Raw genomic sequence first — 40973 nt, 5'->3', positions numbered from 1 at the left:
CCTGCCGCCCCTGCCGCGACACCGGCTCCGCCGGTGCCCGCCGCGCCGGGCGCGACCGCCACCGCGGCGGCCGAGCCGCCTGCCTTCACACCGGTTCCGACCAACGACCCCCAGATTCCGGCGCCTATCGCCGCCCGTGCCGTTGCGCCGGACTACACGCCTCCGCCCGCGCCCGAGGCTGCCCAGGCGCAGGCCGCCAACACGGCCACGGCCTCGCCCCAGCCCGCCCCCATCGTGAACGGGGTGCCGGTCGAGCCCGCCCAGGCCGCGATGCCGCAGACCACCGCGCAGGCGCTGGCAACCCCGGCGCCGGTCAACACCACGCCGGCGCAGGCGCTGGCGCACAGCGATACCCCGCCGATCCAAACGGCGCAGGGTGCGGTTCCGGCCGGCTCGCAGGCGGCCGCCAACATCCAGCCGCCCTCGGACCAGTCCACGGCAGGGTCCGAGCAGGCCGAGGACGGCGTGGCGACTCCTGCCACGGCACCTGACCGCGCAACGGCGGACGGCACGGCGCCAGGCAACTCGGGTTCGACTGGCTGGACAGGGGGCACGGGCGGGTCGCAGATCGGCACTAACACGGCCGGCGCAGTTCCCGAATCCAAGACCTGGCAGCCGCCAACCGCCCGCGGCCTGGACCTGAGGGGCTGAGCCACCTGCTATTCGGCGCGAAAGGCTCTGCCGGAGGTTTGACGCGTTCTGTGCAGGGCGGAGCAAATGGTCGGTCGGGCGGCAAAGGCGTGATGGGTTTCGGCCGGTTCCGGACGGATCCAACCTTTGATGAATTCGTCTGGCTTGCGCCGATGCACAGCGTCGGCGCAGTCGTCGTGCTGGTGGCGCTTGTTTCCGGAAGCTACGCCCTGGCCACCGGGGAGTCAGCGACTACGGCCCTCAGCGGCGCCGGGGCCGGCATCATCCTTGTGCCGATGCTGGGGGTGGCCATTGTTACAATGAACATGGTTCTCGCCTGTCTTCCGTCCGCTGTGGCATGGCACCTGACGCTGCGGTTGACCCTTGCCCGCCTTGGACGTCGAGAAGCCATCAGGGCGGCCGCCGCCGCGGCGGCCGTAAAAGCCAACCTAATCCTTGCCCTGTAGGGATCGATCTTTCTTCTGCCGCAGGACCGATCAACCGCCCTGGGCATGCCCGTTCATCTGCGAAGCGTTGCCATCCTCATGGCTGTGTCCGTTGTCGTCTCAATCTGGACCGCCGACAGGATCGAGAAACAAAAGCATGCTTGACGACGCGGCCCATGACCCGGCCCGCGCCCCTGTCCACCGCGTCGCAGGGATGCCTTGGGACAAGGAACGTATCAGCTAGTCCGGCGGGGCCTTTCGCATTGGCGGAGGAGAATGGGAGTCGAACCCACCCGGGACAGGCGCGCTGCCCCAACCGGATTTGAAGTCCGGCCGCCCCACCGGGGACGATTCTCCTCCTCAGCCGAAAAGATCGGCGCGATGGGAATTGATGCGCCGCAGATCGCCCCGGCGCAAGGTGACTCCCTGCCGATCATAGAAGTCGAGGATCTCGATGGCCACCTTGCGGCCGTTCTGGACCCGGTCACGAAAGGCGGGGGCGGTGACCCAGCCGTCGGGTGCACCGGACTGCACCTCGGCGATGATGCGGACCATCTCGGCCGTGGTCGCGCGCAGGAAGAAATGGTCGTGGCGGATCTGGTCCACGCGTCCCTGCCGGGCGGCCATCCGCAGAACGCGGCGCACGTCGGCCTCGGGGATGTCCCAGGAGGTCGCCATGTCGCGCACGCGCGGCGGACGGAACCGCGCCTCGCCCGACAGTTCGGGGACGATGCGGGCGTAAAGCGCCTCGTCCTCCTCGGACAAACGCACGGCATGGCCCGGAAGGCGCAGGAAGGCGCCTTCGGCCACGATGTCGCCCGCCGCGATCCGTTCGGACAGGAAGGCGGCAAAGGCATCCTTGGGCAGGCGCGGGGTCAGGGCAAGCCGCAGCCTTTCGCGGCCCAGCCCCTGCATCTCGGGGGATTCCTCGTGAAAGCGGGCGAGCCTGTCCAGCATCCCCGCCACCAGCCCGCGATGGGTCAGGGGCGAGATCGCCACGCGGGATGCGCCCGCTTCCAGCACCGTGACGCCATCGGTCACGCGCCGCGCCTCGTTCTCGCCGAGCGCCCGGTCGCGCAGGAAGGCGGTCAGATCGACGACATGGGGCGGGGCGGCAAGCATCGCCTGCAGGGCCTCGGCCGGGTCGGGCCTAGCCGCCGCCTGAAGCTGGGCCAGCCGCTCGGGCGTGCGGCGGCGGCGGGTTGGGGCGCGCAGGTCCAGGAAGGCGCCCCCGCCGACCGTGCGCCGGGCCGAAACATCGCGCAGGATATAGCGGTCGCCCACCGCCGCCGCGATGGGCTGGTCCAGAACAAGCTGCGCCAGTCCCTCGGATCCCGGCGCCAGCGGACCTTCCAGCGGCACGATCCGCGCGCCGACCTCGGCCGCACCGCTGTGCAGGCGGGCGGGGAACCAGGTGCCGACCGGGCGCGGCTCGGAGCCCAGCACCCGCAGGCTGACGTCGATGCGGTCGGTGGGGGCGTGCAACGCCGGGTCAAGCACCACGTCGCCGCGCCGGACCGCCTCGCGCCCGATCCCCTCGCCCGCAAGGTTCAGCGCGCAGCGCTGGCCTGCGACGCCCATCTGCACCGGCTGGTTCTGCGCATGGATCGCCCTGACCCGCGCCGTCAGGCCCCGGGGCGAGACGCTGACCGTGTCGCCCACCGCCACCCGACCCGACAGCACCGTGCCGGTGATGACCGTGCCCGCGCCCCTGAGCGTGAAGCTGCGGTCCACGCCAAGGCGGAAGCGCGCGTCCTCGGCCCGTGCCGTGGTCTGGGCCTCGGCTTCGGCCAGCGCGGCGCGCAGGGCGTCGATGCCCTCGCCGGTGACGGTCGAGACGGGGATCACCGGCGCGCCTTCCAGCCCGGTCCCGTCCAGCAGCGCCGCGATCTCGGCGGCGACCTCCGCGCGGCGTGCCGGGTCGGCCAGATCCGCCTTGCTCAGTGCGACGATGCCGCGGTGGACGCCCAGAAGGTCGAGGATCGCCAGATGCTCGCGCGTTTGCGGCATTACCCCGTCGTCGGTGGCAACCACCAGCAGCGCAAGGTCGATGCCCCCCGCGCCCGCAAGCATCGTGTGAACGAAGCGCTCGTGCCCCGGCACGTCCACGAAGCCGGTGATGGCGCCGGTGCCCAGGTCGGCATAGGCGAAGCCCAGCTCGATGGTGATGCCGCGCACCTTTTCCTCGGCCAGCCGGTCGGCATCCACGCCGGTCAGCGCGCGGACCAGCGCGGTCTTGCCGTGATCGATATGCCCCGCCGTCCCGACGATCATCGCGCCGCCAGCGCCCCCAGCAGCGTGCCGTCATCCGGCAGGCAGCGCAGGTCCAGCAGCAGCGCGCCGTCGCGGATGCGGCCGATCACCGGCAGCGGCAGGGCGCGCAGCCGGGCCGCCAGCTTCTCGGGCGCCTCGCCGCCTTGGCCTGTGAAGGCCAGCGCCGCCGAGGGCAGGGTTTCCACCGGCAGCGCGCCCGAGCCGATCTGGCTGGAACAGTCCACCACCTTTACCCGGTAGTCCGGCAGCATCGCCGCCACCGGGGCGAGCAGCCGAAGGGCCTGCGCGGCGATCTCCTCGCGCCGGCGGGTCAGCATCCGCAGCGTGGGCAGCCGCTCTGCCAGACGGTCGGGGTCGCGGTAAAGGCGCAGGGTCGCCTCGATGGCGGCAAGGCGGATCTTGTCCAGCCGCAGCGCGCGCTTGAGCGGGTTGCGGTTGATCCGGGCGATCAGGTCAGGCCGTCCCACGATGAAGCCCGCCTGCGGCCCCCCCAGCAGCTTGTCGCCGGAAAAGGTCACGATGTCCGCGCCCTCGGCCACGGCCTGCCGCACCGTGGGCTCGGCCGGAAGGCCCCAGCGCGTCATGTCTACCAGCGTGCCCGAGCCGAGGTCGTTCAGCATCGGTACGCCCGCCTCGCGCGCCATGGCCGCGACCTCGGCGGCGGGCACCGCCGCCGTGAAGCCCTCGATGCGGTAGTTCGAGGGATGGACCTTCATCATCAGCGCCGTCTGCGGCGTGACCGCGTTCCCGTAGTCGCGGGGATGGGTGCGGTTGGTGGTGCCGACCTCGACCAGCCGGACGCCCGCGCGGGCCATGATGTCGGGAATGCGGAAGGCGCCGCCGATTTCCACAAGCTCGCCGCGCGAAACGATGGCCTCGCGCCCCTCGGCCAGCGCGTTCAGCACCAGCAGGACGGCGGCGGCGTTGTTGTTGACGACGGTGGCTGCCTCGGCCCCGGTCAGTTCGCAGATCAGCGGAGCGACCAGCGCGTCCCGCTCGCCCCGCCGCCCCGTGGAAAGGTCGAATTCCAGCGCCGCGGGGTGGCGCATGGCCGCGCTTGCGGCCTCGACGGCCACCTCGGCCAGGACCGCGCGGCCCAGGTTCGTGTGCAGCACCGTGCCGGTCAGGTTCAGCACCGGGGGCAGGGCGCTTTGCGCGCCCGCTTCCAGCGCCTCGGCCGCGCGGGACGCAATCGCGGCGCCGTCAGGTGCCGCGCCGCCCCTGCGGACGGCCTCGCGCGCGTTCTCCAGCGCTGCGCGCAGGGCGTCGGTGACAGCCGCGCGGCCATGGCGCGCGACCAGCGCCTGGCCTTCGACGCCGGACAGCAGGCGATCGACCGAGGGCAGGGCCCGCAGCCCCTGCATCAGTAGCCGATCAGGAAGGGGTTGAACCCGGCCCGGCGCCACTTGCCGCCCTGCATCAGCGCATCGAGCCCCAGGCTCGCGACGTCATCGGCGACAGCTTCAAGCGCGGGGTTCCTGTTCTGGGCCATCTGCTTGACCCAGGACTCGCATTCATCGCAGGTCTCGGCCTTGACCTGTGCATCGCCCGAGCCGTCGTTCACGGCCTGGAAGGCGATACCCTTGGTCGAGCCGCAGGACAGGCATTTCACCCGCACCTCGTTCCACAGGGTCTGGCAGCAGGCGCAGGCGGCATAGCGGGCGCCCTCGGCCCCCATGACGCCGGTGACGACCGACGCGGCGGGCTTGCCGCCGCAGACGGGACAGACGCCCGTGCGGATCGGGACCAACTGGTCCGCATCCAAGGTCGCGGCCAGCCCCGCCATATGGGCCTGGACGGCGGCGGCCACGAACAGGTGCGGCGCGGCGCTGTCGGCGGGGATGAGGTCATCCATGACGTTGGACAGAAGCCAGCGCCGGTCCTCGGGCGTGGCGGCCCGCAGCGCGTCCAGCGCCAGCCGTGCCTCGGCGGGCATCCCGATCTCGCGCGCGCGTTCCAGCAGGGCGTCCAGCGTGGCGGCAAGCCCCGCGTCATCCACCAGCGCGCGCCGGTCCAGCGGCGGCATCCGCGAGGCCCGCGCCAGCGCGAGGCGGTCCCCGGCCGGTGCCTCGGGCGCGGGCAGATCGGCGCACAGCCGCGCCTGCACCCGGCACAGCGCCGCGAGGAAAAGAAGATAAGGGGAAAGGTTGGATCCCTCGGCCAGGCGCTCGAAGCGGTCGGCGCGCTGGGCGAACAGCCGTTCGGGCTTGGGCAGAACGGCAAGCGGCGGCGTCGGAACGCCGCCGATCATGTCGGGCCGGGCCTCGATGGTGTCGGACATGGTGCCTCCTCGGGCCGGACCGGCCACTGCGAAGGCTTACTCTGCCGGTTTGGTGCGCTGGCGTCTAGCCAGTTCCCGCAGCCATTTCCGGTGGTGCCGCCACGACCAGCCGCCCGTTACCGTGCCCCGCGTCATCGCCCGCAGCGTGCCGCGGGTCCAGAGGGCCGCGAAGATGTGCAGGATGAAGACCAGCACGATCAGCACCGCCGAGACGGAATGCACGAAGATCGCGATCCGCCGCGTCTCGATGGACACCAGATGCGGGAAATACTGGTACCACATCATGATGCCGGTGATCAGCAGGGCGAGGATCAGCCAGAACATCCCCCAGAAGACGGTCTTCTGGCCGAAGTTGTACTTGCCGAGTTCCGGCAGGCGCTCCTCGTGGCCGGTGATCACGTCCTTGATGTTGGCGGTCCAGACCAGGTCCTCGCGCCGGATGATGTTCAGGTGCACGAGCTGGAAGAACATCCCCAGGAAGCTGACCGTCAGCGCGATGCCCACGAAGGGATGCAGCCAGCGCGTCGTCTGCCCGCCGCCGAACAGGGCGGTCAGCCCGTAAAGCGACGGGTGGAAGAAGGCGAAGCCCGACAGCATCAGGACGATGAAGCAGATCGCGGTGAACCAGTGGTTCCAGCGGGTGAAGGCGATGTACCGCCTCACCTCGACCGGCTCCAGCTGGACGATCTCGTCCGTGGGTTCAGAGAACTTGCGTTCGACCATCAGGCACTCCCCTTGTCATGGGGCCGCTCGACGGGGGCGCCACGCAGTTCTTCCTGGACCAGTTCGCGGGCCTCGGCCTCGTCCTCCTGGCTGACGCTGTTGCCGCGGTGGAACAGCGCCATGGCAGCCGCGCCGATGGCCGCAAGGCCGACGGCGGCGATGCCCACGGGCTTGGCCGGACCCTTCCAGTTCCGCACCACGTCCGAGATCTTGGGATCCTCGGGCAGCCCGTCGTAGATCTGCGGCTTGTCGTTGTGATGCAGCACATACATCACATGCGTGCCGCCCACGCCCGCCGGGTCGTAAAGCCCCGCGTTGTCGTAGCCGCGCGACTTCAGGTCCTCGACCCGCTCGGCGGCCAGGGCGGTCATGTCCTCCTTGGTGCCGAAGGTGATCGCGTGCGTCGGGCAGGCCTTGGCGCAGGCCGGACCCTGTCCCACCGCCACCCGGTCCGAGCAGAGGGTGCATTTCTGGGCCACATGCGTCTTCTGGCTGATGCGCGGGATGTTGAAGGGGCATCCCGAAACGCAGTAGCCGCAGCCGATGCAGTTCTCGTGGATGAAATCCACGATGCCGTTGGAATACTGCACGATGGCGCCGGGGGCCGGGCAGGCCTTGAGGCAGCCCGGTTCCGCGCAATGCATGCAGCCGTCCTTGCGGATCAGCCACTCGAAGTCGCCCGTGTCCGGGTTGTCGTATTCGGTGAACCGCATCAGCGTGAACATCTCGGGCGTCAGGTCGTGGGGGTTTTCGTAAACCCCCACGTTGACCCCGACTTCCGGCTGGGTGTCGTTCCACTCGATGCAGGCCGACTGGCAGGCCTTGCAGCCGATGCACTTGCTGACGTCGATCAGCTTGGCGACCTCGGTCAGCGGCTGCGGGTTTTCCGCGACCGGCCCCCCGGCCGAGGACCGGACGACATGCGCCTGGCCCAGGTTCGGGGGCACCGGATGCGTCGGCGGGTTCGCCGTCGCCGTGCGGGGGCTGTCCATGTTGGGTGCGATTGTCACGACACGGCCTCCCCGACGGCAGGTTCGATGTTGACAAGGAACGCCTTGAACTCCGGCGTCTCGATGTTGGCGTCACCGACGAAGGGCGTCAGGCTGTTCGGCCCCCAGCCCTTCTTCGCCGCGCCCACAAAGCCCCAGTGCAGCGGGATGCCGACCACATGAACGGTCTTGCCGTCGCAGATCATCGGCTTGATCCGCTTGGTGACCAGCGCCTTGGCCCAGACCTCGCCCCGCTTGGACCAGACACGGACGCGGCCGCCGCGCTCGATGCCCTTCTCGGCGGCCAGCTGCTCGCTGATCTCGACGAAGAACTCGGGCTGCAGCGTGGCATTCACCTTGTTGTGCTTGGTCCAGTAATGGAAGTGCTCGGTCAGGCGGTAGCTGGTCGCCACGAACGGGAACTCGTCCGAGGTGCCCATCTTCTCGACGTCGGAGGCGAAGACGCGCGCCACCGGGTTGCCGCGCATCCGGTCGTTGAAGACGTTCTGCACGGGGCTCTCGAAGGGCTCCATATGCGTCGGGAAGGGCCCGTCGCGCATCATGCCCCGCGAGAACAGGCGCGAGACGCCTTCCTGGTTCATGATGAACGGCATGACCTCGCCGGGCTTGGCGGTCGGCGAGATGTCGGGAATGTCGTTCCCTTCCCACCGCTCGCCGTTCCAGGCGATGATCGGACGCGACGGATCCCACGGCTGGCCCTGAAGGTCTGCCGAGGCCCGGTTGTAGAGCGTGCGGCGGTTCAGCGGCCAGCTCCAGGTCCAGTTGGAATAGACGCCCATGCCGCTGGGGTCGGAATTGTCCCGCCGCGCCATGTTGTTGCCGTCCTCGTTGTAGCTGCCGGAATAGATCCAGCAGCCCGAGGCCGTGGTGCCGTCGTCGCGCAGTTCCGCGAAGGACTTCACCTGCCTGCCGGCCGCGGTCAGCAGCTTGGTCTTGTCGGCAAGGTCGTAGACGTCCGCCAGCGCGCGCCCGTTCATTTCCCGCGCCAGTTCGTCCGGCGAGGGCTCGTGCTCGTCGGCATAGTCCCAGGTCAGGTTCAGGATCGGGTCCGGGAAGGCCCCGCCTTCCTTGCGGTAAAGCTCGCGCACCCGCAGGAAGATCTGCGCCATGATCCAGGTGTCGTACTTCGCCTGGCCGGGCATGTCCGACGCCTTCCAGTGCCACTGCAGCCAGCGGCCCGAGTTCACCAGCGCCCCTTCGTCCTCGGCGAAGCACGAGGTCGGAAGCTGGATCACCTCGGTCTGGATCGAGGCCGTGTCCACGTCGTTGTAGGCGCCGTGGTTTTCCCAGAAGCGGGCGGTCTCGGTTTCCAGCGGGTCCATGACGACCAGCATCTTCAGCTTGGACAGCGCCGAGGTGTTCTTGTTGCGGTTGGCCAGCGCCAGCAGCGGGTTGAACCCCTGGCAGAAGTAGAGGTTGACCCTCCCCTGGTCCATCAGCTCGAACATGCGCAGCATGTCATAGGCCGGCACGTCCAGCTTGGGCAGGTAGTGATAGGCCCAGTCGTTGTCCTTCTGGGCGGCCTCACCCCACATGGATTTCATAAATGAAACCATGAACTTGGGATAGTTCTGCCAGTAGCTGGTCTGACCCGGAAGCAGCGGCTTGAAGGCGCGCGACTTCATGTAGGTGGCCCAGTCGGGTTCCTTTTCCGTCGGGATGTTCAGGTATCCCGGGATCAGGTTCGACATCAGCCCCAGGTCGGTCAGGCCCTGGATGTTGGAATGGCCGCGCAGCGCGTTCATCCCGCCCCCGGGCACGCCGATGTTGCCCAGGATCAGCTGCAGCATGGCCATGCCGCGGATGTTCTGGGCGCCCTTGGAATGCTGCGTCCAGCCGAGCGCATACATCGAGGTCATGGTCTTCGTGGGCGAAGAGCATTCCCCGATCATCTCGGCGATCTTCAGGAAGCGGTCCTGCGGCGTGCCGGTGATCCGCTCGACCATCTCGGGGGTATAGACGTCCACATGCGCCTTGAGCAGGTTCCAGACGCAGCGCGGGTGCTGCAGCGTCGGGTCCGTCAGCATATAGCCGTCGGGGCCGATCTGATAGTCCCAGCTCGACTTGTCGTAGTCGCGCTTTTCCTCGTCATAGCCGGTGAACAGCCCGTCGGACCAGCCGAACTCCTCCTTCACGAGGAACGAGGCGTTGGTGAAGGCCTTCACGTATTCCCACTGCACCCTGTCGTTCTCGATCATGTAGCGGATGAGGCCCATGAGGAACGCGATGTCGGTGCCGGGACGGATCGGCGCATAGTAATCGGACACGGAGGCCGTGCGCGTGAACCGGGGGTCCACGACGATCAGCTTGGCGCCGCGATGGTGCTTGGCCTCGGTCACCCACTTGAAGCCGCACGGGTGCGCTTCGGCGGCGTTGCCGCCCATGACGATCACGAGGTCGGTATTCTTGATGTCGGTCCAGGAGTTCGTCATCGCTCCACGGCCAAAGGTCGGGCCCAAACTGGACACCGTGGGGCCGTGTCAGACGCGCGCCTGGTTGTCGAAACCTACAATACCCATCGACCGGACGACCTTGTAGGTCAGCCAGGCCGTTTCGTTGGTGGTTGCCGACGCCGCCAGGAAGCCCGTGGTCGTCCAGCGGTTCACCGGCACGCCAAGCTCGTTGGTGGCCAGGAAGTTCGCGTCGCGGTCGTCCTTGATCGCGCGGGCGATCCTGTCCAGCGCCTCGTCCCACGAGATCGGCTCGAACCGGTCGGACCCGGGACGGCGGACCATGGGCTCGGTCAGGCGCGTTTCGGCGTTGACGAAGTCCTTCAGCGCCGCGCCCTTGGGGCAGAGCGTGCCGCGGTTGGTCGGATGGTCGGCGTCGCCCTCGATATGGACGACCCGGCGCGCGCCGGTGTCATCGGGGCGTGCATAGATGATGATGCCGCAGGCGACCGAGCAATAGGGGCAGGTGTTGCGGGTCTCGGTGGTCTGGGCCAGCTTGAAGTCGCGCACATGCGCGAGTTCCGCTGCCTCAGCCTTGCCGAAGCCCATGGCCCCCAGCGACGTCGCCGCGACTCCCGCACCCGCAAGCTTCAGGAAGCCGCGACGTGAGAGGTCGATGTTCATTCGATCCTCCTGTTGCCTGTCGATCAGATAGGTCCGCCGAGTTTGGGATATCTTGCCGTCCGGAGTCAATCGGAATAGGGGTTTTCACCCTTGTGATCACAAGGCTGTTGCCCGGATGGTTCCTGCCTTGTTCCCTGCGGCCCGGGGACGTGAACTCGGCCGCCGGGCGTGCTAGGGCAGGGTCATCCCGTCCCAGGAGCCTGGCCCATGACCGATGTTCCCCTTCGCCTGTCCCAACTGTCCCATGGCGGCGGCTGCGGCTGCAAGCTGGCCCCCGCCGTGCTGCGCGACCTTCTGGCCGGCCAGCCGGTGGCTCAGGTGTTCCCGCAGCTTCTGGTGGGCACCGAGACGGCCGACGATGCCGCCGTCTGGCAGATCGACGAGAAGACGGCCGTGATCGCGACCACGGACTTCTTCATGCCCATGGTGGACGACCCCCGCGCCTTTGGCCGCATCGCCGCGACCAACGCCATTTCCGACATCTATGCCATGGGCGGGCGGCCGATCATGGCGCTGGCGATCCTGGGGATGCCCATCGACAAGCTGCCGGTGGAAACCATCCGCGAGATCCTCGAAGGCGGCCGCTCCATCTGCGCCGAGGCGGGCATCCCGGTCGCGGGCGGCCATTCCATCGACTCGCCCGAGCCGATCTACGGTCTTGCAGTCATCGGGCTGGTGGATCCTTCGAAGCTGCGCCGGAACGCCGATGCGCGGGTGGGCGACGCTCTGATCCTGACAAAGGGCCTGGGCGTCGGCATCTATTCCGCCGCGATCAAGAAGGGCGCGCTGGACCAGGCGGGCATCGACGAGATGGTCACCTCGACCACCCTGCTGAACCGTGCGGGGGCGGACCTGGCCGAGGACGGGGCGGTCCATGCCCTCACCGACGTGACCGGCTTCGGCATCCTGGGCCACGGGCTCGAGGTCGCGCGCGGCTCGGGCGCAAGGGTGGTCATCGACCGCGCCGCGCTGCCGCTGCTGACCCGCGCCGCCGAACTGGCGCAGGCCGGGTTCGTCACCGGCGCCTCGACCCGCAACTGGGCCGCCTATGGCGCCGAGGTCACGCTGCCGGAAAACTGCCCCGACTGGCAGCGCGCCCTGCTGACGGACCCGCAGACCTCGGGCGGGCTGCTGGTCGCGGTCGCGCCCGAGGCGGCCGAGGGCTGGGTGCGGCGGCTGCGCGAGGCGGGCTATCCCTTGGCCTCGGTCGTGGGCCGGGTCGAGGAAGGCGAGGGCGTCGCCGTCACCTGAGAAGGCCCGCCCGCGTCACGGCCGCGATGCGGGTATTTGGGTCAGGAAGAAGCCCCGGCGTGCGGGTTGCACGATCCGGGGCTGCTTGGCCGGGTATCTTCTTCCTGATGGAAATACCCCTGCGGCGGCGCCACCCGGAACGGCGGCGCCGGTCCGGGCGCGTCAGTCCTTGGCGCGTTCCACGTAGGAATTGTCCTCGGTGTTGATCACGATGCGCGTGCCGACGCCGATATGCGGGGGCACCATGACGCGCAGGCCGTTGTCCACCGTGGCGGGCTTGTAGGAGGACGAGGCCGTCTGGCCCTTCACCACCGGCTCGGTTTCGGTGATCTCGACGGTGATCCGCTGGGGCAGCGTCATGGCGATCGGCACGCCGTTGTAGACCTGCAGGAACAGCCGCATGCCTTCCTGCAGATAGGCCTTCTGGTCGCCGACCATGTCCGCGGGGGCCACGACCTGCTCGTAGCTTTCCGGCTCCATGAAGTGGAAGCCTTCGCCGTCTTCATACAGGAAGTCGTAGGCGCGCTCGTCCACATGGGCGCGCTCGACCTGCTCGGTCGTGCGCCAGCGTTCGGAAACCTTCACGCCGTCGGCGATGCGGCGCATGTCCACCTGGGTCACGGGCGTGCCCTTGCCGGGATGGAAGTTCTGGGCGGTCAGGACGACATAGAGCTTGCCGTCCAGTTCGACCACGTTGCCTTTGCGCAGGCTGGATGCGATGACTTTCACGGGCGTCTTTCTTGCGATCTTGGGATGCGTGGATTATCGGCGCGCTCCTTAGCGCAAGCCTGTGGAATTCGCCAGCCATGACTGAAACGCCCTGGTGGGACGCCCATCGTCACGCCGACCGCCGCCCCTTGCTGCTGGCCCGCAACCGCATCCAGCGCGCCATCCGCCGCTGGCTGGACGCCGAGGGATTCACCGAGGCGGACCCGGCGGCGCTGGCGATCAGCCCCGGCAACGAGGCGCATCTGCACGGCTTCGCCACCGACGCCATCGGCAATGAAGGCGTGGCGCGGCGGATGTATCTGCACACCTCGCCCGAATTCGCCATGAAGAAGCTGCTGGCGGCAGGCGAGACCCGCATCGCCGCCTTTGCCCATGTCTGGCGCAACCGCGAGCGCGGACCCCTGCACAGCCCCGAGTTCACCATGCTGGAATGGTACCGGGTCGGCGAGGGCTACGAGGTGCTGATGGAGGACTGCGCCGCCCTTCTGCGGCTGGCGGCCGTTGGCGCGGGGGCGACGGAACTGCGCTTCCGCGGCCATCGCTGCGATCCCTTCGCCGCGCCCGAGCGGCTGTCGGTGGCCGAGGCCTTCCGGCGCCACGCCGACATCGACCTGCTGGCGACGGTCGGCGCGGATGGCGCGACCGACCGTGACGGGCTGGCGCGCCAGGCGCAGGCGGCCGGGCTGCGGGTGGCGCAGGACGACGGCTGGTCCGACATCCTCAGCCGCGTGCTCGTGACCCTGGTCGAGCCGCATCTGGGCCACGGCCGCGCCACGATCCTCGACCGCTATCCGGCGCCCGAGGCCGCGCTGGCCCGGCGCGCCCCGGATGACCCCCGCGTGGCCGAGCGCTTCGAGCTTTATGCCTGCGGGGTGGAGCTGGCGAACGGCTTCGGGGAACTGACCGACCCCGCCGAGCAGCGCCGCCGCTTTGCCGCCGAGATGGCCGAAAAGGCCCGCGTCTATGGCGAGGCCTATCCGCTGGACGAGGATTTCCTGGCCGCGCTGGCCCATATGCCGCCCGCGTCGGGGATCGCGCTGGGCTTCGACCGGCTGGTGATGCTGGCGACCGGGGCGCCCCGTATCGATGACGTGATGTGGACGCCCGTGCCCTGAGGGAGCCGTTCCCTTGCAACTTGCCGGGATTTCAGCAAGATGGGTCCAGACGATCCGATGCGCCGTGCGCGCTGCGACGTGCCGCGATCCGCGGCCGGGCCGGGGACCCGAGGGTTCCGGACCATATCGTCCCCGGAAGGCCCCACGTTCCTGATCTAGGTGATCCATGCGCCTGCCTGCCCGGCTTCTCGCCGCCGCCTGCCTGTTCCTTGCCTCGGCCGCCCAGGCCGAGACGCTGTATTTCTCGGCCATCCCCGACGAGGACGCGACCGCGCTGAGCGCGCGCTTTTCCAAGGTCGCGGACTACCTGTCCGACCGGCTGGGCGTCGAGGTCGAGTTCGTCCCGGTGAAGTCCTACCCCGCCGCCGTCACCGCCTTCACCAACGACCAGGTGCAGCTGGCCTGGTTCGGGGGCCTGACCTCGGTGCAGGCGAGGCTGGCCAACCCCGGCGCGCAGTCGATCGCGCAGGGGACCGAGGACCCGACCTTCATCAGCTACCTGATCGCCAACACGGCGACCGGCCTTGAGCCCTCGGACGCCTTCCCGCAGGGGGCCAGGGGAAAAAGCTTCACCTTCGGCGCCAAGACCTCGACCTCGGGGCGGCTGATGCCGGACTACTACATCCGGAAGGAAACGGGCGGCGCGCCCGAGGAGTTCTTCTCGACCGTGGGCTTTTCGGGCGATCACAGCCAGACGCTGCGGCTGGTCGCCTCGGGCGCCTATGACCTGGGCGTGCTGAACTATGCCGTTTATGACAAGGCCGTCGCCGATGGCGCGCCCGAGGTCGAGACGGCCAGGGTCATCTGGAAGACCCCGCCCTATCCCGACTACAACTGGGTGATCCGGGGCGACGTGGACGCGCGCTTCGGCGAGGGCTTCACGAAGAAGGTGCAGAACGCGCTGGTCGGCATGGGCGACCCCGAACTGCTGGCCTCCTTCCCGCGCGAGGGCTTCATCCCCGCTGAGAATGCCCAGTTCGACCCGATCGAGACCGTCGCGCGGGATCTCGGCCTGCTGGAATGACACGCGCATGACTCTGGCCGCCTTTCAGGGCGAGACGCTCGGCTATGGCGGCGCGGCCGTCCTGCGGGGCGTCACCCTGACGCTGGACCGGGGCGAGCGGCTGGTGCTGCTGGGCCGGTCGGGCGCGGGCAAGACAACCCTGCTGAACGCCCTTTACGACCGGCTGACCGGGGCGGGGCTGCGGGTGGCGCTGGCCCCCCAGGACCACGCGCTGGTCCCGCAACTGTCGGTGACGAAGAACGCGCTGATGGGCCGGCTGGACGACCACGGCGCGCTGCGGAACCTGTGGACGCTGTTGCACCCCCCCGCCCGTGACCGGGCCGAGGTTCGGGCGCTGCTGGACCCCTTGGGCCTTTCCGCGCAGGCCGACCGGCCGGTCGAGGCGCTGTCGGGCGGCCAGCGCCAGCGCACGGCGCTGGCCCGCGCGCTTTACCGCGGCGGCGAGGTGCTGATCGCGGACGAGCCCGTTTCGGCCGTGGACGAGACGCAGGCGGTCGCGCTGCTGGAGATGATGCGCGCGCATTTCCCCGCAAGCGTGCTGGCGCTGCATGACGTGGAACTGGCCCGCAGCTTCGCCACGCGCCTTGTGGGCATCCGCGCAGGCCGGATCGTCCTGGACGCGCCGCCCGGGGCCGTCAGCCCCGCCGCCATCGAGGCGCTTTATGCCTGAGCGCCTGTCCCGCCCCGCCGTCGCCCTGATCTTCGCGGCGCTCGGGCTGGCGCTGGTCCCCTTTGCCGACCTCGGCTGGGCCGGGCACGACCCCTGGGCGGCGCTGATGCGGATGGCGCGGGGCTTTCTTGCCCCCGACTTCGGTGCCATCGAGGAGATCGGCACGGCGCTGGTCTCGACCGTGGCCTTCGCGCTCTGCGGCGTGGCGGTCGGCGCGCTTGCCGGGCTGGCGCTGGCGCCCTTCTGGGCATCGGCCCTTGTCCGGGGGCTGTCGGTCGCGCTGCGCTCGGTGCACGAGCTGTTCTGGGCACTGTTGCTGATGCAGGTGCTCGGCATCAGCCCGGCTGCGGGGGTGCTGGCCATCGCGCTGCCCTATGCGGGCATCTTCGCCAAGGTCTTCGCCGAGCAGATCGAGGAGGCCGACCCCCGGCCCGCGCAGGTGCTGCCGCCCGGCACCGACCTCCTGTCCCGTTTTCTCTGGGCGCGGCTGCCGCTGATCTGGCCGGCGATGCGGTCCTATGTGCTGTATCGCGTGGAATGCGGACTTCGGTCCTCGGCGGTGCTGGGCTTCATCGGGCTGCCGACGCTGGGCTTCCAGCTGGATACCTTCTTCCGGCAGGGGGATTATGGCGCGGCCAGCGCCATCATGATCCTGTATGTGCTGCTGATCGCCACGATCCCGCTGTGGCTGCGGCTGCGGGCGGCCGTCCTGTGGCTGGCCGGTGCGGCGGCCTGGCTGGCGATGCTGGACCACCCGCCGATGGGCTCGGGCGCGCTGTGGCGGTTTCTCACCGTGGACATCGTCCCCGCCCCCCTGCGCCGGGGCGAGGGGCCGGACGGCCTGCTGCCCTGGCTGGGCGACATCCTCTGGACCCAGGGACTGCCCGGAGCCTGGGCGACAATCGTCGTGGGGCAGATCGCGCTGGTGCTGACGGGGGCCATCGCCTTCGCAGGCTTCGGGCTGGTCGTCGGCCGCGTCGCGGGCCGGGCGCGTCTGCTCGGCCACCTGGGGCTGGTCGTGCTGCGGTCCTTCCCCGAATACATGCTGGCCTACCTGTTCCTGCAGGTCTTCGGCCCCTCGATGCTGCCCGCGATCCTGGCGCTGGCGCTGCACAACGGCGCCATCATCGGCCATCTGCTGGGCCGCGAGGCCGAGGCCATTCCCCTGCGCCGGGATGCCCCGCAAGGCGTCACCCTCTGGGCCTGGGAACTCGCGCCGCGCCTGTTCGGCCGCTTTGTCGCCCTTTGCCTTTACCGGTGGGAGATCATCCTGCGCGAAACCGCCGTCATGGGCCTTCTGGGCATCGCCACGCTGGGCTTCTTCATCGACAGCGCCGTGGCCGAGCTGCGGCTGGACCGCGCGCTTGTCCTGCTGGTGGTCACGGGGGCGATCACGGCGGGGGCGGACGCGGCCTCGCGCGCCGTCCGCAGCCGCATGGGTGCGGTGCGCGAGGTCAGCACCCTGGACCGGGCGCTGAAGCCGCTGGAAACCGGCTGAACCGGACCGGCAGGGGCGTCAGCCCGCCGTTTCCAGGGCTTCCGCCTGCGCGGCGACGATCCCCGGCAGCGCGGCGAAGTCGCTGAAGGCCGCGACATGGGGGAAATCCTCGGCCGGCGTCTTGCGATAGCCCTCGGTGTGGACGATCAGCGGCACGCCCGCGGCGGTCGCCGTGGCCGCGTCCACCTCGCTGTCGCCCACGAACAGCGCGGGTCCGCCCCCGCAATCCGCGATGGCCATCCACAGCGGCTCGGGGTCCGGCTTGCGGCGGGGGCCGCTGTCGCCGCCGATGACGGCGGTGAAGCAATCGAGGATGCCCATGTGCCGCATCACCGCCCGCGCGGGCGCCACCGGCTTGTTCGTGCACAGCCCGAGCACATGGCCCTGCGCCTTCAGCGCCGCCAGCGCCTCGGCCGCGCCCGCGTAGAACCGGGTCAGCCCCACCGCGCCGTCGTAGCGGGCGCCGAAGGACGAGATCATGCGCGCGGCCCGCGCCTCATCCTCGATCCCGTGCGCCCCCAGCAGCTGCCGCACCAGATGCGGCATGCCATGCCCGACGAAGCCGCGGACCGTGTCCATGTCCAGCAGGCCCAGGCCTTCCTCGGCCAGCACCTCGTTCGCGGTCTTGTGGATGTCGGGGGCGCTGTCGATCAACGTGCCGTCCAGGTCGAAGATCACGATCATGCCTTGGCCTCCAGCAGCCGTTCCAGCGCCTCGACCGAGGCGATATGGGTGAAGTCCCCGACAAGCGCGCAGTCGCCGGGGAACGGGTCGCCCGCCGTATAGGTCGCAGGGCTGACCACGCAGCGCAAGCCCGCCGCCCGCGCGGACATCAGGCCGTTGACCGAATCCTCCAGCGCCACGGCCTTCTCGGGGGGGATGCCCAGCCGGTCCAGCGCCAGCAGGTAGACATCGGGCGCGGGCTTCTTCGCCTGCACCTCGTCGCCCGCCGCGATGGCAGCGAACAGATCGCCCGCCTCGCGGCCCAGCGTGGCGCGGACCAGCGCGTCGATATTGGGCCGGCTGGTCGTCGTGGCGATCGCCAGCCGCACCCCCGCCTCGCGGCCCGAGCGGATCAGGTCGGCGATGCCCGGGCGCAGCGCGATCTCTCCGCGCGCCATCAGGTCGGTGTAGCGGTCGGTCTTGGCGCGGTGAAGGGCGGGGATGTCGTGGTCCCCGGCCGCAAGCCCGCGCTGGGCCAGATCATGGGCCATGCGCTCCTTGCCGCCCGTCACCTGCAGCAACTCGCGGTAACGGTCCCGGTCCCAGTGCCAGTCGAGCCCCCGGGCGGCGAAGGTCTCGTTGAAGGCGCGGCGATGCAGTTCCTCGGTTTCGGCCAGCGTGCCGTCCACGTCGAAGATGATCGCCCGCAGCGTCACGCCAGCGCCGCCTCGGCCGCCGCCCGGATGGCGCGGATGTTCTCGCCGTAAGGGGCGGAGTTCGACACCGAGCCGCCCCGGAACACGGCCGAGCCCGCGACCAGCACGTCTGCCCCTGCCTCGGCCAGCCGCGGGGCGGTCGTGGGATCGACGCCGCCGTCGATCTCGATATGCACGGGGCGGTCGCCGATCATCGCGCGCAGGCGGCGGACCTTGTCGGTCATGTCGATGAACTTCTGTCCGCCGAAGCCGGGGTTGACCGTCATCACGCAGACGAGGTCGGCCAGGTCCAGCAGGTGCTCGACCGCTTCCGCCGGGGTGCCGGGGTTGAGCGCGACCCCCGCGCGGGCACCCGCGCCGCGGATCGCCTGCAGGGTGCGGTGGATATGGGGCCCCGCCTCGACATGGGCGGTGATGATGTCGGCGCCCGCCTTGGCGAAGGCGTCGATGTAGGGGTCCACGGGGGCGATCATCAGATGCACGTCCATGACGGTGCTGACGTGCTTGCGGAACGCCGCGACGGCGGGGGGGCCGAAGGTGATGTTCGGGACGAAATGCCCGTCCATCACGTCCACGTGGACCCAGTCGGCGCCCTGGTCCTCGACCGCGCGGATCTCGCGGCCGAAATCGGCGAAGTCGGCCGACAGGATCGAGGGGGCGATCTTGATCTTGCGGTCAAAGCTCATGCGGGTCGTCCTTCCTGCGGCTGCCGTCGGGGTCGAGCCCGCCGGAAAAGACGCGGCTCGCGCGGATGTCGGCCTGCGTCATAGTGCAGAGTTCCGCCGCCGTCACGGGCCGATCCCGGGAAAACAGCCGGTTCGCCTGCCGCAGCCGCGCGCGGTCCAGCGCGTTGCGGATGGACCGCGCATTGGCGAAATGCGGCTGTTCGCGGCGCAGGGCGATGTATTCGGCCATCGCGGCGCCCGCCTCGTCGTCCAGCCGGTAGCCCTGCGCGTCCAGCATCGACCCGGCGATGCGTCCCAGTTCCCCGTCGGTATAGTCGGGAAAGTCGATGTGATGGGCGATGCGCGACCGGAAGCCGGGGTTGGCCGAGAAGAAGCGGTCCATCCGGTCGGCGTAGCCCGCCATGATGACCACCAGGTCGTCGCGGTTGTTCTCCATCACCTGCAGCAGGATCTCGATGGCCTCCTGCCCGTAGTCGCGCTCGTTGTCGGGCTTGTAGAGGTAATAGGCCTCGTCGATGAACAGGACGCCCCCCATGGCCTTCTTCAGCACCTCCTTGGTCTTGGGGGCGGTGTGGCCGATGTACTGCCCCACAAGGTCGTCGCGGGTGACGCTGACCAGGTGGCCCTTGCGGACATAGCCCAGGCGATGCAGCAGCCCGGCCATCTTCTGCGCCACCGTGGTCTTGCCGGTGCCGGGATTGCCGGTGAAGCTCATGTGCAGGGTCGGGGTCTCGCGGCTCAGCCCCAGCCGCGCCCGCGCCCGGTCCACCAGCAGCAGCGCCGCCGTCTCGCGGATGCGTTGCTTGACGGGGGCAAGCCCGATCAGTTCGCGGTCCAACTCGTCCAGCACCTCGCGGACGCCGGACTCTGCATACTCCGCTCGCAGGTCGATCGAAGTCGGTGTCGCGTCGTCCATCCTTCAGCCCTTCTTCTTCGTGGAAATATCCTCGGGGGGTCCGGGGGGCAGAAAGCCCCCCGGTCCGAGCGTGGCGATCAGCGCGCGACCTCGTGGGTGTAGCGGATGGAGCGCCCGTTCACCTCGGTCCGCCGCATGATGATCTCGGGCTCGACGGCCGGGCGGTTGACGATGAAGCTCATGGTCACCGTCTCGAATCCGCGGGTGCTGTCGAAGGCGTTGATGCGGATGTACTTGTCGCCATGCGCCTTGCGGCAGTCGTCCAGTTCCATCATCACGCCCTTGGCGTCCCTCAGGTCGAACATGGGATTGCCCCACATCTCCCAATAGGTGTTCCGGGGGTGCGGCTCGTCGGTGTATTCGAGCCCGATGGCCCAGCCACGGCCGAGGCAGTATTCGACCTGGGCGCCGATCTCGTCGTCGGTCAGGTCGGGCAGGAAGCTGAAGCAGCCCTGGGTGATGCGCATCTGATCCTCCTCACGAAACGCTGGCGGTCGGCACGAAGTCCGAGGTGTCGGTCGAGGTGTAGTTGAAGGAAATGTTGCCCCAGGTATCCAAGGCAGCCTCCAGCGGCTTGCACCACCTGGCGGCGCGGCGCAGGACCTCGGGGCCCTCGGTGCGGATGTCCACGCCCTCGTTGCGGGCCTTGACCATCGCTTCCAGCGCGACGCGGTTGGCAGTGGCGCCCGCCTGGATGCCCATCGGATGCCCGATGGTGCCGCCGCCGAACTGCAGCACCACATCGTCGCCGAAGAGGTCGATCAGCTGGTGCATCTGGCCCGCGTGGATGCCGCCCGAGGCGACCGGCATGACCTTCCTGATGTCGGCCCAGTCCTGCTCGAAGAACAGCCCGCGCGGCAGGTCGACCGCGTTATGCGTCTCGCGGCAGACGTTGTAGAAGCCCTGCACGGTCATCGGGTCGCCTTCCAGCTTGCCGACGGCGGTGCCCGCGTGGATGTGGTCCACCCCCGCCAGCCGCATCCACTTGGCGATCACGCGGAAGCTGATGCCGTGGTTCTTCTGGCGCGTGTAGGTGCCGTGGCCCGCGCGGTGCAGGTGCAGGATCATGTCGTTCTGCCGGCACCATTCGCTGATCGACTGGATGGCCGTGTAGCCGATGATGAGGTCGATCATCACGATCACCGAGCCAAGCTCCTTGGCGAACTCGGCGCGGCGGTACATCTCCTCCATCGTGCCGGCGGTGATGTTGAGGTAATGGCCCTTGACCTCGCCGGTCCTGGCCGAGGCCAGGTTCACCGCCTCCATCACGTAGAGATAGCGGTCGCGCCAGTGCATGAAGGGCTGCGAGTTGATGTTCTCGTCATCCTTCATGAAGTCGAGCCCGCCCTTGAGCCCCTCGTAGACGACGCGGCCGTAGTTCTTGCCCGAAAGCCCCAGCTTGGGCTTGGTCGTGGCGCCCAGCAGGGGGCGGCCGAACTTGTCCAGGCGTTCCCGCTCGCCGACGATGCCGGTCGGCGGGCCCTTGAAGGTCTTGCAGTAGGCCACGGGCAGGCGCATGTCTTCCAACCGCGCGGCCTTCAGCGGCTTGAAGGAAAAGACGTTGCCGATGATCGAGGCCGTCAGGTTGGCGATGGACCCTTCCTCGAACAGGATCAGGTCATAGGCGACATAGCAGAAATACTGCCCTTCCTGCCCCGGCACGGGTTCGACCCTGTAGGCCTTGGCGCGGTACTGGTCGCAGGCGGTCAGCCGGTCGGTCCAGACCACCGTCCAGGTCGCGGTCGAGCTTTCGCCCGCCACCGCCGCCGCCGCCTCGATCGGGTCCACGCCCTCCTGCGGGGTGATGCGGAACAGCGCCAGCAGGTCGGTGTCCTTGGGGGTGTAATCCCCGTCCCAGTAGCCCATCTGGGCGTATTTCAGCACGCCCGCGGCATAGCGCTTCTTCTTGTCGGTGATCTCGGTCTTGCTCATCTCGTTCATCGTCAGTCCTCCCTTCAGGCGGCGGCCCGGGCCGCGGTGAGTGCGGGGTCCAGCGCCCCCGAGGCGTAGCGTTTCGCCATGTCATCCATCGGGATGACCCTGATCCGGCTGGCGTGACCGGCCGTGCCGAAGCGTTCGAAGCGGTCGCGGCAGAGCGCCGTCAGTTCCTCCATCGCCGGGATCATGAACCTGCGGGGGTCGAACTCGGCAGGCTTCAGCCGCGCGATGCGGCGGAACTGGCCGGTCATCGCCATGCGGCAGTCGGTGTCGATGTTGACCTTGCGGACTCCGTGGCGGATGCCGCGCTCGATCTCCTCGACCGGAACCCCCCAGGTCTGGGGCATCTCGCCGCCGTTTTCGTTGATCAGGTCCTGCAGGTGTTGCGGGACCGAGGACGAGCCGTGCATCACCAGATGCGTGCCGGGCAGGCGGGCGTGGATCTCCTCGATCACGTGCATCGCCAGGATCTCGCCGTCCGGCTGGCGGGTGAACTTGTGGGCGCCGTGGCTGGTCCCGCAGGCGATGGCCAGCGCGTCGCAGCGGGTCCGCAGGACGAAATCCACCGCCTGGTCGGGGTCGGTCAGAAGCTGGCTGTGGTCGAGCCTGCCCTCCGCGCCGGACCCGTCCTCGGCCGCGGCCTCGCCCGTTTCCAGCGAGCCCAGAACCCCCAACTCGCCCTCGACCGAGGCCCCGACGGCGTGCGCTGCTTCCGCCACCCGCGCCGTCACCGCGACGTTGTAGTCGTAGTCGGCGGGGGTCTTCATGTCCTCCTTCAGCGAGCCGTCCATCATCACGCTGGTGAACCCGTGGCGGATGGCGCTCATGCAGGTGGCAAGGTTGTTGCCGTGATCCTGGTGCAGGCAGATCGGGACCGTGGGGTTCATCTCGGCCAGCGCCTGCACCATGTGGCGGAGCATGATGTCGCCCGCGTAAGCGCGCGCGCCCCGGCTTGCCTGAAGGATCACCGGCGCGTCCGTTTCCGCCGCCGCCTTCAGGATGGCGAGGCCCTGTTCCATGTTGTTGATGTTGAAGGCCGGGACGCCGTAGCCATGCTCGGCGGCGTGGTCCAGAAGCTGTCTCAGCGTGATCAGGGCCATCGGCTCACTCCTCGATCAGGGTGCGGGCGGTTGCGGCGACGGCCTTGGCCGTGACGCCGAAATGCCGGTAAAGCTCGGGCGCGGGGGCCGAGGCGCCGAAGCCCGTCATGCCGACAAAGGCGTCGGTGGTCCGCAGGACCGGGCCGTCCCAGCCCTGCCGGATGGCGGCCTCGATGCCGACGCGGGGGGCGGTGCCGAGGGTTGCGGCGCGGTAGTCCCCCGACTGGCTTGCGAACAGTTCGAAGCTGGGGGCGCTGACCACGGCGGCGCGGATGCCCTGTGTTTCCAGCAGTTCGGCGGCGGCAAGCGCGATCTCGACCTCCGATCCGGTCGCGATCAGGGTGACCTGGCGGTCGCCGGGGTCAATGAGGGGGTATGCCCCGCGCGCCGTCAGGTTTTCGGTAGCGTCCTTGCGGACGGTGGGCAGGTTCTGCCGAGACAGCGCCAGCAGCACGGGCCGGTCGGCCGAGGCCATGGCGATCTCCCAGGCCTCGGCCGTTTCCACCGCATCGGCGGGGCGGATCACGAGGAGGTTTGGGATGGCCCGCAGCGAGGCCAGATGCTCGACCGGCTGGTGCGTCGGGCCGTCCTCGCCCAGGCCGATGGAATCGTGCGTCATCACATAGGTGACCGGCACCCCCATCAGCGCCGACAGCCGGATCGAGGGACGGCAGTAGTCGGCAAAGGCGAGGAACGTGCCCCCGTAGGGCCGGAAGCCCCCGTGCAGCGCGAGGCCGTTCATCGCGGCCGCCATGCCATGCTCGCGGATGCCGTAATTGAGGTAGCGTCCGCCGTAATCGCCGCGCTGGACCGGGCGCATGTCCTTCGTGCGGGTCAGGTTCGACCCGGTCAGGTCGGCCGAGCCGCCGACCGTATCGGACAGCGCGGCATTCACCACCGCCAGCGCCATCTCGGACGCCTTGCGGGTGGCAACCCGGGGCCGGTTCAGCAGCAACTGCGCCTTGTGACCGGCCATCATGGCGGTCAGTTCATCCAGCCCGCCACGGGCCTGTGCCGCCTTGAAGGCGTCCCGCCGGGGGTGCGCCTCAAGGCGCTTTTCCCATTCCCTCCGCGCCTTGGCCCCGCGGCGGGCGATGCCGCGCCACTTCCCGTAAACGGCGGGCGCGATGACGAAGGGCTCGTGCGCCCATTCAAGATAGCCGCGCGCCGCCGCGATCTCCTCGGCGCCCAGCGGCGCACCGTGGACATCGTGGCCGCCCTGCTTGTTCGGCGCGCCGAAGCCGATCACCGAGCGGCAGGCCACCAGCGAGGGCCGGGGGTCGCGGCGCGCGGCGTCAATTGCGGCGGCGATCTCGGCCGGATCATGGGCGTCGCAGGCGATGGTGTGCCAGCCGGACGCGGCGAAGCGCGCCATCTGGTCGGTCGAGGTGGAAAGCCCGGTCCCCCCGTCGATGGTGATGCGGTTGTCGTCCCACAGCACGACCAGCCGGCCGAGGCCGAGGTGCCCGGCCATGTCGATCGCCTCGTGGCTGATGCCTTCCATCAGGCAGCCGTCGCCCGCGATGACCCAGGTCCAGTGGTCCACCAGGTCGTCGCCGAAGCGGGCGTTGGCCATCCTCTCGGCCAGCGCCATGCCGACGGCGGTGGCGATGCCCTGTCCCAGGGGGCCGGTCGTGACCTCGACCCCCGCCGCATGGCCGTATTCCGGGTGCCCCGCCGTCCGCGCGCCAAGCTGGCGAAAGCGGCGAAGCTCCTCGACCGGCATGTCGGCGTAACCGAGCAGGTGGTTGATCGCGTAAAGCAGCATGGACCCATGCCCCGCCGACAGCACGAAGCGGTCGCGGTCGGGCCATTTCGGGTCGCCCGGGTCCAGCGTGATGAAGCGGTCGAACAGCACCGCCGCCACATCCGCCATCCCCATCGGCATCCCCGGATGGCCCGAGTTCGCCGCCTGCACCGCGTCCATCGTCAGCGCCCGGATGGCATTGGCCATCGCGCGCTCGGCCATGTCATAGGTCTTCGTCATGGGTGCGTTCATCGGATCAGGCCCTTTTCGAGGTTTCGACCAGCCGCTGGACCATCGGCGTCAGGATCAGCTGCATCGCCAGGTCCATCTTGGGGCCCGGAATGACGATCGAGTTTGCCCGGCTCATCCACGAGCCCTGGATCATCTGGGTGAGATAGGCGAAGTCGATGCCGCGCGGGTTGCGGAAGCGGATCACGACCAGGCTCTCGTCGGCCGTGGGGATCCAGCGGGCGATGAAGGGGTTCGAGGTATCAACCACCGGCACCCGCTGGAAGTTGATGTCGGTCTGGGTGAACTGGGGCGTGATCACATGCACGTAGTCGTGCATCCGCCGCAGGATCACGTCCGTCACCGCCTCGGTCGAATAGCCGCGCGAGGCCTTGTCGCGGTGGATCTTCTGGATCCATTCGAGGTTGATGACCGGCACCACCCCAATCTTGAGGTCGGCGTGCCGGGCGATGTCGAGCCCGTCCGTCTTCACCGCGCCGTGCAGCCCTTCGTAGAACAGAAGGTCGCTGCCGTCCTCGAAGGGGGCCCATCCGGTGAAGGTGCCGGGGGCCGCGCCCCAGCGCTCGGCCTCGCGGTCGTCATGGACATAATGACGGGTCTCGCCGCGTCCGGTCTCGCCATAGATGCGGAAGATGTCCTCCAGCTTCCCAAGCTCGTTGGCGTCCAGCGAGAAATGGCTGAAGGTGTTGTCCCCCGAGGCGGTGCGCCGGGACAGTTCCGCCTTCATCGCGGCGCGGTCGTAGCGGTGGAAGGCGTCGCCCTCGATCGAGACGGCGCTGATGCCTTCGCGGCGGAAGATCTGGTCGAAGGTCGTCTTGACCGTGGTGGTGCCCGCGCCCGAACTGCCGGTGACCGAGATGATGGGATGTTTCCTGCTCATGGAACCTCACTGCCGGAAGAGGCCGCGCTGGCCGAAAAGGGCGGCGACTTCCTCGTGCGGGAGGTCGTGATAGGCGGCGACGCGATGCACCTTGTCGGCGGTGCCGAAGACAAAGGGCGTGCGTTCGTGCAATGACTGCGGCACCCGGTCGAGGATGCGGTCGCAGCCGTCGGTGGCGGCGCCCCCCGCCTGCTCGACCAGAAGGGCGATGGGCGCGCATTCATAAACATGGCGCAGCCGCCCGCGCTCGTATCCGCGCCGGGCATCCGAGGGATACAGGAAGATGCCGCCCCGGCTGACGATGCGGTGGGTTTCGGCCACAAGCGAGGCGATCCAGCGCATGTTGAAGTTCTTGGCGCGCGGCCCCGTCTCGCCCGCCAGGCAGTCGTCGATATAGGCCCGCACGGCTGCGCCCCAGTGGCGGTAGTTCGAGACATTGATCGCGAACTCGCTGGAGGCGGCGGGGATTTCCAGCCGCGCCGTGGCAAGCTCGAACCGGCCCGTGCGGGGGTCGAGGACATGCAGGCTGGTGCCCTGGCCGGCGGTCAGCACCAGCGCCGTCTGGGGGCCGTAGATCACGTAGCCCGCCGCAAGCTGGTCGGTGCCGGGCCGCAGGACCGAGGCCAGCGGGTCGGGCCCGGCCGGCAGGATCGAGAAGATCGTGCCGATCGAGACGTTCACGTCGATGTTCGACGATCCGTCCAGGGGGTCGATCGCCAGGGCCAGGCCCGCGCCGGGGTTCAGCTCGGCCACGTTCTCGCGTTCTTCGGACGCATACCAGCGCACCGGACTGCCCTTCAGCGCGGCGGCGAATGCATCGTCGGCGATCAGGTCCAGCGCCTTCTGCGCATCGCCGCCGCTGTTTTCCCCGACCGTGTCCGCGTGGCCTTCCAGCGGGCCGCGCGCGATGCGCCGGGACAGGTCGCGTGCGACCCGGGCGATGCGGCGGATGACCTGCGCGATCTCGGTCGCGGTGGCGAGATCCTCGAGCCCGATGTCCTCGCCCCCTGCCATCGGTTGCCCTCCCCTGCGCCGACTGCCTTCGGGTTGATCATGCGCATGAGGATCGATTAGAAAATTTAATAAGTTGGAAGCATCGTTTCAGGAATCTGAATGAGCGCCCTGAGTGCCTTGACCCTGCGCCAGCTGCGCGCGCTTTGCGCCGTGGCCGAGGCGCGTTCCATCAGCGGGGCGGCGCAGGCGCTGGGCCTGACCGCCCCCGCGGTCCACAGCCAGTTGCGGGTGCTCGAGGACGTGGTCGGCGCGCCGCTGATCTTCCGCGACGGGGCCCATGCCTTTGCAGCGACGCCCGCGGGCGAGGCGCTGCTGGCGGCGGCGCGCCGGGCCGATGCAGCGCTGCAGGGCGCGCTGGACCAGATCGGGGCGCTGCGGCAGGGCCGTGCGGGGCGCGTCGTCCTGGCGGTGGTCTCGACCGGCAAGTATTTCGCCCCGGGCCTTGTCGCGGGCCTGCGGCGCAGCCATCCGGGGATCGAGGTCGCGCTGCGGGTCGGGAACCGCGGCTGGGTGCTGTCCGCGCTGCGAGACGGCACCGTGGACCTGGCGGTGATGGGCCGGCCCCCGCGCGACCCGGTGGTGACGGCGGCCGATCTCGGGCCCCACCCCCATGTGATGATCGCGCCGCCCGGCCACCCGCTTGCGGACGATCCCGAGGTTTCGGCGCAGGCGATCCTGTCCCAGCCGATCATCCTGCGCGAGCCGGGTTCGGGCACCCGTGTGCTGGCGCAGCGCTTCCTGGACCGGCTGGGCGAAGGCGCGCCTTATGCCGAGATCGAGATGGATTCGAACGAGACGATCAAGCAGGCGGTCATGGCGGGCCTGGGGATCGCGCTGATTTCCGGCCACACGGTCGCGGACGAACTGAAGGCGGGACGGCTGGTCGCGCTGCGCCGCCACGACCTGCCGATCCTCCGGCGCTGGTTCGTCCTGCACCGCGCCGACAGCCCGCCCGAAGGCGCGGCACTGACGGTCTGGCGGGACATCCTGGATCGCCAGGGGGCTTTCCTGCCCGCGGCCTGAGCCTCACTTCAGCGGCTGCCCGGGGCCTTCGGTGCCGGGCGGGGGATGGCCCTCGGCGCGGTCGCGGTGCAGGGCCGCGCGGCCCAGCACCATCATCGTCACGGGCGTCGTCAGCATGATGAGCAGGCCCAGGAAAACCTCGTGGATCACCAGCCGCGAGCCCAGGGTCGAGAACATCAGCATCGAGCCGATCAGGATCCCTGCCGCCCCCCAGCTCGTTCCCAGCGTGGGCGCGTGCAGCCGTTCGTAGAAGCTGGGCAGGCGCACCAGGCCGATCGCGCCCAGCAGCGTCAGGATCGTCCCCAGCGCGACGAAGCCCGCGATCAGCAGGGCGATGACGGGGGGGATCTGGGCCAGGTGGCTCATTCGATCACCTCGCCGCGCATCAGGAACTTGGCCATGGCGGTGGTGGCGACGAAGCCCAGCACGCCCATGACCAGGGCCGCCTCGAACTGGTAGACGGTGCCATGCTGCATCCCCGTGACGATCAGCAGCAGCATGGCGCAGACATACATCGTGTCGAGCCCCAGCACCCGGTCCTGGGCGCGGGGCCCGCGCAGGGCGCGCATCACGGCCAGCACCAGCGCGGCCACAAGGCAGATCTGCGAAACGGTCAGGACGGCAGACAGGATCGTTGCGCTCATTCGAAGATCTCCATCAGCAGGGATTCGTAGCGGGACTTGATCGTGCGGACCCAGTCGTCGCCCTCGATCAGGTCGAAGACATGCAGCAGAAGCTGGCCGTTGCGGGGCTCGTATTCGATCCAGGCGGTGCCGGGGGTGGCGGTGATGATGACGGCCAGCACCGCAAGGCCGTTGGGGCTGGTCATGTCCAGCGGGATGCGGACGAAACCCGCGCGGCGCCGGCGGTGCCGTCCTCCGGCCAGGATCAGCCGCGCCACGTCGTAGTTCGAGCGCACGATGTCGCCCGCCACGCGCCCGAACAGCCGCGCGATTGCGCCCGGGCGCCTGACGATGATCCGCTGGGGCGTGATGCGGCGATAGGCCAGCCCGCCGAGGATGCCCGCCAGCACCCCCAGCACCAGCTGGCCCAGGGTGAAGCCCGTCAGCACCATCCACAGGAGGGTCAGGATGACGGTGACGAGGGGATGGGGCAGCAGCATCATGACGGGTCGGGCCCCACGGGGGGCGCCGTCATCACGCCGCCGATATAGACTTGGTTGCGGGTCAGGGCGTCGGCCGTCCGGTCGAGATAGCGCAGCGCGGGCTCGGCCTCGATCGTCAGCAGGGCGACCGTGCCGATCAGCATCAGGATCGGCAGGATTTCCAGAACGGGCAGCGGCGGCTCGTCGGTGTTGGCCCAAAGGCTCTGGATGCCCCAGCGCGACAGCGCCACCAGGGCGCAGAAGCCGGTGACGATCAGCAGCACCACAAAGGCCCAGTGCCCCCAGAGGCCCGGCAGCACCGTCACCCGCTCGATCGCGCCCGACAGCATCCCGAACTTGCCCAGGAAGCCCGCCAGCGGCGGAAGGCCGGCCACGACCAGCACGCAGGACAGGAAGGCCAGCCCCAGCAGCGCGGTGGCGCCGGGGATGGGGCGGTTCTGCTCGGCCCGTTCCTCGTCCAGGTCATCCTCGGCGTCCAGGCCGAAGGCTTCGGCGGTGATGGCCAGCAGGCCCGCGATGCCCCCTTCCTTCCGACCGATGGGTTCGGCCAGCAGGAACAGCGCCGCCAGCGCCAGCGTCGAGGCGATCATGTAGTAAAGCGCCGCCGTCAGCATGGGCGCGTCGTCATAGATCAGCGCCAGCCCCACCACCGTCAGCAGCGTCCCCGAGGACACCAGCACCAGGTTGCCGGTCATCCGGCCGAGGTCCTGCGCCTGCAGCACGCCGATCGCGCCGAAGACCATGGTGGCCATGCCGCCCGCCGCCAGCACGTTCGACCCGAAGCCCGCCGAAAGGCCCGCCTGCGCGCCGAACAGCAGCAGCCCCAGCCGGATCACCACGTAAACGCCTACCTTGGTCAGCAGCGAGAAGACCGCCGCGACGGGCGGGCTTGCCGCGCCATAGGCGTTGGGCAGCCAGAAGCACAGCGGCCACATGGCGGCCTTGATCAGGAAGGCCCCCGCCAGCAGCGCCGCGGCCGCGTGGACCATGGGCCGCTCGGCGTCCGTCAGGCGCGGGATGCGCGTTGCCAGGTCCGCCATGTTCAGCGTGCCCGTGGTGCCGTAGATCAGCGACACGCCCAGCAGGAACAGCATCGCCGCCAGCAGGTTCACGGCGATGTAGTGCAGCCCGGCGCCCACCCGGACGCGGCCCGTGCCGTGCAGCAGCAGCCCGTAGGAGGCCGCCAGCATCACCTCGAAGAAGACGAACAGGTTGAACAGGTCGCCCGTCAGGAAGGCCCCGTTCACCCCCATCAGCAGGAACTGGAACAAGGGCGAGAAATGCTGCCCGTTCCGGTGCCAGCCCGCCCCCGCGTAAAGCAGCGCGGGCAGCGCCACCAGCGCCGTCAGCAGCAGCATCACCGCCGACAGCCGGTCCAGCACCAGCACGATCCCGTAGGGCGAGGGCCAGTCGCCCAGCAGATACAGGGTGACGATGTTGCGCCCCTCGACCGCCGATCCGCCCGCGCGGTCGATCAGCGCCATGGCCACGCCCAGTTGCAGCAGGCAGGACACAAGGCCGATGGACAGCTTCAGCTGCCGCCGGCGTTCGTCGTACATCAGCATGATCGCCCCGGCGAGCAGCGGCACCAGGATCGGCATGACAAGCATGTGGACCGGCAGCGTCACGGGCTGCGCTCCTTCCCGTCCACATGGTCGGTGCCGGTCAGCCCGCGCGAGGCCATGATGACGACCAGGAACAGCGCCGTGGTGGCGAAGCTGATGACGATGGCGGTCAGCACAAGCGCCTGGGGAACGGGATCGGCATAGGCCTCGGGGTTGACGAAGCCGCCCTTGGGCATGATGGGCGCAGCCCCCGTGACCAGGCGGCCCATGGCGAAGATGAACAGGTTGACGCCATAGGACAGCAGCGCCAGCCCCACGATGACCTGAAAGGTGCGGGGGCGCAGCGTCAGCCAGACGCCCGAGGCGACCAGCACGCCGATCCCCAGCGACAGGATCAGTTCCATCAGACGCCCTCCTGCTGCTGCTGCTGTTCTTCCAGCCGGTGCTCGCGTTCCTCGCGCGGGTTGGCGTCCTCGGCGCTTTCGCGCGCCCTCAGGCGGGCCGAGCGCAGCGACTGGTGCGCGATGGCGATCTGGATCAGCACCGTGGCGCCCACGACCGTGGCGAAGACGCCCAGGTCGAAGATCAGCGCGGTCGCGGCCGGAACCTGCCCGATCACCGGCAGGGTGACGTACTGGGCATGGGCCGTCATGAAGGGATAGCCGAACAGGAAGGACCCCATGCCGGTCCCCACCGCGATCACCAGCCCCAGCCCGATCCAGCGCACGGGCAGGATGGTGATGCGGCTTTCGACAAAGCGCACGTCGGTGGCCAGGTATTGCAGCAGCAGCCCGATGGCAAAGCCCACGCCGCCCGCGAAGCCCCCGCCCGGCAGGTCGTGTCCGCGCAGGAACAGGTACATCGCCAGCGCCACCGTCAGCGGGAACATCCACTGCATGATGACCGAGGGGATCAGCATCATGAGGTCGTGGCGGGTGGGCTCGCGCTCGGCCTCGCGCTCACGCGGGCAGTTGAGGGGGGGCAGCTCGTTGAAGGTCTGCTGCGAGGGCAGCGCCACGCTTTCGGGGGCGGGGCGGAAGCGGCGCAGCAGCGCATAGCAGGTCAGCGCCACGATCCCCAGCACCGTGATCTCGCCCAGCGTGTCGAAGGCGCGGAAGTCCACAAGGATCACGTTGACGGCGTTCGTCCCTCCGCCCTCGGCATAGGCGTTGCGGCGGAACCAGTCGCCGATGGTGGCGCCGGGGGGCGTGGTCATCACCGCGAATGCGATGGCGGCGACGCCGGCCCCGCAGGCGCCCGCGACCACAAGGTCGATCGCGCGGCGGCGCCGGGCGGCCAGGCGGTTGTCGCCCTCGATCTCGCGCAGGCGCTTGGGCAGCCAGCGCAGGCCCAGCAGCAGAAGGACGGTTGTCATGATCTCGACCAGGATCTGGGTCACGGCCAGGTCGGGGGCCGACAGCCAGGCGAAGGTCACGGCCGTGACCAGCCCCGCGCCGCCCAGCAGCGCCAGCGCGGCGAAGCGGTGATACTTGGCCTGGACCGCCGCCCCGATGGCGCAGGCGATCCCCGCCATCCAGAGCAGCGCAAAGGTCGCGTCGAAGCTTTGCAGCAGCTCGCGCGGGACAAGCCCGGCGAAGCCCCACAGCGTCGCCGCCGTCGCCCCAAGGCTCAGCAGCACGATCAGGCGCAGCTGCACCTGCAGCCGGGCGCTGCCCAGGATGCGGTAAAGCCGGGCCGGCCACCTGCGGGTGAGCGTCAGCATCAGCCGGTCGAAGATCTGCTGGCCGCGGATGCGCGACAGGATGCCCGGCGCCTCGTTGGCGCGCGACAGCCGCGGCGCCATGACGAAGTAAAGGACCGTGCCCAGCACCAGGGCCGTCAGGCTCATCATCAGGGCGACGTTGAAGCCGTGCCACAATGCGAGGCTGTAGTAGGGGGCGTTCCCGCCAAGGACCGCCAGCACGCCGGAATGCAGGACCGAGCCGATCATGGCCGCGGGCCACAGCCCGACCAGCAGGACGATGGCGACCAGCAGCTCGACCGGGCGGCGCATCCAGACGGGGGGCTCGTGGGGTTCCTTCGGCAGGTCCGTCGCGGGCGGCCCGAAGAAGACCGTCACGATGAAGCGCAGCGAATAGGCCACGCTGAAGATGCTGGCGAGGGTGGCGATATAGGGCAGCGCGTTGTCCAGCCAGGTGCCGTTGTGCCAGTCGGCGGCCTCGGCGAAGAACATCTCCTTGGACAGGAAGCCGTTCAGAAGCGGCACGCCCCCCATGGCGGCGGCGGCGACGATGGCCAGCGCCGCCGTGCGCGGCATGGAATGGCGCAGGCCGCTGAGCCGGCGCATGTCGCGGGTGCCGGTCTCGTGGTCGATGATGCCCGCGGCCATGAACAGCGAGGCCTTGAAGACCGCGTGGTTCATGATGTGGAAGATCGCGGCCACGATCGCCCCGCCGCTGCCGATGCCCGCCAGGGCCGTGATCAGGCCGAGGTGGCTGATCGTCGAATAGGCCAGCAGCCCCTTGAGGTCGTTGCGCCAGGTGGCGATCACCGCGCCCAGCAGAAGCGTCGCCATGCCCGTGCCCGCGACCACCCAGAACCAGGCGGCGGTGCCGCCGAGGACCGGCGAGAAGCGGACAAGAAGAAAGACCCCCGCCTTCACCATCGTGGCCGAATGCAGGTAGGCGCTGACCGGCGTGGGCGCGGCCATCGCGTTCGGCAGCCAGAAATGGAACGGGAACTGCGCCGACTTGGTGAAGGCCCCAAGCAGGAACAGCCCCAGGATCCAGCCATACCAGGGATGCGCCCGCACGCGGTCGCCCGCCCCCAGCACGTCGTCCAGGTGATAGCTGCCGGCGGCGTGCCCCAGCAGGATCATCGCCATCAGCAGGCAGAGGCCCCCGGCCCCGGTCACGATCAGCGCCGTGCGCGCGCCCTCGCGGGCGGCGCCGTTCTGGTGCCAGTAGCCGATCAGCAGGAAGGAAAAGAGGCTCGTCAGTTCCCAGAACACCACCATCAGGATGATGTTGCCCGCCATCAGCATCCCCGCCATCGCCCCCGCGAAGGCCAGCAGGAAGCCGTAGAAGCGCGGCACGGGATCGTCGTGGGACAGGTAGTAGCGGGCGTAGATGACGACCAGCAGCCCGATCCCGTAGACCAGCAGAAGCATCAGCCAGGAAAAGCCGTCCACCCGCAGCGTCACGTCCAGCCCCAGCGAGGGCGCCCATTCGATGCTGCGGGCGACCACTCCCCCGTCCGCGACCTCCCCCGCCAGGGGCGCCAGCCCCAGAAGGCCCGCCACCATCACGGCCCCCGCCAGCAGCACCTCGGCGTTGCGGGCGCCCACCGGCATGGTGACGGCCAGGATCGCGCCCAGGAAAGGCAGCACTGCAAGCAAAAGGAGAAGGTTCTGGCCGAGCATGCGTCCGGTGTGTCGCCTTTCTTCGTCATGGCGGCGCGACGGGCGCGCGGTTCGTTCGACCCCATGGGCCGGGCGGGGAACCGGCGCATCCGCGCCGGAAAGCGCCTGCCTCGGCGGGCCGCATGGCCGCAGCGTAATCCGGGCCCCGCGCGCCCCTCAAGGGCGCACGCCCGAATTGTCGCAGAACACGCATTTCCCGCTCAGGATGAGGGGACGGGTCTGCCTGCCGAAGGTCGCTTTGAAGCCGAGCTATAAGTCCCCCGCGGCAGCGTCAATCGCGCAACGGAATCAACCGCTTCACAAAGCCGCAAGCGCCTCTGCCGGAGGCGGGCGCAAGGCTTCATCCTTGATGAAAGGGGAAACAGTGGTGAGCCCAACAGGACGTGAACAGTCCTGTTATATCAAACCGCTAGAATGTCCACCCGCCCGAATGGGGGATATTGAAAACATTGCGGAACATTCCGCTTTGTCCAACAGCAAAAACGAAAACCCCGGCGCGCTGGCGGGCGCAACCGGGGCTGATCTGCATAGCAGTGCTTTCACCCACGATCATACTCTGAACCGCCTGCGGACTGCAAGCGCCCTGGCCTGTGCAGTCGCAGCCTGTGATTCGGACGACCGCGTTCCCTTCCTGGAGCGTCTGCTGGAGGAACTGCGCCCCGGCTGGCCGCAGGTGCCGTTCCTCTGCGGCGTGATGGAGGAGGCCGGGTTCTGGGCCGACATGGCGTCTCGCGTGGAGCTGAAAGCCTACTGCCTCGCCAGCTATCAGCGGATGACCCCGGCCGATCAGGCCGCGTTCCTCGGTTATGTGCAGGGGAGGGCTGCGGCATGAACGCGCTTTATGGGATTTCGCCCGATGCCCGGCCCGCCCCCTGCGCCGAACCTTTCCCGCCGCCCTGCCGCCTCGACTCCGTGGGACTTTGCCGGTGATGCGTCCCGCGACCGGGTCTCGGCAATACGTTTGACGGCATCAGATCGTCCGGGACGAAAGCTCCGTCATCGCCGATCCGGTCCTCCTGCCCCGATTTGCGTCAGGTTGCGGCCCTTCGATGTCCGACAAGTCCGCAATCATGCGGACAGGCGAAGCCGCCCCGCAAGGCAGCTTCGAAGCGGTCATGTCGTGGCACCGGAGGGGATTTCCCGTGCCGAAGCGGCGTTGGGTCGCCGGATGCGGAACAAGATCGCATAGAGCACTGGAACTGCCAGCAGCGTAAGAACCGATGCGAAGGCAAGGCCCCCCATGATCGTGACCGCCATCGAGGCGAAGAAGGCGTCCGGCAGCAGCGGCAGCATGCCGAAGATCGACGTCCCCGCCGCCAGCACCACCGGGCGCAGACGGCTGACCGAGCCATCCACCACGGCGTCGTAATCCGCCGCCCCGGACGCGCGCCTGAGGTCGATCTCCTCGACCAGAACGATGGCGTTCTTCATCAGCATCCCCGACAGCGACAGGAAGCCCAGCAGAGCCGTGAAGGTGAACGGCATCCCACTGGCAAGCAGTCCCAGCACCATCCCTGTGACCGACATCGGCACTACAAGCCACAGGATCAGCGGCTGGCGCACCTTGTTGAACATCAGGATCGAGATCGTCAGCATCACGAGGAAGCCCAGCGGCAACTGCTTGCCTAGCGATTCTTGAGCCTGCTGCGAGCTTTCGAACTCGCCGCCCCATTCCATCCGGTAGCCGGGGGGCAGTTCCATCGCCTCGATCTGCGCCCGCACGCTGCGGAAGGCCTGGTCGGCCGTCAGATCGGGCCGCTTGCCGCCCTGGGCGGTGATCGTGCGCTCGCGGTCGCGCCGGTGGATCAGCGCCTCGGCAAGCTCGACCTCCATCCGGGTCACCATGTTGGACATCGGCACATAGGCACCGGCCCCCGGCGACCACACCGGCAGGTCCTGCACGCGGTCGATGCCGTCGCGCTGGGGTTCGGGCAGGCGCAGGTAGATCGGCACCTCGGCGTCGCCTTCGCGCAGGGCGGCCACGCGCAGGCCCGAGGTGCCGAACTGCACCGTGTCGGCGATCGCCTGGCGGGTGGCGCCGGTCAGGCGCATGCGCGATTCATCGACGATCGGCACGACGCGCAATTCGCGCTGGCGCCAGTCGGTGCGCGGCTCGATAATCGTGCCGGCCGCCTCGTAGATCTTCAGCGCCTCGTCGGCCAGCTGGCGCAGGATCAGCGGATCGGGCCCCGAGAAGCGCACCGCCACCGCAGCCCCCGCCGGCGGGCCGAAGACCAGTTCCTCGGTGCGCACCAGCGCGTGGGGGAACTCCATCGCCAGCTCGCGGTTCAGCCGGGCCGCCAGTTCCGGGATCACCAGGGCGTCACGCGTTCGCACGATCAGCTGGCCATAGCTGGGGTCGGCCTGTTCGGGGTTGTAGGTCAGCATGAAGCGGCTGGCCCCGCGCCCGACCAGCGTCGTCACGGCCACCACATCGGGCTCGGCCATAACAATCTGCTCCAGCCGCTGCATGGCGCGGTCGGTGGTGTGGATGTCAGTGCCCTGCGGCATCTGGAACTGGACGTAGAACAGCGGCGTGTTCGAGGCAGGGAAGAAGGCCTGCTTGACCTGACCGAAGGCCATGATTGAGGCGACTGTGATCCCCACGATCACCAGCATCACCAGCCAGCGGGCGCGCAGCGAGCCGTGCAGGATCCCGCGGTAGGCCCGATACATGAGCCCCCGATAGGGATCGGCCGACATGTCTCGCGGGGCCTTCAGCAGAAGCTTGCCCAGGTAGGGCGTGACCGTGACTGCCAGAACCCAGCTGAGCAACAGCGAGATCCCGATGACGGCAAAGAGCGAGAAAAGGAACTCGCCCGTCGCATCCGGCGACAGGCCGATACCCGAAAAGGCCATGATGCCGATGACCGTGGCGCCAAGCAGCGGAATGCTCGTCGCGCTCTCGGTCTCGGCGGCAGCGTCCTCGGGCGTCTGGCCGCGCGCCATGCCGATCACCATGCCCTCGGCGATGACGATGGCGTTGTCCACCAGCATCCCCATGGCGATGATCAGCGCTCCCAGGCTGATACGCTCCATCTCGATCCCGAGGACCGCCATGAAGAAGACGGTGGCCAGCACCGTCAGGCCCAGAGTGGCGCCCACCACAAGGCCCGCGCGCCAGCCCATCGTAAGCATCAGCGCGCCGACCACGATAACCACCGACTGCAAGAGACCAACAAGGAAACTCGACACCGCTTCATCGACGACCTTGGTCTGTTCGTAGATCGGAACCAGTTCTGTTCCTTCGGGAAGCTGCTCGCCGAGTTCGGCGAGGCGCGCCTCGACCGCCTGGCCGACAGCCACGACGTTGCGGTCGGTCAGTGCGGAAATGCCGATGGTGAAGGCCCGGACACCATTCTGGCGAATGATCTGGGAGGGTTGCTCCACCTCGTGGCGGCTGACCGCGGCAATATCGAAAACCGTGGCCTGCCCGACCTCGCCAGCTGCGCCGAGGCGCAGCGTCTCGATCCCTTCAACCGTGGCATAGCCTTGCGGCACGGATAGCGCGATGCGCGCGGTGTCGGCGGTGACCTCGCCATTGGCGAAAACCTGGTTCTCGCTGGCGATCACGCCGATCAACTGGTCGGGCGGCAGGCCCAGACCGGCCAAGCGGGCCGGGTCGATCGCGATGGTGATCTCTTCCTCGATCAGGCCCTGGACCTCGACCTTGGCCACCCCGTCCACCGTCACCAGCCCGCGCCGCAAAAGCGTGGCAAGATCGCGTTGTTCGGTCGGCGTCAGGCCCTGGGTGGTCACGGCATAGAACAGCCCGTAAACATCGCCGAAATCATCGTTGACGATCGGAGCGCGGGCGCCGGCGGGCAGTTCGCCGCGCACGTCACCGATGCGCCGGCGCATCTCGTCCCAGATCTGCGGGATCTCGTCGGGCCCGTAGCGCATGTCGATCTCGACCGTGATCTGCGCCATACCGGGCATGGATTTCGACTGCACGCGATCAAGCTGCCGCATCTGCTGAAGTGCGGTTTCGATGACATCGGCGACTTCTTCCTCTACCTCCTCGGCGGTCGCGCCGGGATAGGGCACGAAGACAAGCGCGGTCTTGAGCGTGAAGCTCGGGTCCTCGAGACGGCCGACATTGGCAAGCCCCCAGAGCCCGCCAAGCAGGCAGAACAGGATCGCAAGCCAGACGGCGACGGGGCGGCGAATGGCGCCGCGCGCGATGCTCATGCGTGCTGCATCAACCGTCTCAGATGCCATGGCGGTCATTCTCCCGTTCCGCAGTGTGTTGGACGGCGGTCAAAGCGCCTGCCGTCAAAGGCCGACGACCGCAACTCGTGCCCCGTCGCGCAGGCGCCACCAGCCGGTTGCGACCACCGTTTCGCCGGGCTCCAGCCCCTCCAGCACGACGATCCAGTTGTCGCGCGGCAGGCCCAGCCGGACATCGCGGCGCGAGACCGTGCTGTCCTCGGCAGTGTAGATCCAGACCGTCGGATTGGCCCGGCTGGTCGTGTCCACTGCCGAGACGGGAAGCGTCACCGCCTGCGAAGGACGGCTGCTTTCGATTTCGCCCACCGCAACGTTCGCCGTCATGCCCGGCAGGATGCGCGGGTCGATATCGCCTGCGATCCTGAACTCGACATCGAAGGTCCGGGTCGAGGAATTGGCCTCGGCCGCGAAACTGCGCGGCTCCAGCGTCGGACGATAGCCCGGCGCGGCCGGAAAGGTGGCCGTCACCGAAAACAGATCGGGCTGGACGCGGGCCACGGCGGCCAGATCCTCGGGCAGCGAAATGCGGATCAAGAGTTCGGAGACGTCCTGAAGGCGCACCACCGGCTGGGCGGGCGTCACGTTGGCATAGGCTTCAACATAGGTGCGGGCAACGATGGCATCGAAGGGGGCGCGCACCTCGGTCTGGGTCAGACGCCGTTCCGCCTCGCGCAGCGCCGTCTCGGCCTGGGCAAGCTGCGCGCGCACCGCGTCGAGCTGCGCGTCGGTGGCGACCCCGCGATCCGACAGGGCGGAGGCGCGGGTAAACTCGCTGCGCGCCAGATCGTACGAGGCACGCGCGCGGTCCAGCGCAAGCTGGAAATCGGCCTTATCGAGCTGTCCTATCAAGTCGCCGGTCGTCACCCGATCACCGGCAATGACTGGAAACTCGACAAGCTGCCCGGAAACCTGGAAGGCGAGATCCACCGTTTTCAGCGCCTCTACTGTCCCGGCAAAGGATCGGGTTCTGGCCTCGGAATACGCGACAGCCTGAGTGATCTCGACGGGCATGGGCAACGCAGACGCTTCAGCACCTGACGGAGGGCCGGCAACGTCACTGCTGCTCGCCGCTTCCCGATCCTGCGCATGGATCTGCCAACTCGGCACGGCAAACAGGAGCGCACAGACGCAGCCTGCGACACCAAGTCCAAGCAGCGCTCTCGCTTTGCCTTCAATGGGCATTGTCGATCATCTCCTCAATTTTCTGTGCAAGCTCGTTGCGAACCGATGGCCCACCATCTGGAAGTGCCAAGAGCGAATGGAAACGTAGTCCTTGCAGCGCGAAGAAGATCAGACGCCCTAGGCTTGTGTCCTTCATTTCCGCCTCGATGCAGGAAAGATCGACCTCAAGCGCGTCACGCAGCGGGTCAAGAAGGTCCGGTTCGGCCGCCGCGACGGCTAGGATCGCCATGGAAACGTCGGAAGCCGCTGCGTCGAGGGTGCGGAGCGAGCAAAGGTGGCGACGAAGGGTGCGTTGTCGCGAGTCCTGCGGCAGGCGCGCTTCTAGGGACTCATGCTCGGAGAGCATGTCCCTCAGCAGCGCCGCCATGAGGTCGCGCTTGGTCGGAAAGTTGTAAAGAACACCGCCTTTGCTCAGTCCTGCTTCCCGCGCAATCGCATCGAAGGAGATATGTGAACCGACATTCCCCAAGTGGCCTGCCGCTTGACTTCAAGATCGCCTGATTTTGCTCGCTGGGCAAGCGTTTTTCGCCCCGAGCGGTGTCTGTCGTCGCGCAAACGGCCGAAGTCGGGTGGATCAAGCCTCGAACCCGCAGCATTCTGGCCCGGCAGAGCCGCTTTTCCGCGCGGCAGACGGACCTGTCCTGCCTCTTTCGTTCAGCTTGGGCATGGATCGTGGTCATGCGCATGACGGAGGCGTTCGAAGACGGCGGATGGCGGCAAGGACGGCCCGCACCATCGGGCCGGTGACGGCGACCTCGGCCAACTGGAAGGTAATGGCGCGGGCGTGGCGGACGACGCGGGCGCCGATCTTGATCAGCTTGAGTTGCAGGCTGGTCAACGACCAGTCCGCCATGGCCTCGGGCAGTTCGATGCAGCGCAGGAAGGTTGCCAGGTTGTAGGCCAGCGCGTGCAGTTGCAGCCGCACCTCGTTGTGCCGGAACTTCCGGCATGACAGCCGCGTCCAGCGAAAGGCATATTTGCCTTCCTTGATGTGCTGCTCTGCGGTGCCGCGCTGGTTGTAGAACCTCACCACCCAGTCTGGCTCCATCGGCAGGTTGGTGACGATGAAGCCGACTTTGGGGAACAGCTCGCCCGGATGCCATTCGATCTTGGCGATGACGCGGCGCGGCTTGTCCCAGGACGCCGCCTGATACTCGAAGTCCTCGAAGAACCGTTTGACCTTGGTCAGCGAAGGCCGTCCCACGGGCCGTGTCAGCCGATGCGCGATCTTCTCGCGCAAGACGGCGTTGGCGGGCAGACGGATGGCGTAGAAGAACCTGGCTTCTTCCAGCCGCATATAGATCGCGGGGATCGCGTAGGCAGCGTCGGCCCGGAAGAAGCGTCCACCAAGGTCGCGGCCAGCATATCGGGCAATGACGGGATCAAGGACATCCCGCCAGCCATCGGCGCTGTGGACATTGCCGTTACGCAGGGCGCAGCGCTCCAGCATGCCAAACTGGTTGAACAAGAAGATGGGGTGATAGCAGGTGCAGTCGAAATGCCCGTTCCAGGCAGCACCTTCCTGATCGCCGTGGGTGGGGCTGACCGAGCTGTCCATGTCCAGCACGATGTATTTCAACCCGTTGCGGTCATGAAACCGGTCGATCCATTGGCCGTTCAGATCGGCCAGCGCCGCCCGGTTCGCGGCCAGAGCCAGCGTCTCGGTCTCGAACCGTCCCATCTGCGATGCCGAAGCAGCTTGCGCCTCGACGGCCCTGCCGCCAACGACCTGACGCATCACGGGATCGAGGGCCAAGCGGTCGGCATCGTTCACATCCTCGTATCCGGCCAGTCGTCCGAACACCGATTGCCGGAACAATCCGTCAAGCCG

37 protein-coding genes and 1 tRNA gene (1 of these 38 running past the window's edge) are annotated in these 40973 nt (G+C 68.6%); 9 read left to right on the top strand and 29 right to left on the bottom strand.

Going from position 1 to position 40973, the window contains the following annotated elements:
• Together CK240_RS19235 and CK240_RS12600 are read left to right on the top strand one after the other, a co-directional pair.
• On the top strand, window positions 1–651 hold a 651-nt coding region (locus CK240_RS19235; protein WP_240517406.1), incomplete at its 5' end, for a hypothetical protein.
• A gap of 38 nt (window positions 652–689) precedes the next feature.
• Window positions 690–1097 carry a hypothetical protein gene (locus CK240_RS12600; protein ID WP_135058840.1) on the top strand — a complete coding sequence of 136 codons (408 nt, stop codon included), beginning with the start codon at window positions 690–692 and terminating at the stop codon, window positions 1095–1097.
• Window positions 1098–1340: 243 nt separating this feature from the next.
• On the opposite strand, the gene CK240_RS12595 is transcribed toward CK240_RS12600, so the two are convergent.
• From CK240_RS12595 to CK240_RS19685, 8 genes are all read right to left on the bottom strand, one after another.
• Window positions 1341–1436, bottom strand: a tRNA-Sec gene (locus tag CK240_RS12595).
• Window positions 1437–3350, bottom strand: coding sequence for a selenocysteine-specific translation elongation factor (gene selB, locus CK240_RS12590; protein ID WP_095640690.1), 1914 nt, complete (start codon window positions 3348–3350; stop codon window positions 1437–1439).
• A complete protein-coding gene (selA, locus tag CK240_RS12585) occupies window positions 3347–4714 on the bottom strand; it encodes an L-seryl-tRNA(Sec) selenium transferase (RefSeq protein ID WP_095640689.1) in 1368 nt (455 codons plus the stop codon). The genes selB and selA overlap by 4 nt, the downstream gene beginning before the upstream one ends.
• Entirely contained in the window at window positions 4714–5631 is a 918-nt protein-coding gene (gene fdhE, locus CK240_RS12580; RefSeq protein WP_095640688.1) for a formate dehydrogenase accessory protein FdhE, read from the bottom strand. The genes selA and fdhE overlap by 1 nt, the downstream gene beginning before the upstream one ends.
• Window positions 5632–5667: 36 nt before the next feature.
• A complete protein-coding gene (locus CK240_RS12575; protein ID WP_095640687.1) occupies window positions 5668–6354 on the bottom strand; it encodes a formate dehydrogenase subunit gamma in 687 nt (228 codons plus the stop codon).
• On the bottom strand, window positions 6354–7364 hold the full coding sequence (gene fdxH, locus CK240_RS12570; protein WP_240517405.1) for a formate dehydrogenase subunit beta: 1011 nt from the start codon (window positions 7362–7364) through the stop codon (window positions 6354–6356). The genes CK240_RS12575 and fdxH overlap by 1 nt, the downstream gene beginning before the upstream one ends.
• Window positions 7361–9832, bottom strand: a complete 2472-nt coding sequence (fdnG, locus tag CK240_RS12565) for a formate dehydrogenase-N subunit alpha (RefSeq protein ID WP_205957829.1) — start codon at window positions 9830–9832, stop codon at window positions 7361–7363. Before fdnG ends, fdxH begins: the two co-directional genes overlap by 4 nt.
• A 12-nt stretch (window positions 9833–9844) precedes the next feature.
• On the bottom strand, window positions 9845–10438 hold the full coding sequence (locus tag CK240_RS19685; protein WP_095640684.1) for a molybdopterin-dependent oxidoreductase: 594 nt from the start codon (window positions 10436–10438) through the stop codon (window positions 9845–9847).
• A 207-nt stretch (window positions 10439–10645) separates the two neighbouring features.
• Here CK240_RS19685 and selD point away from each other — a divergent pair, with 207 nt between their 5' ends.
• Window positions 10646–11689: a selenide, water dikinase SelD gene (gene selD / locus CK240_RS12555; RefSeq protein ID WP_095640683.1), complete on the top strand. Its 1044-nt coding sequence runs from the start codon at window positions 10646–10648 to the stop codon at window positions 11687–11689.
• Window positions 11690–11851: 162 nt separating this feature from the next.
• On the opposite strand, the gene efp is transcribed toward selD, so the two are convergent.
• Window positions 11852–12418: an elongation factor P gene (efp, locus tag CK240_RS12550; RefSeq protein WP_090757324.1), complete on the bottom strand. Its 567-nt coding sequence runs from the start codon at window positions 12416–12418 to the stop codon at window positions 11852–11854.
• 77 nt (window positions 12419–12495) lie between these two features.
• On the opposite strand from efp, the gene epmA reads away from it, so the two are divergent.
• The 4 genes from epmA to CK240_RS12530 all read left to right on the top strand — a co-directional run bounded on the left by epmA (window position 12496) and on the right by CK240_RS12530 (window position 16725).
• Window positions 12496–13533 carry an EF-P lysine aminoacylase EpmA gene (gene epmA, locus CK240_RS12545; RefSeq protein WP_095640682.1) on the top strand — a complete coding sequence of 346 codons (1038 nt, stop codon included), beginning with the start codon at window positions 12496–12498 and terminating at the stop codon, window positions 13531–13533.
• 166 nt (window positions 13534–13699) lie between these two features.
• A complete protein-coding gene (locus CK240_RS12540; protein ID WP_095640681.1) occupies window positions 13700–14557 on the top strand; it encodes a putative selenate ABC transporter substrate-binding protein in 858 nt (285 codons plus the stop codon).
• A gap of 7 nt (window positions 14558–14564) precedes the next feature.
• Window positions 14565–15227, top strand: coding sequence for an ATP-binding cassette domain-containing protein (locus CK240_RS12535; protein WP_095640680.1), 663 nt, complete (start codon window positions 14565–14567; stop codon window positions 15225–15227).
• Window positions 15220–16725, top strand: coding sequence for a PhnE/PtxC family ABC transporter permease (locus tag CK240_RS12530; protein WP_095640679.1), 1506 nt, complete (start codon window positions 15220–15222; stop codon window positions 16723–16725). The genes CK240_RS12535 and CK240_RS12530 overlap by 8 nt, the downstream gene beginning before the upstream one ends.
• Window positions 16726–16743: 18 nt before the next feature.
• Here the strand turns inward: CK240_RS12530 and gph are convergent, their stop codons facing one another.
• The 10 genes from gph to CK240_RS12480 all read right to left on the bottom strand — a co-directional run bounded on the left by gph (window position 16744) and on the right by CK240_RS12480 (window position 26634).
• On the bottom strand, window positions 16744–17409 hold the full coding sequence (gene gph / locus CK240_RS12525) for a phosphoglycolate phosphatase (protein WP_095640678.1): 666 nt from the start codon (window positions 17407–17409) through the stop codon (window positions 16744–16746).
• Window positions 17406–18104, bottom strand: a complete 699-nt coding sequence (locus CK240_RS12520) for an HAD family hydrolase (RefSeq protein WP_095640677.1) — start codon at window positions 18102–18104, stop codon at window positions 17406–17408. Before CK240_RS12520 ends, gph begins: the two co-directional genes overlap by 4 nt.
• Window positions 18101–18790, bottom strand: a complete 690-nt coding sequence (rpe, locus tag CK240_RS12515; protein ID WP_095640676.1) for a ribulose-phosphate 3-epimerase — start codon at window positions 18788–18790, stop codon at window positions 18101–18103. The genes CK240_RS12520 and rpe overlap by 4 nt, the downstream gene beginning before the upstream one ends.
• On the bottom strand, window positions 18780–19706 hold the full coding sequence (gene cbbX, locus CK240_RS12510) for a CbbX protein (protein ID WP_095640675.1): 927 nt from the start codon (window positions 19704–19706) through the stop codon (window positions 18780–18782). The genes rpe and cbbX overlap by 11 nt, the downstream gene beginning before the upstream one ends.
• Window positions 19707–19783: 77 nt before the next feature.
• Entirely contained in the window at window positions 19784–20173 is a 390-nt protein-coding gene (locus CK240_RS12505; RefSeq protein WP_095640674.1) for a ribulose bisphosphate carboxylase small subunit, read from the bottom strand.
• A 10-nt stretch (window positions 20174–20183) separates the two neighbouring features.
• Window positions 20184–21638 carry a form I ribulose bisphosphate carboxylase large subunit gene (locus CK240_RS12500; protein ID WP_420818628.1) on the bottom strand — a complete coding sequence of 485 codons (1455 nt, stop codon included), beginning with the start codon at window positions 21636–21638 and terminating at the stop codon, window positions 20184–20186.
• A 23-nt stretch (window positions 21639–21661) separates the two neighbouring features.
• Entirely contained in the window at window positions 21662–22744 is a 1083-nt protein-coding gene (fba, locus tag CK240_RS12495) for a class II fructose-bisphosphate aldolase (RefSeq protein ID WP_095640672.1), read from the bottom strand.
• Window positions 22745–22748: 4 nt separating this feature from the next.
• The gene (gene tkt, locus CK240_RS12490) at window positions 22749–24731 is read right to left on the bottom strand and encodes a transketolase (protein ID WP_095640695.1); all 1983 of its coding nucleotides are present in this window, start codon (window positions 24729–24731) and stop codon (window positions 22749–22751) included.
• 16 nt (window positions 24732–24747) lie between these two features.
• On the bottom strand, window positions 24748–25620 hold the full coding sequence (locus CK240_RS12485) for a phosphoribulokinase (protein WP_095640671.1): 873 nt from the start codon (window positions 25618–25620) through the stop codon (window positions 24748–24750).
• 6 nt (window positions 25621–25626) lie between these two features.
• Window positions 25627–26634 carry a class 1 fructose-bisphosphatase gene (locus CK240_RS12480; RefSeq protein WP_095640670.1) on the bottom strand — a complete coding sequence of 336 codons (1008 nt, stop codon included), beginning with the start codon at window positions 26632–26634 and terminating at the stop codon, window positions 25627–25629.
• 99 nt (window positions 26635–26733) lie between these two features.
• On the opposite strand from CK240_RS12480, the gene CK240_RS12475 reads away from it, so the two are divergent.
• Entirely contained in the window at window positions 26734–27657 is a 924-nt protein-coding gene (locus CK240_RS12475; protein ID WP_095640669.1) for a LysR family transcriptional regulator, read from the top strand.
• A 3-nt stretch (window positions 27658–27660) separates the two neighbouring features.
• Here the strand turns inward: CK240_RS12475 and mnhG are convergent, their stop codons facing one another.
• The 6 genes from mnhG to CK240_RS12445 are packed head-to-tail and all read right to left on the bottom strand — an operon-like array spanning window position 27661 to window position 33730.
• A complete protein-coding gene (gene mnhG / locus CK240_RS12470) occupies window positions 27661–28023 on the bottom strand; it encodes a monovalent cation/H(+) antiporter subunit G (RefSeq protein ID WP_095640668.1) in 363 nt (120 codons plus the stop codon).
• Window positions 28020–28301 carry a K+/H+ antiporter subunit F gene (locus CK240_RS12465; protein WP_095640667.1) on the bottom strand — a complete coding sequence of 94 codons (282 nt, stop codon included), beginning with the start codon at window positions 28299–28301 and terminating at the stop codon, window positions 28020–28022. Before CK240_RS12465 ends, mnhG begins: the two co-directional genes overlap by 4 nt.
• Complete coding sequence (locus CK240_RS12460) at window positions 28298–28780, bottom strand: Na+/H+ antiporter subunit E (protein ID WP_240517404.1); 483 nt, start codon at window positions 28778–28780, stop codon at window positions 28298–28300. The genes CK240_RS12465 and CK240_RS12460 overlap by 4 nt, the downstream gene beginning before the upstream one ends.
• Entirely contained in the window at window positions 28780–30411 is a 1632-nt protein-coding gene (locus CK240_RS12455; protein ID WP_095640665.1) for a monovalent cation/H+ antiporter subunit D, read from the bottom strand. Before CK240_RS12455 ends, CK240_RS12460 begins: the two co-directional genes overlap by 1 nt.
• The gene (locus CK240_RS12450; protein WP_095640664.1) at window positions 30408–30752 is read right to left on the bottom strand and encodes a Na+/H+ antiporter subunit C; all 345 of its coding nucleotides are present in this window, start codon (window positions 30750–30752) and stop codon (window positions 30408–30410) included. The genes CK240_RS12455 and CK240_RS12450 overlap by 4 nt, the downstream gene beginning before the upstream one ends.
• A complete protein-coding gene (locus tag CK240_RS12445; RefSeq protein ID WP_095640663.1) occupies window positions 30752–33730 on the bottom strand; it encodes a monovalent cation/H+ antiporter subunit A in 2979 nt (992 codons plus the stop codon). The genes CK240_RS12450 and CK240_RS12445 overlap by 1 nt, the downstream gene beginning before the upstream one ends.
• 430 nt (window positions 33731–34160) lie before the next feature.
• Here CK240_RS12445 and CK240_RS18290 point away from each other — a divergent pair, with 430 nt between their 5' ends.
• Window positions 34161–34562 carry a hypothetical protein gene (locus CK240_RS18290; RefSeq protein WP_135058839.1) on the top strand — a complete coding sequence of 134 codons (402 nt, stop codon included), beginning with the start codon at window positions 34161–34163 and terminating at the stop codon, window positions 34560–34562.
• Window positions 34563–34843: 281 nt separating this feature from the next.
• Here CK240_RS18290 and CK240_RS12440 read toward each other — a convergent pair whose 3' ends face one another.
• From CK240_RS12440 to CK240_RS12425, 4 genes are all read right to left on the bottom strand, one after another.
• Window positions 34844–37921: an efflux RND transporter permease subunit gene (locus CK240_RS12440; RefSeq protein ID WP_095640662.1), complete on the bottom strand. Its 3078-nt coding sequence runs from the start codon at window positions 37919–37921 to the stop codon at window positions 34844–34846.
• A gap of 84 nt (window positions 37922–38005) precedes the next feature.
• Window positions 38006–39142, bottom strand: a complete 1137-nt coding sequence (locus tag CK240_RS12435; RefSeq protein ID WP_082657928.1) for an efflux RND transporter periplasmic adaptor subunit — start codon at window positions 39140–39142, stop codon at window positions 38006–38008.
• Complete coding sequence (locus CK240_RS12430; protein ID WP_095640661.1) at window positions 39132–39611, bottom strand: TetR/AcrR family transcriptional regulator; 480 nt, start codon at window positions 39609–39611, stop codon at window positions 39132–39134. The genes CK240_RS12435 and CK240_RS12430 overlap by 11 nt, the downstream gene beginning before the upstream one ends.
• Before the next feature lie 207 nt (window positions 39612–39818).
• Window positions 39819–40973 carry the 3' portion of an IS1380-like element ISPme1 family transposase gene (locus CK240_RS12425; protein ID WP_012112698.1) on the bottom strand. 201 nt of this gene lie beyond the right edge of the window, so only the last 1155 of its 1356 coding nucleotides appear in the window; the start codon falls outside the window, past its right edge; the stop codon is at window positions 39819–39821.

Source organism: Paracoccus salipaludis (genome assembly GCF_002287065.1).
Taxonomy (GTDB): domain Bacteria; phylum Pseudomonadota; class Alphaproteobacteria; order Rhodobacterales; family Rhodobacteraceae; genus Paracoccus; species Paracoccus salipaludis.
The sequence above is the reverse complement of the archived record's forward strand: the minus strand, read 5'-3'. Positions and strand labels throughout refer to the sequence as shown.

What these genes read in the sequence shown, in the direction of transcription:
- selB (WP_095640690.1), bottom strand. Translation starts at nt 3,350, where the DNA reads ATGATCGTCGGGACGGCGGGGCATATCGATCACGGCAAGACCGCGCTG.
- selA (WP_095640689.1), bottom strand. Translation starts at nt 4,714, where the DNA reads ATGCAGGGGCTGCGGGCCCTGCCCTCGGTCGATCGCCTGCTGTCCGGC.
- fdhE (WP_095640688.1), bottom strand. Translation starts at nt 5,631, where the DNA reads ATGTCCGACACCATCGAGGCCCGGCCCGACATGATCGGCGGCGTTCCG.
- CK240_RS12575 (WP_095640687.1), bottom strand. Translation starts at nt 6,354, where the DNA reads ATGGTCGAACGCAAGTTCTCTGAACCCACGGACGAGATCGTCCAGCTG.
- CK240_RS19685 (WP_095640684.1), bottom strand. Translation starts at nt 10,438, where the DNA reads ATGAACATCGACCTCTCACGTCGCGGCTTCCTGAAGCTTGCGGGTGCG.
- selD (WP_095640683.1), top strand. Translation starts at nt 10,646, where the DNA reads ATGACCGATGTTCCCCTTCGCCTGTCCCAACTGTCCCATGGCGGCGGC.
- epmA (WP_095640682.1), top strand. Translation starts at nt 12,496, where the DNA reads ATGACTGAAACGCCCTGGTGGGACGCCCATCGTCACGCCGACCGCCGC.
- CK240_RS12540 (WP_095640681.1), top strand. Translation starts at nt 13,700, where the DNA reads ATGCGCCTGCCTGCCCGGCTTCTCGCCGCCGCCTGCCTGTTCCTTGCC.
- CK240_RS12535 (WP_095640680.1), top strand. Translation starts at nt 14,565, where the DNA reads ATGACTCTGGCCGCCTTTCAGGGCGAGACGCTCGGCTATGGCGGCGCG.
- CK240_RS12530 (WP_095640679.1), top strand. Translation starts at nt 15,220, where the DNA reads ATGCCTGAGCGCCTGTCCCGCCCCGCCGTCGCCCTGATCTTCGCGGCG.
- gph (WP_095640678.1), bottom strand. Translation starts at nt 17,409, where the DNA reads ATGATCGTGATCTTCGACCTGGACGGCACGTTGATCGACAGCGCCCCC.
- rpe (WP_095640676.1), bottom strand. Translation starts at nt 18,790, where the DNA reads ATGAGCTTTGACCGCAAGATCAAGATCGCCCCCTCGATCCTGTCGGCC.
- cbbX (WP_095640675.1), bottom strand. Translation starts at nt 19,706, where the DNA reads ATGGACGACGCGACACCGACTTCGATCGACCTGCGAGCGGAGTATGCA.
- CK240_RS12505 (WP_095640674.1), bottom strand. Translation starts at nt 20,173, where the DNA reads ATGCGCATCACCCAGGGCTGCTTCAGCTTCCTGCCCGACCTGACCGAC.
- CK240_RS12500 (WP_420818628.1), bottom strand. Translation starts at nt 21,638, where the DNA reads ATGAGCAAGACCGAGATCACCGACAAGAAGAAGCGCTATGCCGCGGGC.
- fba (WP_095640672.1), bottom strand. Translation starts at nt 22,744, where the DNA reads ATGGCCCTGATCACGCTGAGACAGCTTCTGGACCACGCCGCCGAGCAT.
- tkt (WP_095640695.1), bottom strand. Translation starts at nt 24,731, where the DNA reads ATGACGAAGACCTATGACATGGCCGAGCGCGCGATGGCCAATGCCATC.
- CK240_RS12485 (WP_095640671.1), bottom strand. Translation starts at nt 25,620, where the DNA reads ATGAGCAGGAAACATCCCATCATCTCGGTCACCGGCAGTTCGGGCGCG.
- CK240_RS12480 (WP_095640670.1), bottom strand. Translation starts at nt 26,634, where the DNA reads ATGGCAGGGGGCGAGGACATCGGGCTCGAGGATCTCGCCACCGCGACC.
- CK240_RS12475 (WP_095640669.1), top strand. Translation starts at nt 26,734, where the DNA reads ATGAGCGCCCTGAGTGCCTTGACCCTGCGCCAGCTGCGCGCGCTTTGC.
- mnhG (WP_095640668.1), bottom strand. Translation starts at nt 28,023, where the DNA reads ATGAGCCACCTGGCCCAGATCCCCCCCGTCATCGCCCTGCTGATCGCG.
- CK240_RS12465 (WP_095640667.1), bottom strand. Translation starts at nt 28,301, where the DNA reads ATGAGCGCAACGATCCTGTCTGCCGTCCTGACCGTTTCGCAGATCTGC.
- CK240_RS12460 (WP_240517404.1), bottom strand. Translation starts at nt 28,780, where the DNA reads ATGCTGCTGCCCCATCCCCTCGTCACCGTCATCCTGACCCTCCTGTGG.
- CK240_RS12450 (WP_095640664.1), bottom strand. Translation starts at nt 30,752, where the DNA reads ATGGAACTGATCCTGTCGCTGGGGATCGGCGTGCTGGTCGCCTCGGGC.
- CK240_RS12445 (WP_095640663.1), bottom strand. Translation starts at nt 33,730, where the DNA reads ATGCTCGGCCAGAACCTTCTCCTTTTGCTTGCAGTGCTGCCTTTCCTG.
- CK240_RS18290 (WP_135058839.1), top strand. Translation starts at nt 34,161, where the DNA reads ATGGGGGATATTGAAAACATTGCGGAACATTCCGCTTTGTCCAACAGC.
- CK240_RS12440 (WP_095640662.1), bottom strand. Translation starts at nt 37,921, where the DNA reads ATGAGCATCGCGCGCGGCGCCATTCGCCGCCCCGTCGCCGTCTGGCTT.
- CK240_RS12435 (WP_082657928.1), bottom strand. Translation starts at nt 39,142, where the DNA reads ATGCCCATTGAAGGCAAAGCGAGAGCGCTGCTTGGACTTGGTGTCGCA.